The following is a 56,259-nucleotide window of genomic DNA, read 5'->3' as shown; positions in this document are numbered from 1 at the left end:
CGCCCGCTCCAGCGCCTCGGCGGGCAGCGCCTGGAAGTAGTTCGTGTAGTCCTGGTGGGTCGACCCGTTGAAGGTGCCGCCGGCGGCCTGGACGAGGCGGGCGTGCTCCATCTTCGGCACGTTGGCCGAGCCCTGGAACATCATGTGCTCGAAGAGGTGCGCGAAGCCGGTGCGGCCCGGCGGCTCGGAGCGCATGCCGACGTCGTAGAAGACGCTCACGGCGACGACGGGGACACTCCGGTCCGGCGCGAGCACGACCCGCAGCCCGTTGTCGAGCGTGAACCGCTCGACCGGGTGCCGCAGGGTCAGGTCGGGCCCAGCTGCTGTCACGTCAAGGACCCTAACCGCGCCGTCCGACACCCCGCAGACGGGGACGGGCGAGGTCACCCCGCCGGGCCACCGTTCCGCCCGCCCGGACGGCGCTGACCTCCTGCCGGCGACCCACCCCGTCCGGGGAGGGTCGACCCACGGGCTCGTGCCCTGGTGCACCCGTGCCACCAGAGCGCGAGCGCACCGGGCATCACCCGACCAGCACCGTCACAGCACCTGGACGTCGGCGAGGACGCGGTCGACGGCGCCGTACAGCTCGGCGTGGGTGTTGGGGATGGAGAGGTAGAGCAGCGCGGGCGCGGGCCGACCGACGTCGATGAGGAGCAGCGCGGCGCGTTCGCCGCTGGAGTCGTAGCCCGGCACGTCCCAGGTGAGGTCGAACTCCACGACCCAGGCTGCCGCCCCGTCGACGGTCACCGCCTCGTCCCGGCGGACCACACGCTCGTTGGGCTCCGGGTAGTACCGGGTCCGCACCGAGTCGGCCAGCGCGGTCGCGGTCGACTGCAGGCTCTCGGGGCCGGTCCAGCCGTAGGCGGGGACCAGCGGCCCGGAGGTGCACTGGGCGATGAAGACGCCGTTCTCGCCGGGCAGCTCCTCCTGGGTGACGAAGTACTGCCCGGCGACCTCGGTGGTCTCCAGCTGCACCCCGCGGTCCCACTCGAACCAGCCGTCGCCCAGGAAGGGGTAGGAGATGCCGGCGGCCTCGTCGATGATCCGCACGGTGCCCGGGGGGAACTCCCGGCCGGGCGCAGGGGGCGCGACGGCCACGGGCGGCTCGTCGTCCGGCTCGGGGTCGGTGCCCCCGGCGGCGCCGACCAGCAGCCCGGCCAGCACCAGCACGAGCACCAGCAGGAACCCGCCCAGGCCGACCAGCCACGGGCGGCGGCCTCGCGGTGACGCCTCGGGGCTCCCCCAGGAGTCCCAGGACGACGCCGAGGCCGGAGCCGGCGGGAACTGACCCGCCGGGCTCTCGAACCCCTGGCCGACGGAGACCCCCGGGCCGGCCGGGGTGGTCACGTCGGACCAGGTGAGCCCGTTCCACCAGCGGACCAGCCCGGGGGCGCCGTCGGGGTCGGGGTACCAGCCGGGCACGGGTGCGCCGCCCTGACCGGTCGGCTGCCCCGTCACCCCGGCGCCCGGTCCGCTCATCCTCGGCGCTCCGTGCCCGTGCTCAACGCGCCGGGAACGGGACGGCGGCCAGCTCCCGCCACAGGTGGGCAGCGGCCTCCGCACCGCGGTACAGCATCGGCAGCAGCACCCGCTCGTTCGGCGAGTGGATCCGGTCGGTGGGCAGCCCGGCGCCGAGGAACAGCAGCGGGGCGCCGAGGATGCCGGCCAGGTCGGCCTCCGGGCCGCTGCCGCCCTCGCGGGTGAACAGCACCTGGTCGGCGCCGGTGTCGAAGGCCTGCCCGATGGACCGCAGCAGGGCGTCCATCGCCGGGTGGTCGATGTCGCTGCGGCACGGGGCGACGCCGCCGGGCGGGACGTGGACGTCGGCCTCGATGCCCGCGGGGGTGTTCGCCTGCACCCAGGCGCGCACCTGCTCGCCCAGGTCGGCGGGCACCTGGTCGGCGACGAGCCGGAAGGTCACCTTGGCGTGCGCCTCGGCGGGGACGATCGTCTTGTGGCCGGGGCCGGTGTAGCCGCCCCACATGCCGTTGACCTCCGCGGTCGGGCGGGCGCCGATCCGCTCCAGCGTGCTGAAGCCCGCCTCGCCGGTGGCCACCCGGGAGGCGGCCGGACCGGCCAGCCACGCCTGCTCGTCGAACGGCACCCGGCCCATCAGCTCGCGCTCGCGGTCGGTGAGCGGCCGCACCTTGTCGTAGAAGCCGGGCAGGGTGACCCGCCCGGACTCGTCGTGCAGCGCGGCCAGCAGCTCGGCCATGGCGTGCAGCGGGTTGGGCACCGCGCCACCGAAGGAGCCCGAGTGCAGGTCGACGGCGGGGCCGCGGAGGGTGATCTCGGCGTCGGCGAGCCCGCGCATGGCGGTGACCGCGCTGGGGACGTCGGGGGCGGCCATGCCGGTGTCGCTGACCACGATGACGTCGCAGGCCAGCCGGTCGGCGTGGGCGCGCAGCAGGTCGGCGAAGTACGGCGAGCCCGACTCCTCCTCGCCCTCGATGACCAGCTTCACCGTCACGGCGGGGGTGTCCCGGCCGGTGGCGGCCAGGTGGGCGCGCATGCCGAGCAGGTGGAAGGCGACGTTGCCCTTGTCGTCGATGGCGCCGCGGGCGTGCAGCTCCGGCCCGTCGGGGCCCTCCACCCGGGTGGGCTCGAACGGCGGGTGCGCCCACAGCTCCAGCGGGTCGACCGGCTGGACGTCGTGGTGCCCGTACACCAGCGCGACCGGCGCGCCGGCGTCGGCCGAGGGCCACTCGGCGAACACGGCCGGCGCGCCCTCGGTCGGCCAGATCTCCACGGTCGGGAAGCCGGTGCGCCGCAGCGCCTCGGCCAGCCACTCCGCGCTGGCGGCGACGTCACCGGCGTGCGCCGGGTCGGCCGAGATCGACGGGATGCGCAACCAGGCGTCGAGGTCGGCGTGCAGGTCGTCGAGGTGGGCGGTGACGAAGTCGCGTTCGGCGGAGCTGCTCACGCCGTGGACCGTATCCCGCCGCACCGACGCGACGGCCCGGGTACCGGGCTAGGTTGCCTGCATGGCCGTGGGGATGCTGCAGGTGGACGTGGGCGACCTGACCTTCGACGTGCGGACGGACGGGCCCGAGGACGGCCCGCCGGTGCTGTTGCTGCACGGCTTCCCGGAGACGTCGCTGAGCTGGTCGGCGGTCACCCCGCTGCTGGCCGAGGCCGGGTTGCGCACCTACGCCCCCGACCAGCTGGGCTACTCCCCAGGCGCCCGTCCGGGCGAGGTGGACGCCTACGCCCTGACCAACCTGGTGCAGGTGACCGCGGACCTGATGACCGCGCTGGGCGTGCCGGTCGCCGACGTCGTCGGGCACGACTGGGGCGCGAACGTCGCCTGGGGGCTGGCCGGCTGGCACCCCGACCGGGTGCGCACGCTGACCGCCGTCTCGGTGCCGCACCCGACGGCCTACACGCTGGCCTTCCGCGCCGACCCGGAGCAGAAGGAGCGCTCGGCCTACATCAAGCTCTTCTGGCAGGCGGGCAAGGCCGAGGAGGTGCTGCTGGCCGACGGTGCCCGGCGGCTGCGCCGGATGCTGGAGGCGCCCGGCGTGCCCGCCGAGGCGGTCGACGTCTACGTGCAGCAGCTCTCCGGGCCGGGGGCGCTGACCGCGGCGCTGAACTGGTACCGGGCGATGAGCTCGGCCACCCCGGTCGACCCGGTCGGGGTGCCGACGACGTACGTCTGGAGCGACGGCGACGTGGCGGTGGGCCGGATCGCGGCCGAGGCGTGCGCGGACCAGGTGACCGGCGACTACCGCTTCGTGGAGCTCCCCGGGGTCAGCCACTGGGTCCCCGAGCAGGCGCCCGAGGACCTCGCCCGGGCGGTGCTGGACCGGATCGCGCGGGGGGCGGCCGCCCCGGCGACGGACGCCGGGTTGACCAGGAGCGGGCTCGGGTAGCGCGGCCTGGTGACCGTGCCGCCGCGCTGCCCCGCTCCCGCGGCGGCCACCTGCCCGGCTGACGACTGACCGGTGCTCCTCGTCCTCGCCCTGCTGGGCATGCTCGCGCTCGCCGTGGCCGCACCGCCGCTGGCCCGGCGCCTCGGCCGCAACACCGGGTACCCGCTGGCAGCCGGCTACCTGGCGGTCGCGGCGCTGCTCGCCTCGGCCGCCCCGCGGGTGTGGGCCGGCGAGACCGAGACCGCGTCGTGGGAGTGGCTCCCGTCGCTGGGCGTCTCGCTGTCGCTGCGCCTGGACGGCGTCGCCGGGGTCTTCTGCCTCATCGTGCTGGGCGTCGGCGCCCTGGTCATGGCCTACTGCCCCGGCTACCTCGGCGAGGACGAGCCGCACGGCACCGTCTACCTGCTGCTGACCCTCTTCGCGACCAGCATGCTCGGCCTCGTCCTGGCCGCCGACGTGGTCCTGCTGTACGTCTTCTGGGAGCTGACCACGGTCTGCTCCTTCTTCCTGATCTCCACCGCCGGCGCCGCCGCGGCCCGACCCGCCCGGCAGGCCCTGCTGGTGACCGCGGCCGGTGGCCTGGCGCTGCTCGCCGCCGTGGTGCTGCTCACGGTCGCCGCGGGGACGACGGACCTGGCGACGATCCTCGCCGACCCCGACCGGGTGCTCGACTCCGGGCTGGCCTGGCCGATCGGGGGGCTGCTCGTCCTGGCGGCCTGCACGAAGTCCGCACAGCTGCCCTTCCACTTCTGGCTGCCCGGCGCGATGGTGGCCATGACGCCGGTGAGCGCCTACCTGCACTCGGCGACCATGGTCAAGGCCGGCATCTACCTGCTGCTGCGCTTCTCGCCGCTGTTCGCCGAGGAGCCCGCCTGGTCGACGGCGCTGATCAGCATCGGCCTGCTGACGGCCGTGACCGGCGCTTTCCTGGCCCTGCGGGAGAACGACCTGAAGGGGATCCTCGCCTACTCGACGGTGAGCCAGCTCGGTCTGCTGGTGGCCGTCATCGGGGTCGGGACGCCGGAGGCCCTGGCGGCCGCCGTGCTGCACACCTTCGCCCACGCGCTGTTCAAGGCGACCCTGTTCATGCTCGCCGGGATCGTCGACGAGGAGACCGGGACCCGCGACATCCGGGAGCTCTCCGGCATGTGGCGGGCGATGCCGGTCACCGCGGCGACGACGGTGCTGGCCGCCCTCTCGCTGGCCGGCGTCCTCCCGATGCTCGGCTTCGTGAGCAAGGAGTACCTGTTCATCGGGCTGCTGGAGGCCGAGGGCGCGCCGTGGGCCGGCCCGGTGGCCCTGGCGCTGGGGGTCACCGCCTCGGTGCTGACGTTCGGGTACGCCGCCCGGATCGTGCACGGCGGGTTCGGCGGCTCCGAGCAGCACTCCGACGTCTCCGAGCCCCCGGCCGCCTTCCTGCTGCCCGGAGCCGTCGCCGCGGGGCTCGGTCTGGTGCTCGGCCCCGCGGTCAGCGTGCTGAGCCCGATGATCGTCTCGGCCGCCAGCGACGTCGCCCCGGCCGGGGACCCCCCGGAGGTGTACTTCTGGCACGGGCTGAGCCCGGAACTGGCCATGTCCGCGCTGACGATCGTGCTCGGGCTGGTCCTGTTCGGCTGCCGCGCTCCCGTCGACCGAGCCCTGCAACGTCTCCGTCTCCCCGATGCAGGTCGGCTGTTCGACCGGGCGCACGACGGGGTGATCGCGCTCGGACACGTGGTGGGCGGCCCGGAGCGCACCTCCTCCCCCGCCGCGCACCTGAGCCGCCCGCTGGTGGCGGTGGTCGCGCTGGGCGGGGTCGGGACCCTGGTCGTCGGTGGGCTGCCCGCGCGCGCGGACACCGACCGCCCCCTCGACTGGGTGGTCGCCGGGCTGCTGGCGGTGGTCGTGCCGGCCGCGGTGCTGACCGGCTCGACCCTGGCGGCCGTGGGGCTGGTCGGCATCACCGGCCTGCTCGTGGCTGCGTGGTTCCTCCTCGCCGGGGCCCCCGACGTCGCGCTCACCCTGATGCTCGTGGAGGTGATGACCGCGGTGGTGGCGGTCCTGGTGCTGCGGGGCGTCCCGAGCCGGTTCGTGCGCAGCCCGCGGCGTGCGGCCGTCCCGGCCGCGGCGCTGGCGGTGGGGGCCGGCGTCGCCGCGGCGCTCGCCACGCTCGCGTTCACCGGCCGCCGGGAGCTCTCCGCGGTCGGTGAGCACTTCCTCGACTCGGCGGAGGAGCAGACCGGTGGCACGAACGTGGTCAACACGATCCTGGTCGACTACCGCGGACTGGACACCCTCGGCGAGGCCGTCGTGCTGGGCACGACCGCACTGGGGACGGCGCTGGTGCTCGGCCGCTCCGAGCGGCGCCGCACCGTCACACCGGGTGCCCGGGGTGACGCCGTGCTCGAGGTCAGTGCCCGGGTGCTGGTGCCGGGCATGTTCCTGCTCTCGGCCTTCCTGCTCTGGCGGGGTCACGACGAACCGGGCGGTGGGTTCATCGCCGCCCTGGTCGCCGGGGCCGCGGTCGCGCTGAACCAGCTGACCCACGGCTCCGGCACCTCCCTCGGCCGGCTGACCCGGCCCGACCGGCTCGCCGGGGCGGGCCTGGTGCTCGTGGTGGCCGTCGGGGCGCTGCCCACCGTGCAGGGCCAGGCCTTCCTGACCCCGGTCGAGCTGCCGCTGCTGCACGCCCTCGGGATCGGCTCCACGCTCCTCTTCGACCTGGGGGTCTACCTGCTCGTGCTCGGCCTCCTCGCGGCCGCCGTCACGCGACTCGAGCAGCCGGACCGCACGGCTGCGGACGAGCCGCCCGGTCCCCCGGTCACCGGTCCGCTGGTCACCAGCGGAGTCCCGGAGCAGGCGCCGTGAGCGCCGCACTCGTGGTGGGCCTCCTGGTGGCCGGCGGGGTCTTCCTGCTGCTGCGGCGGGGGCTCCTGCGCATCGTCCTGGGCTTCGTCCTGCTCGGGCACGCGGTGAACGTCCTCCTGGTCTCCGCCGGCGGCATGCAGCGGCGCGGCGCCCCGCTGCTCGGGGAGACCGAGGCCGACGTGGCCGCCGACCCGCTCCCCCAGGCCTTCGTGCTGACCGCGGTGGTGATCACCTTCGGGATCACCGTGTACATGCTCGCCCTGGCCCGGGCAGGCGACCCGGGTGCGACGACCGGCCATCCGCCCGCCCGCTCCGATGCGTCGTCCCCCGCGGACGGCTCAGACCGGGACGACGCGGATCGGGAGGACGCGGATACGGAGGACGCGACCGCCGACCGCGGCCGGCGCACCGACGCCGCCGAGGGCGGGGCGTCGTGACCGGCGGCCTCCTCGTCCTGCCGGTGGCCGGGCCGCTGTTGCTGTCCGGGCTGCTGGCGCTCGTGCACCAGCTGCGATCGGACACCACCCGCCTCGACCGGGTGGTCGGGCCGGTCGCCGCCGGCGGGGTGCTCGTCTTCGCCGGCTTCCTGCTCGCCGCGACGGCGGACGGGTCGGTGCCCGTGCTCCAGCTGGGCGGCTGGCAGCCGGGGATCGCGATCGTCTTCGCCGCCGACACCTTCAGTGCGGTGATGCTGGCGGTCACCTCGTTGCTGGTCCTGGTCAGCCTGCCGTTCGCCGCAGCCCTCGGCGAGGACGAGGACCCGGCCTTCGTCCCCCTCGTGCTGGTCCTGCTGGCCGGGGTCTCCGGCGCCGTGCTCACCGCCGACCTGTTCAACCTGTTCGTCTTCATCGAGGTCATGCTCGTGCCGAGCTACCTGCTGTTCACCGCGGGCGGCGGGGCCGAGCGGCTGGCCGCCGCCCGGCTGTACGTGAGCATCAGCCTGATGGCCTCGACCGTCCTGCTCGCCGGGGTCGGTCTCGTCTACGGCGCCGCGGGCACGGTGAACCTGGGTGAGCTGGCCGGCGCCGGCGAGTCGTCGCCGGCCGTCGGGTTCGCCGCGGCGGTGGTGCTCCTCGCGCTGAGCGTGAAGTCGGCGGTCGTCCCGCTGCACGGATGGCTGCCCCAGACCTACGCGCGGACCGGGCCGGCCGTCGCCGCGCTCTTCTCCGGGCTGCTCACCAAGGTCGGCGTCTACGCGGTCATCCGGCTGTACTCCGTCGTGTACGGGGGCACACCGCGGTACCTGTGGGTGATCATGGCCGTGGCCCTGCTGACCATGGTCGTCGGCGTGCTCGGCGCGGTGGGCGAGCACGCGATGCGGCCGGTCCTCACCTTCCACATGGTGAGCCAGATCGGCTACGTCTTCGTGGGGCTGGCCCTGTTCACCGCTGCCGGGTTGAGCGCCACGGTCTTCTTCCTGGTCCAGTACGTGCTGGTCAAGACGGCACTGCTGATGTGCGCGGCGGTGGTGGAACACCGCTACGGGACCGGGGAGCTCGACCGGCTCGGCGGCCTGGCCCGGCGGGAACCCCTGCTGGCCGGCACCTTCGCCGTCGCCGCGCTCACGCTGGCGGGCATCCCACCGCTGTCGGGGTTCGTCGCCAAGCTGGGGCTGGCCTCGGCGGCCGCCTCGGCGGGGCAGCACCTGGCGGTGGCCCTCGTGGTCGGGGTGAGCCTGCTGACCCTGCTGTCGATGGTGAAGCTGTGGAACGGCGTCTTCTGGGAGCCGCCTGCCGAGGACGGCGAGGGGGAGGGCGCCGAGGGACCGGCCGTGGACGACGGCGGTGCGCCGGCCGTGGCCAGCGCACTCGGGAGCCGGGTGCGGCCGCTGGTGCTCGCCCCGCCGGTGTTCCTCGCGGCGGCCGCCGTCGTCCTCGGGCTCTGGGCCGAGCCGCTGCTCACGATCAGCACCGCGGCCGGCGCCGGACTGGCCGACCCCTCCGGCTGGGTGGCGGCGGTGACCGGGCGATGAGCACCGACCCCGGGGCCGGCCCGGCCTCGCTGCCGCAGCGCGGCGCACGCCGCGCCTGGCGGGTCACGGCCTTCGCCGGGCGGTTCCTCGTCCGGTTCCTGCGCGCGAACGTCGCGGTCGCCCGCGAGGTCCTGACCCCCGGGCAGCAGGTGGCGCCGGCCGTGGTCGTCATCGCGGTGCACAGCCGGACACCGTTCGAGGTGGCGACGTTCATGAGCCTGATCGCGCTGACCCCCGGCACGCTGCCGATCCAGCTGGACCGGGAGCGGCGGCTGCTGACCGTGCACGGGATGCACGCCGGCGACCCCGACGCGTTCCGTGCCGAACTGCACGAACTGGAGGACCAGATGCTCGCTGCCCTGCGGCCGGTGACCCCACGGCCCGACGACCGGGTCGCCGACGACGACCGCCGGAGCTGAGCGGTGGTCGTGCTGGACGTGGCGCTCGCCGTCCTGGCGCTGTCCCTCCTGGTCGCGGCCTGGCGGCTGGTGACCGGTCCCACCGACGCCGACCGGGCGCTGGCCGTCGACTACGGCTTCGTGGTCGTGGTCGCCGCCATCGCCCTGCTGGCCGTGCGCCTGCGCACCCCGGCGTTGCTCGACCTGGTCCTCGTCGCCACGCTGGTCGGCTTCCTCGCCACGGTGGCGTTCGCGCGGCTGGTCGCGGAGCGGGCCCGATGACCCTGCAGAGCGTGCTGGGCCAGGGCCTGGCTGTCCTCGGCGTCCTGCTGATCGGCGCCGCGGGGGTCGGCCTGGTCCGCCTGCCGGACGTCTACAACCGCGCCAACGCAGCCACCAAGGCGGCCAGCCTGGGCCTGGTCTGCGTCCTGTTCGGCGTCGTCGTGCTCGCACCGGGGGTCTCGGCGGTGGTGACCCTGCTGGTGGCCATCGCGCTGCAGCTGTTCACCGTGCCCATCGCGGGCTACAAGATCGCCGAGGCGGCGCACCGGTCCGGCGCACCGCTGGCCCCGGCGACCGTCCGCGACGAGCGGGACGCCCCCGGCCCGGAGGACGACACCGGCGGCACGTGAGGCCCCCGGGCACGGCGGACGACACCCATCTCAGTCGGCCGCACCTCCGGTGACCAGGGCGAGCAGGCCGGCCTCGTCGAGCAGGTCGGCCGGCCGCAGGGTGACCCCGGCGGCGACGTGGTGGAAGCCGGCGCTGACCCGCTCCACCGGCACGCCGGTCAGCCGGGACCAGCCCAGCCGGTAGGCGGCCAGCTGGACGGCGGCAGCCGTGAGCTCGGCGGCCCCGGGCACCGGACCGGTCTTCCAGTCGATGACCTCGTAGCCACCGTCCGGGGTCGCGTAGACGGCGTCGATCCGGCCGCGCAGGGTCAGCGGACCCAACGGTGTCTCGAACGGCGCCTCGACGTCCACGGGCTGCCGATCGGCCCACTCCCCGGCCAGGAATGCCTGCTGCAGCGCGGTGAGCGCGGCGTCGGGGGCCGCGCCGGCGTCACCGCTGCCGGGCAGCTCGTCGAGGTCGATCAGCCGGGCGGCACCGAACCGCTCCTCCAGCCAGGCGTGGAAGGCGGTGCCCCGCCGGGCCAGCGGCGCCGGCGCGGCCGGCATCGGCCGGCGCAGCCGACGGGCCAGCTCGCCGGGGTCACGGCGCAGCGCGACCAGCGCGGAGACCGACAGGTGGGTGGGCAGCGGGACGTCGACGGTGCCGCGGGAGTGCTCGGCCCGCTCGCGCAGCAGCAGGTCGGCGTCGCGCAGCCAGTCGGCGACCAGCGGGTCGTCGGTCGCGCCCAGGGCCTCGGTGGTCAGCGGGTGCGGCTGGGTCGCGGCGACCAGGTCGGCGGCGGCGGTCAGCGAGCGGCGGCGGCCGGCCGACAGCGGGTCGGCCGGCCAGACGCCCACCGGCCACTCGGCCAGAGCCGGGTTCTCGGCGTCGTCCGCCGGGGGCTCCGCCCAGGCGTCGACGACGCCGGCGCCGTCCTCGCAGGCGCCCTTGACCGCCAGCAGCAGGGACGACGGGCCGCAGACGGTCTTGCCGTCGCGCCACCAGCTGCCCGAGCACAGCAGCAGGTGCTTGGCCCGGGTCACCGCGACGTAGCCGAGCCGGATCTCCTCGGCCAGGCCGAAGTCCTTCCACTCCTCGACGTAGTCCTCCAGGGCGTCGCGGACCGCGGCCTGGTCACCGGAGCCGGGGACCGGGAGGTGCAGCCGCGGCAGCTCGGCGCGGTCGGTGACCCGCAGGTCGACCGGGACGGCGCCCGGGTCACGGATCCAGGAGTCCGAGGCGTCGCCCTTGGCGGGGAACTGGCCCACGGTCATCCCGGGCACCGCGACGACGTCCCACTCCAGCCCCTTGGCCGAGTGCCCGGTCAGCAGTTGGACCGCCTCCGGGTTGACCGCCACCTCGCCGGGCTCCAGGCCCCGCTCCCGCACCTCGGCGTCGGCCAGGTAGCCGAGGAAGGCCGGCAGCGAGGGCAGCTCGGCGAGCTCGGAGAACTCGGCGGCGACCTCGTGCAGCGCGTCCAGGTGGGTGCGGGCACCGCCGGGGGTGACGTCCGGGTGGCTGGCCAGCTCGGTCTCCAGGCCGAGGCTGCGGACCACCTCGTCGACCAGGTCGGGCAGCGACTCACCCAGCCGGGACCGCAGCCCGGACAGCTCGTTGGCCAGCCGCCGGAGCCGCCGGTGCCCTTCGGGTGAGTACGCGTCGGGGCGGCCGAGGTCGTCCAGCGCCTCGACGATGCTCCCGCGCTCCCGCGGCAGCACCGGGCTCGGCGGGGCGCCGTCCTCGACCGGGTCCGGCGACGGCGTGCCGCGCTCCCGGACCAGCGCCCGGGAGCGCGCCTCCAGCGCGGCCAGGTCGCGGGGCCCGATCCGCCAGCGGGCGCCGGTGAGCAGCCGACCCAGCGCGTCCCCGGCGCTGGGGTCGACCAGCACCCGCAGCGTGGCGACGACGTCGGAGACCTCGGGGACGTCCAGCAGCCCGCCCAGCCCGACGACCTCCACCGGCAGGCCGCGGGCGCGCAGCGCGGCGGCGATGCCCGGCAGCTGGGCCCGGCGCCGGGCGAGCACGGCGATCGTCGGCCGGGTCGCGGGAGCCCCCGGTGCGGCGTCCTCGGAGCCCTTCCAGCACTGCTCGAGCCGATCGGCCAGCGCCTCGGTCTCCTCGGCGACCGTCTCGTACAGCCCGCAGTGCACCGCGCCCGCGCCGGCGACCGGCGAGGGCTGCAGGTCCGGCAGCGGCTGCTCGGGCTCGGGCAGCGCGGCGGCCACCGTGTTGGCCACGGCCAGCACCGCCCGGTCGTTGCGCCAGCTGGTGGACAGGGTGAGCCGCTCGGCCGGGCGCTCGGGGGTGCCGGGGAAGGTGCGGGCGAACCGCTCGATCGTCCCGGCGGAGGCGCCCCGCCAGCCGTAGATGGACTGCCGGGGGTCACCCACGGCCAGCACCGGGTGCCCGCCCGGTCCGCCGAAGAGCGCCTCCAGCATCCGCAGCTGGCCGACGCTGGTGTCCTGGTACTCGTCGAGCAGCACGACCCGCCACCGGGCGCGCTCCCGCCGGCCCACCTCGGCGGAGCTGACCGCGACCCGGGCGGCCAGGGAGACCTGGTCGGCGTAGTCGATCGCCCCGGCCGCCCGCTTGCGGGCCTGGAACGCCTCGACCATGGGCAGCAGGGCGACCCGGGCCCGCTGCCGCGCCACCAGCTTGAGCACCTCGGCGTACGGGCCCTTCTTCCGGCCGGCGTCGGGGTAGCCGCGCAGCTGGGACTCGAACCGCGCCGTCCAGGCCCGCAGGGCGTCGGGGGTGATGTCGTGCTCCCCCAGTTCGGCGGCGAGCTGCAGCACGTCCTCGGTGGTGGTGACCAGGCCCAGCGCGACGTCGCTCATGTCACCGGTGTGCGCGGCGACGGCGGTGGCCGCCTGGCCCCAGCACATGGCCGGCCCGAGCACGCCGGACCCGGGCTCGACCCCGATCCGCAGCCCGTGCTCGGCGACGATGCTGGCCGCGTAGCCGTGGTAGGTCGCGACCGTCGGTGCCGCCACGGCCAGCCGTTCCCGCAGCTCCGGGGCGGTGTCCGGGTGCTCGGCCAGGGCACCGAGCCGCTTGCGCACCCGGGCGTTGAGCTCGCTGGCCGCCTTGCGGGTGAACGTCAGGCCGAGCACCGCCTCCGGGGCGACGAGCTGGTTGGCGACCAGCCAGGCGACCCGGGCGGCCATCGTCTCGGTCTTCCCCGACCCGGCGCCGGCGACCACGACCAGCGGCCGGTCGACCGGAGCCGCGACCACGCCCGCCTGCTCCGCCGACGGCGAGTGGCCGACGCCGCTGCGGACCGCGGTCTCGGCCGGGCTCAGCAACCGCGGCGGCTCCGGCGCGACGACCGGGACCAGCCCGGGGAGGTCGAACGCCAGTTGGCCCTCGGCGGCCCGCGGGGTCATCGGGTCACCTGCCGGCCGGACTCCTGCATCGGGCAGCTGCGGCGGAAGGCGCACCGCTCGCAGTCGGTGTCGGTGCGTGCCACGAACTCCCCGGCTCCCATCCCCTCGCCGACCTCGGCGATCAGCTCGCCCGCCCAGCTCTCCCGCGGGTCGACGTCGGCGGGCAGCGGCGACTGCACGTGCTCCTTGGCCGCCTTCTGCGAGCCGCCGACCTGCAGCAGCGCCGCCCCGCCGGTGGCGGTGCCGTGCTCGGCGAAGGCGCCCTCGGTGACGGCGAGCTGGTAGGCCGCCAGCTGCCCGTGCTCCTCCACCGCCCGGGGGGCGGTCTTGCCGGTCTTCAGGTCCACGACGACCAGCCGGCCCTCGGCGTCGCGCTCGAGGCGGTCGACCTGCCCGCGCAGCCGCGCCCGGCCGACGGTGACGTCGAAGTCCTCCTCCGCCGCGACCAGCTCCCGGTCGGCGCGGGCGTGCCAGGCCAGGAACTTGGTCAGCATCTCCTGGGCCCGGTCCCGCTGCCGCTGGTCGAACCAGCCCGGCCCCAGGTCCAGGCCGTCCAGCTCGGTGTCCAGCGCTGCGGGGGCGTCTGCGGGCGGCAGCCCCTCGGCCACCTGCTGGGCGACGTCGTGCACCGCGGACCCCACGGTGCGGGTGGCCTCGGGGGCCGCCTCGGCGCCGACCGCGCCGAGCACCCAGCGCAGCGGGCACCGCTGGAAGGTGTCGATCGCCGAGGGCCGGACGGGCACCACCTCGGCCGGGTCGACCAGCGGCGCGTCGTCGGACAGCGCGGCCAGCCCCCACCAGCCCGCCGGGTCGGCCCCGGGGACCCGTTCCTCGGCCAGCCGGCGCAGCACCGCAGCGGCGCTGGTCCGGCGGGCCGGCGGCGTGTGCGGATCGGTGAGGTGTCGGCGCAGCTCGGCGACGAGCGCCGGGAGGGTCAGCTGCCGCGGCAACGGGGTGTGCGGCCGGGCGCCGTCCCCGTCGGCCGGGGGCGGCACCACGAGGTCCAGGAAGCGCGACGCGGTCGCGCCGGCGTCCCCGCCGTCCAGCGCGCCGTCGACGGCGGTGACCAGCAGCCGGCGGCGGGCCCGCGTGCAGGCCACGTAGAACAGCCGCCGCTCCTCGGCCATCGCCTGGGTGCGCCGGTCCAGCGTGGCCGGGTCGGTGCCACCGGCGGCGTCGACCAGGTCCTCGGCGCCGAGCAGGCTGACCCGGCTGCGCAGGTCGGGCCAGACCCCCTCCTGGACCCCGGCGACGCAGACCAGGTCCCACTCCAGGCCCTTGGCCGCGTGAGCGGTGAGCAGCCGCACCGTCTCCCCCATCGGTGCCCGCGCGGCGCCGCTGTCGCCGGGCAGCTGCTGGGCACCCAGGTGCTGGGCGAACGCGGCCACGGTGGCGTGCGGGAGGCGGTCGACGAAGCCGGCGGCGGCGTCGAACAGCGAGACGACGGCGTCCAGGTCGCGGTCGGCCACCGCGCCCGGCGGACCTCCGGCTGCGCTCGCCCGTGCCCAGCGGGTGGCCAGCCCGCTGGCCTGCCACATCGCCCACAGGACGTCCTCGGCGCTGCCGTCGGCCGCCAGCGCGAGCCGGCCGGCCGACAGCACCCGGGCCACCCGCGAGGCCGGCCGGGCGAGGTGTTCGGGCAGCGCGTCGAGCAGGGTCGCGTCGGCCAGCACCGCCGCCAACGGCGCCCCGCGGACCGTCGGGTCCTCGCCCCGGAGGGCCAGCTCCCGGCGGACGGCACGGCGCAGCCGCCGCAGGTCCAGCACCGTCGCCCCACCCAGCGGGGAGACGAGCAGGGCCTCGGCGCCGGGCTCGTCCAGCCCCGTCTCCGGAGGCGGCTCGCCCTCGGCGGCTGGGCCACCGGCCGCCGGCAGCAGCGCGGTCAGCGCGGCCAGGAACGGCTGGACGGCGGGCTGCCCGGCGAGGGCGACGTCGTCCGCGGAGACGGCGACCGGCACCCCGGCCTGGCTCAGCGCCCGGCGGACCGGGCCGAGGCCTGCGGTGGCCGACCGGACCACCACCGCCATCTGCGACCACGGCACGCCGTCCAGCAGGTGCGCGCGGCGCATGGTGTCGGCGAGGAAGGCGGCCTCCATGGACGGGGAGTCGAAGACGTGCACCTCCGCGGCGCCGGGGTCGGTGTGCGCGCCGGCCTCCAGCCGGCGGTGCTCCCACGGCCCGGGCAGGCCCTCGGCGACCCGCCGGCTGACGGTGAGCAGCTCGGTTCCCGAGCGGCGGCAGACGCCCAGGGACAGCCGGTCGGCCGGCCGGCCGTCGCGGTGCCGGAAGCGGCTCGGGAAGTCGATGATCCCGCGGGGCTCGGCCCCGCGGAACGCGTAGATCGCCTGGTCGGGGTCGCCCACGACGACCAGGTCGCCGCCGCCCCCGGCGAGCAGCTCGACCAGCTCGACCTGCGCCGGGTCGGTGTCCTGGTACTCGTCGACGAACAGCCAGCCCGCCCGCTCGCGCTCGGTGCGCAGCAGCTCCGGGTCGCCGTGCAGCTCGTCGATGGCGGTGCGGACCAGCTCGGCCGGGTCGTACCCGGAGGCCCCACCGCGGGCGACCGTCGCGAAGTACGAGACGTCCTGGTACTGCCGGAGGAAGTCCGCGGCCGCCTCCCAGTGCGGCAGCCCGCGCTCACGGCCCCAGGCGGACAGCCGCCGGCTGTCGATGCCGCGCTCGGTGGCCCGCAGCAGCAGCTCGCGCAGCTCGTCCCGGAAGCCGTCGGTGCCCAGCGCGGCGGCGAGCTCGGCGGGCCAGCGGACGGCGCCCTCCTCGTCGGCGTCACCGCGCAGCAGCTCGGCCAGCACGGCGTCCTGCTCGGCGGAGGTCAGCAACCGCGGCGCGGGCTCACCGCGGAGCACCGCGGCCCGGCGCAGCACCCCGAAGGCGTAGGAGTGGAACGTGCGGGCCACCGGCTCCCGGATGGTGCGCCCGACCCGGGCGGTGATCCGGGTGCGCAGCTCGGCGGCGGCCTTGCGGCTGAAGGTGAGCACCAGCAGCCGCTCGGGGTCGGCGCCGGCGGCGATCCGCGCGGCGACCGCCTCGACGATCGTGGTGGTCTTCCCGGTGCCGGGGCCGGCCAGGACCAGCAGCGGCCCACCCCGGTGGTCGACCACCGCCTGCTGGGTCAGGTCGAGCTGAGGGCGGACCACCGGCTCCGGCTCCGGCTGCACCAGCCGGTACACCGGTCCCGCCGACGACGGCCCGGCCGACGGCGACCCCGCCGTGACCACCGCTGCACTCCCCGTCTCCCCCCGCACGTCCCGATGAGACCACGGGGGGACGACAGTCCGGCTCAGGCGTCGTCCGGCCAGCCCACGGCGGCGAGGTCGACCCGGGCACCGCGCAGCGGCACGCCCTCCCCGGCCAGCAGCTCCAGCTGCCGCACCCGGACCGGTTCGGCCGCCGTCCCGTCGGCGCGCACGACACGGTGCCAGGGCACCGCCGCCCCACCCCCGGACAGCGCCCGGGCGACCCGGCGCGGCCCCACCCCGACCAGCCGCCCGATCGCGCCGTAGGTGCTCACCCGCCCCCGCGGGATGGACTCGACCACGTCGTAGACGGCCTCGTCGACGTCCGCCGCCGAAGGCGACTCGGGGCCGGTGTCAGGCACGGTGCCGACCTCAGCCGGTGAAGTAGCTGTTGACCGTCCACCACTCGTACAGCGCGGCGACGTCGTCCTGCGTCGTCCCGGGTGCGTGGACCGCGCCCTCGATCAGGTGCTCGTCGTCGGTCCACACGATCACCACGTCGCCGTCGGGCAGCAGGGCGCAGGCCACCAGACCACCGGTGACGCCGCTGGGGTGGGCCCACTCGCCGTGGCCGGTGGTGGTCGAGCAGTCGTCGCCCTCGGGCAGCTCACCGAGCCGCAGTTCCGCGGCGTCGTCGGCGAACACCGAGGTCAGGGTGGTCTCGTCCGGGTACTCGTAGTAGACGGCACCGGCCGGGCCGGGCTGGGTGAGCGCCGGCCCGCAGACGGCGGCCGCGAGGTCCCCGTCGCCCTCGAGCTGTCCCTCCTGGCAGTCGGTGAAGTCGCTGGGCAGCTGCGCCAGCAGGCCCACCGGGGCAGGGGCCGGCGCGGACGACGAGGACGACGGCGCGGTCGACGAGCTGCCGGCACCGGCCGTCGGCACGGGGTCGTCCTCGTCGTCCCCGGTCAGGGTCAGGGTCAGCACCACCGCGACGATGACGAGCAGCACGATCGCGGCGATGATGGCGACGACCGTCACCCGCTTCCTGCGCTCGTCGTCACCGCCACCGGAGGCGGTCGACCCGCCCCGGTCGGGGGGACCCGGGTACGGCGGCTGACCGGGCGCGCCGTACCCGCCCGGTGGCTGACCGGTACCGGGCGGCCCCCAGGGCGCGGGCTGACCTGGTCCGGGCTGCCCCCAGGGCGCGGGCTGACCGGGCGGCTGCCCCCATCCGCCGGGTTGGCCGGGTGGCTGACCCCAGGCACCCCCGGGCTGCCCCGGTGCTGGTTGACCCCAGTTACCGGGCCGGCCCGGCGGCTGGCCCCAGCCACCGCCCTGGGGCGGCTGTCGACCCGACGGCGACGGCCCGTCCGCGCCGGGCGGGGGCGGACCCTGGGGTGGCTGGCTCATCGTGCGACCTCCGGCTCGGCTGTGTCGGGACGGCAGCCTAGGCCGCGCGGGTCACCGCAGGTCCGGATGCCGACGGCGCGTTGCCGCTGGCCCGGGGCCGGTCAGGCCCGGCGACCGAACCGGGCCAGCATCCGGGTCTGCAGGTCCGCACCCGGTGGCACCTCGACCGGGGCGTCGAACACCCCGGGCACGCCGTCCTCGCCCAGGTGCTCCTCCGCGTGGCGGAACGCCTCGGCCACGAGCTCGGGATCCAGGGCGGTGTCCCCGCCGACCGCCCGGGCGAGGTCCCAGGCGTGCACCGTCAGGTCGACGGTCATCTCCGTCAGGTGGTCACTGGCCGGTGCCGGTCCGGCGGGCAGCCGCACGGTCCGGGACAGCGCGTCATCGGCGGCCCAGGACGTCAGCGCGGCGTCGGCCGCGGCCTCCCACGCCGACAGCGGGTCGCCGCCCAGCAGTTCGGCCGGGTCGGTCGGGACCTGCGGGCCGATGGCGTCCGGGGACTCCCCGGCCAGCAGCAGCGGGACCCACAGCTGCTCGCCGGTCAGGTGTGCCACCAGGTCCGCGACGCTCCACTCCGGCAGCGCGGGGGCATCCCACTCGCCGGGCTCCACGGCGTCCACCCGGTCGGTGAACTGCGCCTGAGCACGCTGGAACAGCATCAACAGGTCGGCACGACGGGGATCGGGCATGGGCCCAGTAGAACGCAGCCGGGCCCCGGCACGCGCAGTGGCGTACCGGGGCCCGGCCCGGTCCGGCCCCCTCGCAGGATCCCGGCCCGAGCGGAGCGAGGGTCGGGGGGCGAGGGGGTCCTTCTAGTACGTGGGGAGTGCCTTGTCGATGCGGGTCGCCCACGCGGTCACGCCGCCCTGGACGTGCACGGCGTCCTTGAAGCCGGCGTTCTTGACCGCGGCGAGCGCCTCGGCCGAGCGGACGCCGGTCTTGCAGTGCAGCACGATCGGCTTGTCGTTCGGCAGCTGCGCCAGCGCCCGGCCGGAGAGGATCTCGTCCTTCGGGATCAGCGTGGCGCCCGGGATGGAGACGATCTCGTACTCGTTGGGCTCCCGGACGTCGATCAGCGCGAAGTCCTTGCCGGCGTCCATCATGTCCTTGAGCTCGTCGACGGTGATCGTCGAGCCCGCGGCGGCCTCCTGGGCCTCCTCGGAGACGACGCCGCAGAACGCCTCGTAGTCGATGAGGCCGGTGATCGGCTCGCCCTCCGGGTCCTTGCGGACCTTGATCTCGCGGAAGGTCATCTCCAGGGCGTCGTAGACCATCAGCCGGCCCAGCAGCGTCTCGCCGATGCCGGTGATGAGCTTGACCGCCTCGGTGGCCTGGATGGCGCCGACGGTCGCGCAGAGCACGCCCAGGACACCGCCCTCGGCGCAGGAGGGGACCATCCCGGGCGGCGGCGGCACCGGGTAGAGGTCGCGGTAGTTCGGCCCGTGCTCGTTCCAGAAGACCGAGACCTGGCCGTCGAAGCGGTAGATCGAGCCCCAGACGTAGGGCTTGCCGAGCAGCACGCAGGCGTCGTTCACCAGGTAGCGGGTGGCGAAGTTGTCGGTGCCGTCGACGATCAGGTCGTACTGGCTGAAGATCTCCTCGACGTTCTCGGAGTCCAGCCGGGTCTCGTGCAGCCGCACGTCGATCAAGGGGTTGATCTCCTTGATCGAGTCACGGGCGCTCTCGGCCTTGGACCGGCCGACGTCGGACTGCCCGTGGATGATCTGGCGCTGCAGGTTCGACTCGTCGACGGTGTCGAACTCGACGATGCCGAGCGTGCCGACGCCGGCGGCGGCCAGGTACATGAGCACGGGCGAACCGAGGCCACCGGCGCCGACGGCCAGCACCTTGGCGTTCTTGAGCCGCTTCTGCCCGTCCATCCCGACGTCGGGGATGATCAGGTGGCGGCTGTAGCGGCGGACCTCGTCGATCGACAGGTCAGCGGCGGGCTCCACCAGGGGTGGCAACTGCACGGAGCGCTCCTCACACGACTGTGGTGACAGGGCTGACCGGCTCCAGGGGCCGGTGTCCTGATCTGCGCAACAGCGTGGCACGCGGTCCTCTTCCCCCGTCCGGCCCGGGGTCATCCGCGCAGGTCCCGCCGTCGGTACCCGGCCAGGCCCCCGGCAGTGAGCGCTGCGGCGACCACCAGCAGGCCGACCAGGCCGGGCACGTCCACCGGTTCGGCGGGCACCGCCGCCACGTGGGCGAAGGGCGACAGCCCGCGGACCCAGCCCGGCCAGGCCAGGGTGTCGGCGAGGACCAGCAGCAGGTAGCCGCCGGCGGCCGGCAACACCCCCAGCGGCAGGACGGCGGCCGGCGCCCACGCCAGCGCCGCGACCGCCGCGCCCAGGCACACCGCCGCGATCGGCAGCACGTTCAGCACCCCCGCCAGCGCCGCGCCGGCGGACAGGTCCGCGCCCACCCAGGTGGCGCCCAGCCAGGTCGCCAGCCCGGCCGCACCGGCGAGCAGGACGGCGCCGGTGGCCACGCCGGTCAGCTCGGTGGCCAGCCAGCGGACCCGGCGCACCGGCAGCGAGTAGAGCAGCGTGAGGCGGCCGGCCACCTCGTCGGCCGCCGTGGCGGCGACCCGGCTGGCGACGAACGCACCGACCGGCACGGCCAGCACGGTGAACAGCGACGCCACGTAGCCGCGCACGGTGCCGAGCTCGGCGAAGCCGGCCTGGGCGGCCAGCTCGGCGAAGCGTGGGTTCTCGGTCAGGAAGTCGGTCATCGTCGTGGCCAGCAGCCCGATGAGCAGGAAGTAGGCGACCACGGCGGCCCCCCAGCCCACGACCGGGCGGCCGGTGTGGCGAGCCGCCAGCGCGGGCAGCGACCGCAGCTCCCCGGTGCCGGGCGCGACGGCGCCGGGGCGGCGCCACGGCCCGCTGCCGACGTCCCGGCGGGTGGCGACCGTCGCCGCCGCCGCGACCAGCACGGCGACGGTCCCGGCCAGCACGACCAGCGGCAGCACCCGGTCGGCGGCGAACGGGGCGCTCCGGCCCAGCAGTCCGAACGGGCTGAGCCAGTGCAGCCACCCGAGCGCGGGCACCCCGTCGGCGACCATCCGGGTCAGCAGGCCGGCCAGCAGCACCCCGACCGCGAGGCCGGCGGCGGCCCGGCGCTCGGCCAGCAGCTGCGCGGCGAGCGCCCCCAGCGCCGCGCCCACCATGCCGGTGCCACCGATGAGCGCACCGAACAGCACCGCACCGGTCGTCGCGGTGCCGGCCAGCAGCAGGCCGGCGGCCGTGCCGGCGCCGACGAGCGCAGCCGCGCCGAGGAGCACGGCCAGGTGCCGCAGCAGCACGGCCGGCAGCCGCAGCCGGCCGGCCAGCAGGAGGTCCCAGCGGCCGGCCTCCTCCTCGCCCCGGGTGACCCGGGTCGCGGCGAGCGCCGCCCAGACGCCGACGAGCACCGCGATCGCCGTCCCGGTGCGCCACACGGTGAAACCGCCCGGGTCGTCGAGGGCGACCGGCGGGCCGAACAGGGTGCGGATGGCCGGGTTCTCCGCCAGCGCCGCCAGCGACGCCCCGGCCAGCTCCTGGTCCAGCTGCCGGTGCTGGACCGCGACCAGCGCCGGCATGCCCGCGGCGACCCCGGTGACCAGGACGGCGCCCCGACGGACCGACCGCACCGCGAGGGCAGTGACCACCCGGCCGGCCGCACCCGGCTCCGGCGCCCTCCCCGCGGCGGACGTGGTGGGGGCGGGCGCGGTCCCGGCGGTCATGCCCGCAGCTCCTCGCGCGAGGACAGGTGGTCGCCGTAGAAGTCGAGGAAGAGCTCCTCCAGCGAGGGCTCGCGCACGTCGAGGGCGACGACGTCCAGACCGGCCAGTGCACGCAGCACCGGGGCGGGTGGCCCGGCCAGCGTCATCGTCAGCTCGACCGGCGAGCGCCACTGCAGGTCGGCGACGCCGTCGACGCCGGCCAACCCGACTCCCGCGGCGACCGGGTGGGCCAGGGTGACGCTGATCTCCGAGCGGCGCAGCCGCCGCAGCTCCCGCAGCCCGGCGACCTCCACCAGCCGGCCCTGGCGCAGGATGCCGACGCGCGCGCAGACCGCCTCGACCTCGGCCAGCTGGTGCGAGCTCAGGAACACCGTCTGACCACGCTCCGCGGCCTCGGTCACGCAGCGGCGGAACTCCCGCTCCATCAGCGGGTCCAGCCCACTGGTCGGCTCGTCCAGGACCAGCAGCGGCGCGCGGGTGGCGAACGCGGCGACCAGGGCGACCTTCTGCCGGTTGCCGGTCGAGTAGGTGCGCGACCGCCGGTCCGGGTCCAGGGCGAACCGCTCGACGAGCTCGGCCCGGTAGTCCAGGTCGGTGCCCGGGCCGACGCCGGCGAGCAGGTCCAGGCACTCCCGTCCGGTCAGCGCCGGCCACAGCGCAACGTCGGCGGGGACGTACGCGAGGTGGCGGTGTGCCCGGCCGACGTCGTGCGCGGGGACGCCGAACACCTCGACGTGACCACCGGAGGGGCGCAGCAGCCCCAGGACCATCCGGATCGTCGTCGACTTGCCGGCTCCGTTCGGGCCCAGGAAGCCGAACACCTCCCCCGGGGAGACCGACAGGGAGAGGTCGTCGACGGCGACCGTCCGGGCGAACCGCTTGCTCAGGTGCTCGGCGCGCAGCGCGGGCACGGCAGGAGCAGGGACGGGCATCGGAGCCCTCCGATCGCAGTCGGGAACACGACTGCCGACCAGGCTTCCCGGCGCACCAGCAGGGACCCTAGACCCGCTGCGCGTCCGTCGGGAGCCCTTCGAGAACGGCACCTGGCCGGGGTGTGGTCCGGACGTTCAGGAAGGGAACGGCCAGGCGTTCTTCACGCAGGTCTGCAGGCCGAGCGTCTGCTGCTGCATCACCGGGGCCAGCTGCCCGGCGCCGGGGCAGGGCTGGTGACCCTGACCGAGGGCGTGCCCGACCTCGTGGTTGACCACGTACTGGCGGTAGGTGGCGATGTCCCCGCCGTAGTCGGGGACGGCGGTCTCCCAGCGGGCCAGGTTGATGACCGCCCGCTCGCCGTAGCGGCAGGAGGTGTAGCCGCCGGTGCCGACGCCGGGGCAGTAGACCTCCATGCTGCCGGGGCTGACCAGGCTGACCCGGAACTCGTAGGCGCCGGCAGCGGCCTCGGCGGCACCCACCCGCTGGAAGGACAGCCGGCCACCGTTCCCCCACCCTCGGGGATCGCTGAGGGTGGCCTCGACGGCGGCGGCGAAGGCGGCGCCGTCGACGCCGATGCCGTCCTCGATCTCCACGACGAAGCGCTCCAGCGGTCCGGTGCCGTACACCCCGGACGTGCCGTCGACCACGCTCACGCTCCCGGCGCCCTGCTCGACGTAGGTCGGTGCGGCGGGAACGGGCTCCGCCGAGGCCGGCGTCGGTGTGCTGGACGCCGCGGACGGCATCCCCTCCCCCTCGGCCTCGGTGACCTGCGGGGCGATCGGGGTGGTCGGCGCGGAGACGTCGACCGCGGCCGTCGACGTCGGGGCGGCGCCCCCGCCGCCCGGCCGGACGACGTCGACCAGGGTCACCAGGGTGGCGATGGCCAACAACGGCACGGCGTAGGCCCGCCAGCCGTACCGGCGGACGAACCGGCGGAACCGGCCGCGCGGCGGCACGACGGGGCGCACGGAGCGGGCCGGGTCGCGGCGGGCGACCAGCGGTTCGGCTCCCGGCCGTCGTCCGGACGGGCGGCGTCCCGAGCTCGTCACGGCGGCCAGGATCTCACGACGCAGCGGCACCCCGGGAGACGCAGACCCGGTGCGGCGTCGTCCGGCGGAGGTCGGTCACACCTGTCCGGTGGGGAGGTCGGCACCGTCGGCGCGGTCCCGCTCGCTCTCCCGTGCGGCGTCCTCGGCCAGGCCGAGCACCGCCCGGGCCGTGGGCTCCGGGGCCTCCAGCATCGCCAGGTGCCCGATGCCCGCCTGCACCTGCAACCGGGCGTCGGGGAGCACCTCGGCCAGTCTCGGCGCGAGCTCGGGGTCGACCAGCTTGTCCCGGTCGCCCCAGACCACCAGGGACGGCGCCCGCACCGAGCGGGCCATCCGCCAGGCGTTGGCCCGCCCCACCCGCAGGTAGGAGCTCATCAGGCCGCGCAGGCTGCGGGTGAGCGCCTGGCCCGCCCAGGGCTGCGCGTCCCGGCGCCGGGTCTCCTCCACCGCCTCGGCGACCCGCTCCGGCGGCACCCGGCTCGGGTCGCCGAAGCACATCTGCAGCAGCCCGCGCACACGCTGCTCGGGGCTGGCGCCGGCGAGCCGCCGTTCGGCCAGCGCCGGGACGCCGGGCAGCAGCACCAGCGCGATCGCCCGGTCGAACGCCGCCGGGACCCGGTAGACCGGCATGGCGGCGGAGATCAGGGTGAGGGTCGCGACCAGGTCCGGACGGCGGGCGGCGACCCACACGCTGACCAGGCCGCCGAGGGAGTTGCCCACCAGGTGCACGGGGCGGCCCTGCCCGGGGCCGGGCCGGGCGACGATCCACTCCAGGACGTCGACGACCGCCTGGACGTGCCGGTGGATGGAGTAACGGGGCGGCGGCGCCGACTGGCCGAACCCGGGCAGGTCGAGGGCCCAGCCGTCGAACCGGACGGCGAGCAACGCCGCCAGGTCGGTCCAGTTGGTCGAGGCGCCGCCCAGCCCGTGGACGTAGAGCGCCCGCTCGTGCGGCGCCTCTCCCTCGACCGGGTCGCCGCCCGGCAGCGGGCCGCACCAGGGCGTGTGCCGGACGAAGACCTCGCCGCCGGTGATCGGCACCATCGCACCGGGCCAGGGCGGGAGGAGGGCACCGGGCCGCGGCAGCGGCACCGAGGACAGCCGGGCGTCGGTCACCTACCCGACGGTAGATCACCGCGCCGAGGCGCCGCGGCGAACGGACCGGGGCCGGGCGTCGTCCGTGCGGCGCGCCGGTAACATCGCCGGGCCATGCGACCCAGCCGACCCGTACCCGTGCCGCCGGCCGCCCGCCGCACCGCCCGGCTGCCGCGCGGTGCCCGGCGCCTGCAGCTGCTGCGGGCCGCGCAGGACGTCTTCGTCGCCCAGGGGTTCCACGCCGCGGCGATGGACGACATCGCCGACCGGGCCGGGGTCAGCAAGCCGGTGCTCTACCAGCACTTCCCCGGCAAGCGGGAGCTCTACCTGGCGCTGCTGGAACAGCAGGTCGACGAGCTCACCGACCGGGTGCGCGAGGCGATGGCCGGCACCGAGGACAACCGCGAGCGGGTCGACGGTGCGGTCGGCGCCTACTTCGACTTCGTGGACGCCGACGGCGAGGCGTTCCGGCTGGTGTTCGAGTCCGACCTGCGCAACGACCCCGACGTCCGGCGGATCGCCGACCGCGGCGCCCGGCAGTGCATCGAGGCCATCGCCGAGGTCATCGCGATGGAGACCGGCGCGGACCCCGAGCGGGCGCTGCTGCTGTCCGCGGGGATGACCGGGCTGGCCGAGACCAGCGCCCGGTGGTGGCTGGCCCGCAAGGGCACCGTGTCCCGGGACGAGGCCGTGGCGCTCGCGTCGTCCCTGGGCTGGCGCGGCATGTCGGGCTTCCCGCTGCGTGAGGACGCCGACGGACCGTCCACGTTCGCTGACGGCTGACCGGCTGGACCGGATGCCTGCCGCCGGGCTGGACTAGCGTGGGTGGTCAGTAGCCGGACCTGAGGAGGCATCCCCGCGTGGAAGTAAAGATCGGTGTCCAACACTCCCCCCGCGAGCTGGTCATCGACAGCCCCAAGAGCCCGGACGAGATCGCGGCCGAGGTGTCCAAGGCCATGACCGGGTCCAAGGACGGCCTGCTCACGCTGGTGGACGAACGCGGTCGGCGCATCGTCGTCCCGACCGACCGGATCGCCTACGTCGAGATCGCCGAGGCCGACCAGCGCCGGGTGGGCTTCATCAGCAGCTGATCGACCGCACGAACGCCGACAGGGCGTCGCCGTACCGCGGCGGCGCCCTGTCGCACGTCCGGGCCCTGCTCAGGGGTTGAGACCGAGGGCCTGCATCCGGACGGAGTGGGCGGTGGTGAGGCGCTGGAGCAGCCGGCCCACCCCGGTCAGGTCCCCGGTGCCGGCGATGAGCAGGTCGGCCAGCTGCTCGTGCTCGGCGATGACCGCCTGGGACTGGGTCAGCGCCTCCCCGACCAACCGTCGCGCCCACAGCGCCAGCCGGCCGGTGAGGGTGGGGTCGGCGGCGAGGGCGGCCCGGACCTCCCGGAGGGCGAAGTCGGCGTGCCCCGTGTCGGCGAGGACCTCCTCGACCAGCGCCCGGTCCGGCTGCGGCAGGAAGGCCGCGACCTCGCGGTAGAAGTCGGTGGCCAGCCCGTCACCGACGTAGGCCTTGACCAGCCCCTCCAGCCAGGTGCTCGCCCGGGTGCCGTCGTGGAAGGCGTCCAGTGCGGCGACGAACGGGGTCATCGCCCGGGCCACGTCCACGCCGAGCTCGCGCAGCCGCTGGGTCAGCCGGTCGTGGTGCCCGATCTCGGCCGCGGCCATCCGGGCCAGGGCGGCACGGCCCTCGAGCGTCGGCGCCAGCCGGGCGTCCTCGGCGAGCCGGTCGAACGCGGTCAGCTCAGCGTAGGCCAGCACGCCCAGCAGGTCGATGACCGCCGGCTCAGCGGCCGGCCGGCCGGGGCTCTCCTCGACTCTGGTCACGGTTCTCCCTCTTCATGCCCCAGTGGCGCCGGCGCTCCGATGCCGTGGTGGCGCCGGCGCGCTGCCGGCGGCCGGGGCGACGCCTCCCGACCCGTGTCGCACGGCCGCCCAGCGAGGCTAACGGGCTGGTCACGCTACGATGGCGTCGGCGGGCCGCCAGGCTCGCCGTTCGTGCGCGACCTCCGTGTGCGCTGATGACGCCGGATCACCTCCTCGAGGCCGGCCCTCCGAGGGCCGTCTCCCGGGCAGTCTGCACTCGACGCCCGGTCTGCTGGCCGCGTCGGCGCTTGGATCGAACATCCCGGAACCGACCCCCGGGACCGGCGAGCGAGTCGGGCAACGCTGGAGCTCGAGACCGAGCTCGGGCACCGACGACGCACCGCGGTCCCCCACCAGACCGAGGCGAGAGAACTGACCTCCACCGAGAACACACCCACTGCCAGCACCACCCCCGCCGCTCCGGAGCTGGAGCACGCCGAGACCGGTGCGCCCGCTCCCGAGGAGCTCGAGCAGCAGGTCGAGGAGCTGGGCGGCGCACCCGTCGCCCCCGACAGCCCGCTGTTCAGCGACTTCGACGTGCACCCCGAGATCGTGGCCGCACTGGCCGAGGTCGGGATCACCCGCACCTTCGCCATCCAGGAGCTGACGCTCCCGCTCGCCCTGGCCGGCAACGACCTCATCGGGCAGGCCCGCACCGGCACCGGCAAGACGCTGGGCTTCGGCGTCCCGCTGCTGCAGCGCGTCGTCCCGCCGGCCGAGGGCGGCGACGGCGTGCCGCAGGCCCTCGTCGTCGTCCCCACCCGCGAGCTGTGCGTCCAGGTCTCCCGGGACCTGTCCGCCGCCGGCGCCAAGCGCGGCATCCGGGTGCAGGCCATCTACGGCGGCCGCGCCTTCGAACCGCAGGTCGCCGCGCTGCAGGCCGGCGTCGAGGTCGTCGTCGGCACCCCCGGCCGGCTGCTCGACCTGGCGCAGCGGGGAGACCTGATCCTGGGCAAGGTCCGCGGCCTGGTCCTCGACGAGGCCGACGAGATGCTCGACCTGGGCTTCCTGCCCGACATCGAGCGCATCCTGGCGATGGTCCCGGACAAGCGGCAGACGATGCTCTTCTCCGCGACGATGCCCGGTCCGATCGTCACGCTCTCGCGGTCGTTCATGACCCAGCCCACGCACATCCGGGCGCACGGCAACGACGAGGGCTCGACGGTCCCGCAGACCACGCAGTTCATCTACCGGGCGCACAACCTGGACAAGCCCGAGCTGCTGTCCCGGGTGCTGCAGTCCCGGGACCGTGGCCTGGTGATGGTGTTCTGCCGCACCAAGCGGACCGCGCAGAAGGTCGCCGACGAGCTGGTCGACCGCGGGTTCGCCGCGGCCGCCGTGCACGGTGACCTCGGCCAGGGCGCCCGCGAGCAGGCGCTGCGGGCCTTCCGGGCCGGCAAGGTCGACGTGCTGGTCGCCACCGACGTCGCCGCCCGCGGCATCGACGTCACCGGGGTCAGCCACGTCGTCAACTACCAGTGCCCCGAGGACGAGAAGACCTACGTGCACCGGATCGGCCGCACCGGCCGCGCCGGCAGCACCGGCGTCGCCGTCACCCTGGTCGACTGGGACGACATCCCCCGCTGGCAGCTGATCAACAAGGCCCTGGACCTGGACTTCGCCGACCCGCCGGAGACCTACTCCACCTCGCCGTGGGTCTACAGCGACCTCGACGTGCCGACGACGGCGACCGGGCGGCTCCCCCGGGCCCAGCGCACCCGCGAGGGCCTGGGCGCCGAGACCCTCGAGGACCTCGGGGAGACCGGCAAGCGCCAGCGCGCCGGCGGCACCTCCTCCGGCCCGGGCCGCAGCAGCTCCCCCGCCGAGGACGACCAGCCCACGGTCGGGCCGCCCAAGAGCCGTCCGCGGCAGCGCACCCGGGGCAGTGGCGCCGCCGCCGCCGGGGCCGCTGCGGCGATCGACGGTCCCGGTGCCGAGAGCGGGTCTCCCGCCATGGCCGCGTCCACGGACGGCGGTGAGGGCGGCCGGCCACGGCGTCGCCGCCGGCGCGGTGGCCGCGGCGGCAGTGGCGGCGGCGCCGAGCCCTCGGCCTGAGCCACCACCACCGCATGCCCCTGGCCCGTCGCCTGCCGCTGCGCGTGTGGGCATGGACGGCGGCCACCCTCGTGGTGGCCGCCGTCGCCGTCCTGCTGTGGCGCACGTCCGACGTGGCGGCGACCTCCCGGACGACGGCGCCGCCGGCCGCCGTCCCCGACGAGACGCCGGCCGCCGAGCTCGCGCAGGCCTGGTCGGCGGCCACCGGCCCGGCACCGCGGCACGCGGTCGAGAGCGGCCGGGTGCTGGTCACCGACGAGCACGGCGTGGCCATGCTGGACGCCGCGACCGGTGAGGAGGCCTGGCACTACCGGCGGGCCAACGCCACCCTCTGCGACGCGACGGCGGTCGACGGCATCGTGGTGGTGGCCTTCCGCACCACGGGGCGCTGCAACGAGCTGACCGGGCTGGACGCCTCGACCGGCGCCCGGGAGTGGTACCGCAACGTCCGGTTCCGCACCGACGTCGACCTGGCCAGCACCGACCAGATCCTGCTGGCCAGCAGCCCGACCGGGATCGTCACGATCGACCCGGCGGGTGACAACACCCGGTGGCGCTACGCGCCGCCGGAGGGCTGCCGGATCGTCGGGTCCGACGTCGGGAGCTCCGGGGTGGTCGTGCTGCAGCGGTGCAGCGGCCTGGCGGCGGTGCAGGTGCGGTTGCTGGACGGGTTCGCCGGCGACGTCATCTGGACCCGGGACCTGGAGGTCGGCGGTGACACCCCGCGACTGGCCGGGGTCGACCGGCTGGTCGACGTCGTGCTCGGCGACCGGGTGCACGTCCTGTCCCCGGTCGACGGCACGCCGCTGAGCGAGGTCCCGCTCCCCGCCCTCCCGGCCGGGAGCGAGGCCGCGACCGAACCGCTGCAGCAGGTGGGCGCCGACGACGTGGCCCTGCTCTGGGCACGTGGTCAGCTGCTGGCCCTGGACCAGGCGACCGGGCTGCCGCGCTGGCAGGTGCCCGCGCTCGGGCTGCCCGCGACCGGGGACGGCGGGGCCGTCACAGTGCCCGAGGAGGGCGCGTTCGTGCAGCGCAGCCTCGCCGACGGGACCGAGCTGGCGCGCTGGTCCACCGCCGACGCCGTCCCGGCCGGGGGACGCACGTCGCTGGTCGGTCCGGTCGTCGTCCACGTCACCCCTGAGCAGGTGTCCGCACACCGGTAGTCACCCGTGGCGGCGCGGGGCCGGACAGCGAGGCACACTCGGGTCATGGTCCTGCCTGGTGGCTCCGAGCACACCGCCCCCGACGACCTCCGCCAGCTGGCGGTGCACGACGCAGCCCGGGTGACCTTCCCCGGCTGGGGCGGCCCGATCGCCGCCCTGGACACCGGCGCCGGCGACGGCCCGACGGTGCTGCTGGTGGCCGGCTACACCGGCAGCAAGGAGGACTTCGCGCCGTTGCTCTCCCCGCTCGGGGAGGCCGGGGTGCGGACGGTGGCGATGGACCAGCGCGGGCAGTACGAGTCGCCCGGTCCGGACGACCCGGCGCAGTACTCGGTGGCCGACCTCGCCGCCGACGTGGTCGTCGTCGCCCGCCGACTGCAGGAGGAGACCGGCAGCCCGGTGCACCTGCTCGGGCACAGCTTCGGTGGCCTCGTCGCCCGGGCAGCGGTGCTCGCCGAGCCGGCGCTGTTCCACTCGCTCACCCTGCTGGGGAGCGGCCCGGCCGCACTGACCGGCCCCCGGACCGAGCTGCTGGAGCACCTGCCCCCGCTGCTGGCGGCCGGTGGCGTCCAGCTGGTCAGCGACACCCTGGACCAGCTGGCGATGACCGATCCGCAGGCCCAGGCGGTCCCGGCGCCGACCCGGGCGTTCCTCACCCGCCGGTTCCTGGCCAACACCGCTGCGGGGCTGCTCGGGATGGCCGACGCGATGCTCGCCGAGCCCGACCGGGTGGCCGAGCTGGCCGCGACCGGCGTGCCGGTGCTGGTCGCCCACGGCGTGAGCGACGACGCGTGGAGCCCGGCGGTCCAGGCGGAGATGGCCGCCCGGCTGCACGCCCGGCACGAGGTCATCCCCCAGGCGGTGCACTCCCCCGCCATCGAGAACCCGGCGCGGACGCTGCAGGTGCTGCTCTCCTTCTGGAGCGATCCACGCGGCTCGCTGGCCACCGCTGACGACGAGACCGCCGGAGCCGTGCGATGAAGCCGACCCCGTCGATCAAGGACTTCACCGAGCGGGAGGACCTGCTCGGCTTCTTCGGGCCGGACAGCGTCACCTGGCGAGTGCACAGCGACCCGGCGTTCTCCGTGGGCGGCATCCGGGCCCTCCTGCTGCAGGCACTGCACCCGGTGGCGATGGGCGGCGTCCACCAGTTCTCCACGGCCTTCGCCGAGGACCCCTGGGCACGGCTGACCCGAACGGCCGAGTACGTCGCGACGCTGACCTTCGGCACCCGGGCGGACGCGCTCCGCCAGGTACGCCGGGTCCGCGGGCTGCACCGCGGGAAGTCCGGCGTCGAGGAGACCACCGGCCGGCACTTCAACGTCGACGACGCCGACCTGCTGCTCTGGGTGCACAACTGCGAGGTCGACTCCCTGCTGTCCACCGCCCGCCGGGCCGGGGTGCCGCTGACCGACGCCGACGCCGACCGGTACGTCGAGGAGCAGGTGGTCGCCGCCGTCCTGGTGGGAGCCGAGGAGACCGACGTGCCGCGCACGGTCGCCGAGCTCGAGGCCTACTTCGACCGGATCCGGGCCCAGCTGGCCGTCACGCCCGCGGCGCGCACCGCCTCCCGCTTCATCCTGGTGCCGCCGATGCCGGGCTGGGTGCAGCTGCTGACCCCGGCCCGGCCCGCGTGGAGCACGCTCGCCTCCCTCGGCGCTGCGACGCTGCCCGGCTGGGCCCGCCGGCTCTACGGTCTGCCGGGGTTCGGGGTCACCGACACCGCGGCGACCGCCGGGCTCAAGGCCTTCCGGCAGACGACGCTGGCGGTGCCGGCGCGGGTGCGCGAGTCGCCGATCGTGCGGGCCGCCCGGGAGCGCGTGGCTGCGCTGGAGCCGCTCAGCGCCTGAGCGGGCGGCTCCGCGCCGGGTCGTGCCGGGCTGCCGCGGCCGCCAGCAGGAAGGCCACCGGCAGGAAGAACAGGCCGACCCCCAGGCCCAGCACCAGCGACCAGCCGAGCACGACCGCCGCGGCACCCCAGGTGACCGCCCGGGCGTACCGGCTGCCCGACGCGAGCACCGCGACCAGACAGACGAGGGTCGGCAGCCCCAGCAGCACGACGGTGAAGACGCCCGAGTCGCGCCAGACCTCCGCGCCCAGCCACCCGGCGATGACGACGGCGAGGCCGAGCGCGGACCAGCGCAGCACCGCCCGACCTCCTCGCTCGTCCGCCGTCAGGTGCCCGAGTCTGGTCATCCACCGGGACCGGGGCAAGCCGGTCACCTGGTGCCGGGCAGCAGCACCCGACGTGCGGCAGCGAGGACGGCGTCGGCCACCCGGTCCAGCGACGGCGACCGAAGCCGCCACTGCTGCCAGTGCAGGACGACGTCGACCGCCCCCGCCGGGTCGAGCACCACCAGGCCGCCCTCGGTGTCCTGCAGGTCGGGGACCATCCCCCAGCCCATGCCCAGCCGCACCGCGGTCAGGAAGTCGGCCGAGGAGGGCACGAAGTGCATCGGCGGCTGCGCGGGGTCGACCCCGCGGGCCCGCAGGTGGGCGTGCTGCAGGTCGTCGCTGCGGTCGAAGACGACGACCGGCGCCCGGGCCAGGGACTCGGCCGTCCCCCCGTCGGCGAACCAGCGACGGGCGAAGGCGGGCGCGGCCATCGGCCGGTACCGCATGCTGCCCAGCCGGGTCGCGCTGCAGCCGGGCACGGGGGCGGCGTCGCCGGTGACGGCGGCCATCACCGTCCCGGACCGCAGCAGCGCGCTGGTGTGCGCCTGGTCGGCGCGGTGCAGGTCGAGGACGAGCTCGCCGGCCAGCGGCGCCAGCGCGGGCAGGACCCAGGTGGCCAGCGAGTCGGCGTTGACCGCGATCGGCAGGCTGACCCGGCCGTGCCCGGCGCCGTCCAGCTCGCGGGTCGCGTCGGCGGTGAGCAGGTCGATCTGCCGGGCCAGCCGGAGCAGCGCCTGCCCGGACTCGGTGGGCTGCACCGGCCTGCTCCGCACCAACAGCACCCGGCCGGTCGTGGTCTCCAGGGCCTTGATCCGCTGGCTGATCGCCGAAGGCGTCACGTGCAGCGCACCCGCGGCCGCGTCCAGCGTGCCCGTGCGGACGGTCGCCTCCAGGGCGCGCAGCTGAGCCAGGTCGAGGTCCATGCCACCATCAGACACGCTTCAGGTACGTCAGGAAAGTGAGCTGGTCTGTCGGATGGGACCGACCTAGCGTGCTGGTCATGTCCTCCGCCCTCCTCGCCGCTGCCGCCGGACTGGGGCTCGGGCTGTCGCTGATCGTGGCGATCGGCGCGCAGAACGCCCTCGTGCTGCGGCAAGGGCTGCGCAGCGAACACGTCGCTGCGGTGGTCGCCGTCTGCCTGCTCTCCGACGTCGTGCTGATCACCGCCGGGGTCGGTGGCGCCGGCGCACTGGTCGCCCGGGCGCCGGGCGTGGTGACCGCCGTCTGCTTCGCGGGGGCGGCCTTCCTGCTGGTCTACGGCCTGCTGGCCGCCCGGCGGGCGTGGCGCCCGGCCGCCCTGCTCCCCGACTCCAGCGGCGCCCGAGCCGGGCTGGCGGCGACCGTCTCCACCGCCCTGGCGCTGACCTGGCTCAACCCGCACGTCTACCTGGACACCGTCGTGCTGCTCGGCTCGCTGGCCAGCACCTACGACGACCGTCGTTGGTGGTTCGGTGCCGGGGCGGCCGTGGGGAGCGCGGTCTGGTTCCTCGGGCTCGGCTACGGCGCCCGGCTGCTGCGGCCGGTCTTCGCCCGTCCGCGTTCCTGGCAGGTCCTCGACGCGGGGATCGCCGTGGTCATGGTCGCCCTCGCGGCGTCCCTCGCGGTCCGTGGCGCGACCGGCGGCTGAGCATCCTCCAGCCGGCCGTTGTGCGCCGGCCGGCTCCGGCGCTACGGTCGCCGGCATGACTGCCGGGTCGGCTTCGAGCCGTGAGCGAGTCGGGTACCCGGTCCGCACGTGACCCCGGGGCGGCCCCGCGGGCCGCCCCCTCCGCACCACCCGTGCCGTGTCCACACCGGCGTCGCCTCGCACCCCGACCTGCTCCCGGCCTCGAGCCGGTTCCTCCCGTGCACTCCTCCGGCCCCGCGTGCGGCCGGGCCCCCCACCTCTCGGAGCTTCCATGCCCACTGCTGCCCTGCACCACATGATCGTCCCGGTCACCGACCGCGACGCCGCCGTCGACTGGTTCGTCGAGCTGCTGGAACTGCGCGCGCCCTACACGGACGGCGTCTTCCGGTCCGTGCAGCTCGACGACACGATCGTGCTCAACTTCGCCGCCGCCCCGGCCGCGGAACCGCTGCACCTGGCCTTCCTGATCGGCGAGGAGCACTTCGACCGGGTCCGGGCCCGGTTCGACCGCGACGGGACGCCGTACACCGCCGACCCGCCCGGGCGCCGTCCTGGCGAGGTGGGCGAGGTCAACCTCGACGGCAGCGGACGGCGGCTGTACTTCCGCGGCCCGGACGGCCACCTGCTGGAGGTGCTGACGGCCCGTTACACCGACGTCCCGGCCGGCTGACTCACTCGGCCGGCGCCGTCACCGGCTCGGGGGGCAGGAAGCTCCACGTCTCCCGGGCCGGGGCGGCCGCCTGGCCGGTCGGGCAGCTGGACCGGAAGTCGCACCAGCTGCACTGCTGGCCCGGCACCGGCGGGAAGGCCTCGTCGGCGTCCGCGCCGGCGGCGAGCGCCTCGGTCGCGGTGCCGATGTCGGCGGCGATGTCCTCGGCCCGGCGGACGTGGTTGGCCAGCGACCGGTCGGTGTGCTCGAAGGCGGCGACGGTGCCCGACGGGAGGTGGTGGAGCTCGACCCGGTTGCACGGCCGGCGCAGCGTGCGCCGGACACCCAGCACGTAGAGCGCCAGCGCCGGTGACCCGCGGGCCTCGTCCTCGGTGCTGGGCACGCGGCCGGTCTTGTAGTCCACGACCACCAGCTCGTCGCCGCGGCGGTCGATCCGGTCGACCCGGCCGGAGAGGGCGAGCGCCTCGGTGGTGGCGCCGACGGTGCGCTCGGTGCCGGCCGGCTCGTCGGTGGGGTCGAGCTCGGCCACGTAGTCGGTGATCCAGGCCGCGGCCCTGGCCCGCCACCGGGCGGCCTGCTCGTCGTCCCGGAAACCGGCTCGCGACCAGCCGCTGTACAGCAGCTGCCGGGCCGCGGCCGGGGTGCGCTTCTCCACCGGCAGCTCCCACCAGGAGCGCAGCGCCGCGTGCACCGCCGAGCCGACCGTGTTGTGCGCCCACGGCGGGCCCTTCGGCGGGCTCGGCCGGGTGAGGTAGGCGAACCGGTACCGGCGCGGGCAGTCGGCGAAGGTGGCCAGCTTGCTGGGCGTGCAGGAGAACAGCCGCTTGGGCATGCCCGGCATCTCGAGCTGGTCGCTCACCGCGCTCCCCCCGTCGTCACGCCGTCACGGTAGCCGCGGCCACCGACAGGATCAGTCGGCGAGCGCGGCGCTGCCGGTGCCGGCGGCCAGCAGGGCCTCGAACTGCGCCGGGTCCGTGGTGCACGCACCGATCGGGGTGCGCTTGTTGGTGCCGTGGTAGTCACTGGACCCCGTCTGGATCAACCCCAGCCCGGTGGCCAACGCGCGCAGGTAGGCCCGCTGGTCGGGCGTGTGGTCGGGGTGCTCGACCTCCAGGCCGAGCAGCCCGGCGGCGACCATCTCGGCGATCGCGTCGTCCCCGACCACGCGGCCCCGCGAGGTCGCCAGACCGTGGGCGAACACCGGCACCCCACCGGCGGCGCGGACCAACCGGATGCCGTCGAGCACGTCGGTGTCGGCCTTGGCCGCGTAGTAGGGGCTGGCGTGGTGCAGCAGCGTGGCGAAGGCGTGGTCGACCGAGTCGACCACGCCCGCCTCGACCAGCGCCCGGGCCACGTGCGGTCGCCCGACCACCCCGCCCTCGCTCCGCGCGACGATCTCCGCCCAGACGATCGGGTAGCCGTCGGCGGCGAGCGCGGTGACGATCCGCTCCCCCCGGCTGAGCCGCTCCTCGCGCAGCCGTACCCGCTCGGCGGCGAAGGCCGGGTGCAGCGGGTCGAAGAGGTAGGCCAGCAGGTGGACGCTTATCGGCGACTCACCGGCCGCGAAGTACCGGCAGGACATCTCCATCCCCGGCATCAGCGTCAGCCCGGGCGGGCGCGCCTGCTCGGCCAGTGCCCAGCCGGCGGTGGTGTCGTGGTCGGTGAGGGCGACGACGTCGAGCCCGGCCGCGGCCGCGGTGGCGACCAGCGCGGCGGGGCTGTCGGTGCCGTCGGAGACCGAGGAGTGGGTGTGCAGGTCGATGCGCACGCCCCCAGCCTGCCGCACCGGCCCGGCGCGCGTCGCGGCGCGGTCGCGGGGACCGGTCAGGACGGTGGGCGGGTGCGCGGGATCGGGGCGGTGTCGTGCCGGCGCCCCGACTGCAGCGGCGGCGGCATGTGCTGTTCGCGGGCTGCCTCGGCCCCCCGGTCGTCGGCGTTCATCGACCCCTCGGCGTCCTCGTCGGAGCTCACCGGGTTGGTCGAGAAGTCGGTGCCGAACATCAGCTCCGACAGCCGCTTGTACAGCGCGTTCGCATGCGGCAGGTAGGTGATCTCGTCCAGGCCCTGCGCCTGGCCGGCGGACTCGAACCGGAAGGTGCCGTAGCCGAGGACCTGCCCCCAGAAGGTCTCCTTCCAGGTCAGGTCGGTGATCCGGCGCAGCGGCATGACGGCGACGGTCCGGATGATCACCCCGGAGGTCATCAGCACCCGCCGCCGGGTGATCAGGAAGTGCCGGACCCACCACTCCCCGACGTGCAGGCCGAGGTAGGCCAGCGACCCCAGCACGACGAACAGGCCGAGGACGGCGCCGAACCCGTTCTCCGGGTCCAGCTGCAGGACCCACAGCCCGACCGCGAACACCGGGACGCCGCGGCTCAGCGGCCGCGCCAGCACCGCCGGGTGACGGCGGGTGGCGATGACCGGCGGCTCGTCGGGGAGCAGGTACTTCTCGGCGTCCTTGCCCCAGCGGGGCCGGCGAGCACGGGGGCCGGACACGGCCGGGCTCAGACCAGTGATTCCACGAAGGCCGACAGCGAGCCGGCCGCGTCACTGAGGGCGCCGCCGGCGCTGCGCACGATGCCGGCTGCGTCCTCGGGCCGCTGGATCACGTAGAAGACCACGAACGCGATGGCCAGCCAGGTGAGCACCTTCTTCAGCAAGGTCGCACCGTTCCCTCTCTCAGGTGGCCAGGCGGACTCGACGGCGACCGGGCGAGCAGGCCGACGGCAGTACACCACGACGGCCGTCTGGACCGCGTCGCATGAGTAACAGCCGTCCCACCCGGAACACCACTCGCCACGCCGAGGTCGTGTCGAACGGATCCACTCCGGCCGGTTCGCCCCCGTCCGCTCAGCGGCCGGGCAGCAGCCGATCGGTCATCGGGCCGAGCGGGAGGTCGGGGTAGACCCGCTCCCGCAGGTCCAGCAGCGCGAGGTCCTCGGCCAGCAACCAGGCCGCCGACGCCGGCCAGGTGACCAGCCACAGCCAGACGCCGTGCGCCTCCCCGACGTAGGCGGCGCGGTCGTCGCCCACCGGCACGAGCCACAGCGGCACCCGCTGCCCGGCGGCCTCGACCGCGACGGTGGAGGGGCCGACACCGACGAGCTCCCCCGGGTCGACGCCGGGCAGCCCGGCGTAGCCGCAGCCGAGGCCCGTACCGGGCTCCTCGGCCACGAGCACCAGCTCGGCGGAGCCACCCAGCGGCGCCGGACCGGCGCAGGCGACGACGATCGCCCGGGCCCCGGGCTCACCACCCCAGGCCAGCCCGGTGACCGCCCAGCCGCCGGGCATCGGGTCGGGCACCCAGGCCGGCACGCGGGCATCGGCACACACCGCGCTGATCGCGTCGTGGGCGACCACGGCGGTGTGGTGCAGCGGGGTGACGGCTGCGTGCACGTGGCACCAGCCCTCGTCGGCCGAGCCGGGGCGGACCACCAGCACCTCGCCGCAGCGCGGGCACACCGGGGAGACACTCATCGCCGCTCACCGTCCTGTTCTGCCGTGGGTTCGTCAAGCATCGCCTCAGCGTCCCGCCGTCCCGGGCGGCGGGTCCCCGCCCGCCCGTACCCTTCCCGAGGTGGACGACCCGCGGCCGGAGGTGGCGTGCGTCGGCGCCGTGGTGCACGACGCGCAGGGTCGCCTGCTGCTGATCCGCCGGGGCCACGCCCCGAGTGCGGGCCTGTGGTCGGTGCCGGGCGGGCGGGTGGAGCCCGGCGAGTCCGAGGCCGACGCCGTCGTCCGGGAGACCGCCGAGGAGACCGGGCTGGCCGTGCGACCGGTGCGGGTGCTGGGCCGGGTCCGGGTCGACGGGGACGGCGTCGTCTTCACCGTCACCGACTGGTGGTGCACGGTCATCGAGCCCGGGCGGCAGCCGGTGGCCGGGGACGACGCCGACGACGCCGCCTTCGTGGACGCCGCCGGGCTGACCGCGCTGGAGATGGCGCCCGGCGTGCTCACCGCGCTCTCCGGCTGGGGCGTGCTCCCCACTGAGCTCCCGAGCACCCGGGACCGCACTCACCGGGAGTCCGATGGCGGCAGCAGCGGCGGTGAGAACACCTGATCGATGGGGAGCGGCCCGACGTACCGCTGACAGGTGCACGGGACCTGCTTGTACGCGGTGGGCTCCTTGTCGGAGTCGTACTTGAGCGGGTCGCCGTTCATCATCCCGTGGCACCGCCCGGACTCCGCGTTGTGCATCGACATGCCGTGACCGCACCCGCAGATCGCCTGGATCGGCTCGGGAGCGCGCTGACGGCGTCCCTGTACGTAGCCGATGGCCTGCCCCAGCAGCACCGCCCCCACCCCGACGAGGACCGAGATCGGGTCCATCACGTACCGCCCTCTCTGCCGTCGCGGTGGCCGGCGACATCCGCCGGTACGGGGCCGGTCACCGCCGGACGGGCTCGGGGCGCCCGGGCTGCTCCCCGCCGCGGGCCTCGCCGTAGGACCGCTTGGGCACCATCACCTTCCGACGGAAGACGCAGACCACGGTGCCGTCCTGCTTGTAGCCGATCGTCTCGACGTGGACGACCCCGCGGTCGTCCTTGGAGCGGGACTCCGTCTTGTCCAGCACGGTGGTCTCGCCGTAGATCGTGTCGCCGTGGAAGGTCGGGGCGACGTGCTTGAGCGAGGAGACCTCGAGGTTGGCGATCGCCTTGCCCGAGACGTCGGGGACGCTCATCCCGAGCAGCAGCGAGTAGACGTAGTTGCCGACGACCACGTTCGTGCCGAAGTCGGTGGTCTCCGCCGCGTAGTGGGCGTCCAGGTGCAGCGGGTGGTGGTTCATGGTCAGCAGGCAGAACAGGTGGTCGTCGTACTCGGTCACCGTCTTGCCGGGCCAGTGCTTGTAGGTGGCGCCGACCTCGAACTCCTCGTAGTACCGGCCGAACTGCATCTGGCTGCTCCCGCTGGTCGACATCGGGCGACGGACGACGCAGGTGGGACTACCGGGGCCCGGGGTGCACGCGTGCGCCCAGCTGCCCGCCACGGAGCGACGATGACCCGTCTGGACGGGCGCCGATCCTACGATGGCCCGGTGCCCCTGCAGTCCGCCCCTGACCTGCCGGCCGAGGCCGAGGTCGAGCGCCTGACCCCCGGCGGGCGGCGCATCCGGCTGGCTGCGGCCGCGATCGTGCTGGCCCTGCTGCTGGCCGGCACCGTGTGGGGTGACGACGACTCCTTCCCCTTCGGGCCGTTCCGGATGTACTCCACCCGCGCGAACCCCGACACCCCGGTCGTCTCGACCCGGGTGGTCGGGCTGACCGCCGCGGGCGAGGAGGTCCGCCTCTCCGGCGGCGAGGTGGGGCTGCGCCGAGCCGAGTTCGAGGGCCAGCTCCCCCGCATCTTCCGGGATCCCTCGCTGCTCGGGCTCCTCGCCGACTCCTACGTCCAGCGCAACCCCGACGCCGAGGAGCTGGTCGAGGTGCAGGTCGTGCAGCGCCGCATCGAGCTCGAAGACGGCCAGCGGACCGGCGCCTCCAGCGACCGGGTGCTGATCGAGCACGAGTTGGAGGACGGCGAGTGAGCACCTCGGCCACCACCCCACGCCCTGTCGCACCGGTGCGCCCGGAGGTGGCGCCGGCGGTGCCCGGCACCCCCCGCTGGTGGTTCCGCCCGGTGCCGCTGGCCCGGATCGCGGTGTTCCGGGCGATCGCCTACCTGTTCATCCCGGTCGACGTCTTCCTGACCACGGCGTGGGTGCGCGCCCACGCCGACGTGCCCACCGACTGGTACGCGCCGCTGCTGATCGGCCGGCTGCTGAACCTGCCGACCCCGACGCACACCCTCGTGCTGGTCGTCCAGTGGGCACTGGTGGTCGCCGCGGTGGTCGCCGCGACCGGCCGTGCCCCGCGACTGCTCGGCCTCGCCGTCTTCCTCCTGTACTCGGAGTGGATGGTCATCGCGATGAGCTACGGGAAGGTCGACCACGACCGGATCGCCTTCCTGGTCGCGCTCGCGGTGCTCCCCACGATCGGTCGGGCGCGACTGCGGGACCGGCGTTCCTCGGAGGCCGCCGGGTTCGCCATGGCCGCCGTGCTGGTCACCGTGATGCTCACCTACTTCCTCGCCGCCTGGGCGAAGATCCGGTTCGGCGGCTGGGACTGGGCGACCGGTGCCACGCTGACCCGTGCGCTGGTCCGCCGGGGCACCGACCTGTCGATGTGGACGCTGGACGTGGCCTGGCTGCTGCCGACGGTGCAGTGGGTGATGATCATCCTCGAGCTGGCCGCGCCGCTGATCCTGCTGGTGCGCACCGACCGGGCCCGGATCGCGCTGGTGCTCTTCCTGCTCGGCTTCCACGCGATGGTCTACGCCGGGGTCACGATCATCTTCCTGCCGCACTGCATCGCGATCCTGTCGATCCTGCCGTGGGAGCGGCTGTCGGTGCTCCAGCGCCGGGACACCCTGGGCGGGGTCCCGGCCGTGCCCGGGAGCCCCGTCCCAGGCTGACGGGCCCGGCCCGGCAGGAGCGCCCCGCGTAGGTCGTCGGCGTCCGACCGGCCGGCAGGCGTCAGAGCATCGCGCCGATCCGGGCGGCCATCTCGGCCTCGTGCTGCTGGTACGCGGAGGCGACGCTGGTCAGCAGCTGGCCCATGCCGGTGAGCGCCTCGCTCATGCCCTGACTGGACAGTCGCCACTTCTCGTACAACTCGCTGAACTGGACCGCGGCCTGGCTGTCGGTCCACCCCTCCAGCACCGAGCTGTTGATCCCGGCGGACAGCGTGGCGTGCCGGGCCGAGGTGTCGGCGGCCTCCGCCCGGCACTGTCCGGCCATCGTGTTCAGCGTCGCGATGTCGACCTTCATGGCTGCTCCTCACCTGCCAGGGACCTCCCGGCGGGCTCCGAACCTAGGGCCGCCCGAGCAGGCGGGACCGCAGCTGTCCACAGGCGGCCCGGTCGTCCACAGATGTCGGTGGAGGTCTCCGCGGCCCCGTCGGCCAGCGGCACCATCACCGGGTGTCCAGCTCCCCGGTGCGGTGTCCCGCATGACGACGGCACCCGTCGAGCACACCGTCCGCTGCTGGACGCTGCAGGCGCCCGACGGCGCTCTCGACGTCGAGCTACGAGCACCGGAGGGGGCGGTGCTCGGCGACGTCCTGGCCGGGTTGTCCGAACAGCTCCACCTCCCGCCGGCTCAGCTCTGGTCCGGGTCGAGTGCGCTGCCGGCCAGCACGCCACTGACGTCCGAGGCCCTGCGGCACGGCGCCCTGCTCGGGTGGGGCCGCCCCGGGCCCCGCGAGCCGGCCGAGGGCGGTGCGCTCGAACTGCACGTGGTGGCCGGGTCGGACGCCGGTCGCACCGCCGCACTCGGCCAGGGGGTGCTCGTCGTCGGCCGCGGCGCGGCGTGCGGGCTGACCCTCGAGGACCCGGACGTCTCGCGACGTCACGTCGTCGTCTCGGTGGCCGAAGGGCGGGTCACGGTCGCCGACCTCGGTTCCTCCAACGGCACCATGCTGACCGACCGCGCCGGTGCCGCCTCCGCGGTGGGCACCGCAGAGCAGGAGTGGCCGGTGGACGCGACGCTCCGACTGGGTTCCAGTGCCCTCCGGCTGACCGGCCCGGGCGGCGCCGGCCTGGAGTCCGCTGCCGCGCCGGCGGGGCGGGTGCACGTCCGCCCGCTCCCCTGGTCCCCGCCGGCTCCGGGGAGCACGACGGTGCTCCGGCCGGCGGCTCCGCCGGAGCCGTCACGGCGACGGCTGGGCTGGGTCGCCGTCGCACTCCCCGCGGTGGGCGGGGTGCTGATGGCCTGGCTCCTCGCCACACCGCACTTCCTCTTCTTCGCCCTGCTGAGCCCGGTCGTCGCCGTGGCCAGCTGGTCGTCGGACCGCCTGTCGGGCCGCCGCGGCCACCGCCGGGAGGTGGCCGCGCACGCCGTGGCGCTCGCCCGAGCCGATGCCGAGCTCAGCCGGGCGGTCGCCGTCCACCGCACGGCGCAGGAGGCCGCCCACCCCGACCTCGCCCTGCTGGCCGCCGCCGCGCGTCGGCGCAGCAGCCCGCTGTGGTCCCGGACCGACTCGTCCACCGCGGGGCTCAGCGTGCGGCTGGGCACGGGCTCGGGCCCCACCTCGGTGACCAGCGCGGAGCCCGGTGGAGACCGCGCCACCGTCCTGGCCGAGCACCTGCCGGTGGCGTTGCCGCTCCAGGACGGCACCGGCCTGGGGATCGTCGGGCCGCGCGCAGCGGTCCTCGGCGTGACGCGTGCGCTGGTCTGCCAGCTGGCCGTGCTGGTCCCTCCCTCGGGCCTGCGGTTGGTGCTGGTAGCGCGCCGGGACCAGCTCGCGGACTGGCGGTGGTGCCGCTGGCTGCCCCAACTGCAGGGGGTGATCGTCCCGGGCGAGCCCGTCCCCGACCGCCTGCTGGCCGCGCTGTCCGGCGCCCCGGCCGCGGGAGGCAGCGCCCCACCCCGGACGGTGGTCGTGCTGGACGGCCCGGTCGACCAGGCGACCGCTGACCTGGTCGCGGGAGCCGCCGCCCAGGCCGTGCGGCTGGACCTGGCCGGGACCGAGGCCGCCCTCGCGTTGCCAGCACTGGCCCGGCTGCAGGTCACCGGAGAGACCGGCACCGGAGGTCGGCTGCGGGTGCCCGGCGCCGACCAGGAGCGGTTCGTCGACCTGGATGCGCTCGGCGCGGGGACGGCCGACCGGATCGCCCGGGACCTGGCCCGGCTGGCCGTCCCCGCGTCCGCTGGTGAGCTGCCCGACACGGCCCGGCTGCTCGACCTCCCGACCGCCGGGCTCTGCCTGGACGCACGGGACGGCCAGGCGTCCGGCACCTGGGACCGCGCGCGCGATCGTCTGGTGGCCACGGTGGGCGCCACCGGCGACGGGCCGGCCCGGATCGACCTGGTCGCCGACGGTCCGCACACGCTCGTCGCCGGCACGACCGGCTCGGGCAAGTCCGAGCTGCTGCAGACCCTCGTCGCCAGCCTGGCCCAGCACCACCCACCGGACCGGTGCAGCTTCCTGCTCATCGACTACAAGGGCGGAGCCGCCTTCGGCGAGGCGGCGACGCTCCCGCACACCGTGGGGATGCTGACCGACCTGGACACCCAGTCCACGGCACGGGCGCTGCGGTCGCTCTCCGCGGAGCTGACCCGCCGGGAACGCCTGCTGGCCGAGCACGGCGTGCGCGACCTCGCGGCCCTGCCGGCACCGGTCGCCGCCAGCCGCCTGGTGATCGTCGTCGACGAGTTCGCCACCCTGGCCGAGGAGCTCCCCGGCTTCGTCACCGGCCTGGTCGGCATCGCCCAGCGCGGCCGGTCGCTGGGCGTCCACCTGGTGCTGGCCACCCAGCGCCCGGCCGGTGTGGTCAGCCCGGAGATCCGGGCCAACTGCTCGCTGCGGATCTGCCTGCGGACCACCGACGAGGGCGACGCCCGCGACGTGCTCGGCAGCACCCTGCCCGCGCACCTGCCCCCCGACCGCCCGGGCCGGGCGTACTTGCGGACCGGCAACGGGCCGGCCGTGCTGCTGCAGGTGGCGCGGGTCTCCGGCCACTCGGTGCCGGTGGGTGCGCCGCTGGCCGTCGCGCGCCGTCGCTGGCCACCACCGCCGGGGCCTGCGCAGTCCGCGCCACCCGACGGCGGGGCCAGTGACCTGCAGCGTCTGGTCGCGGCGCTCGGGGCACGGGCACGGGCGGACGCCCTCGACCCGCCGCACCGGCCCTGGCTCCCCCCGCTGCCCGACCAGCTCCCCGCCGCGGCGCTCGACCGCTGGGCGCCGGAGGCACCGGTGTCCCGGCTCCGGCTCGGCCTGCGCGACTCCCCCGACGCGCAGCTGCAGGCACCACTGGAGCTGGACCTGGACGCCGGTGGCGGGTGGCTGGTCGTGGGCGGCCCCCGCAGCGGGCGGACCACCGCCCTGCGCACCGTGCTGGGCGAGGCGGTCCACCACCTGCCGCCCGGTGGCCTGCAGGTGCACGTGCTCGACCACGGTGGCGGCGGCCTCGCGGCACTGGCGGCGGGCCTGCCGCACACCGGCACGGCCGTCGGCCGGGACGACGCGCACCGCACCGTGCGGCTGCTCGCCCGGTTGACCGAGGAGGTGGACCGGCGCCGCGGCGGTGATGCGGCACCCGCACCGCTGCTCCTGCTGCTGGTCGACGGCTACGAGAGCGTGGCCGCGCAACTGGAGGCGGCCGATCCCGCCACCGGGGCGGCGGCACTGCTGCGGCTGGCGCGGGACGGTGCTGCCGTCGGCCTGACGGTCGCGCTCACCGCTGAGCGTGCCGTCCCGGGTGGACGACTGGCGGGCTCCGTCCGGGAGCGGCTGGTGCTGCCGCTGCCCGACCGGGCCGACTATGCGGTGGCCGGTGTGGCCGGGCGTGCGGTGCCCGGCCACCGGCCGCCGGGGCGGGCCCTGGTCGGCGAGGACGCCACCGAGTGCCAGCTGGCCCTGCCCCGTACACCTCTCGTGCCCGCGGCCGACCCGCCCGGGGCGTCGTGCGCCGAGCCGCCGGTCCGGGTGGTCGAGCTGCCCGCGGACCCAGTTCTGCCGCTGCCCGTGCCCGCACCCGCCGGCCACGGGTCGGGGACGTGGTGGTTGCCGGTCGGCCCCGGCGGCGACGGCGGGGAGGCGGTCGGCGTGGACCTCGCCCGCACCGGCGGCCTGCTGGTGGTCGGCCCACCGGGCAGCGGCCGGTCCAGCGCGCTCCGGGCCTTCGGCAGCCACGCTCGGTCGGCCGGTGCGGCCGTGCTCGAGTTGGTCACCGCACCCGCACCGGTCACCGGAGAGGGCGGCGGCGAACCGTTGGGCCTGCCCGCCCAGCTGTCCGGGACGGACACCGCCGGGGTGCGCAGCTGGCTGGCCGGGCACGAAGCGTGCCGGGTGCTCGTGCTCGCCGACGACCTGAGCTCGCTCTCCGACGAGGTCGGTGACCTGCTGGCCTCGCAGAGCTCATCGACCGGCCGGGTGACGGTCATCGGGGCCGGGACCGCCGCGGAGGTCGCCGGGGCCTTCCGTGGTCCCGCGGCCGCGCTGCGCCGCAGCCGCACCGCCGTGCTGTTGCGGCCGGCACCCGGCGACGCCGAACTGCTCGGCCTCCGGGTGCCCCGGACACCGCTGCCCCCACGGCCTGGTTCCGGTTGGCTGGTGACCACGCACGAGGTCATCCGGGTGCAGGTCGCCCGGCACCGTTCCGCACCGGACACCCGGTGACCGACCGGTCAGAGCAGCTCGAGCGCCGGGCCGATCTCCTGGGTCGCGTACCAGGCCAGCTCGTGACCCTCCGCCTGGTCGACGACGAACTGGGCCTCCTCACTCCCGAGGTCGGCCTCCAGCACGACGGCGACCGCCGCGCGGACGTCTTCCTCCGCCTCGGCTCCGTCGACGTGCGCGCTGGCGATGTCGCCGGTGGCCAGGTCAGCCGTGGTCCGCGCGGCGCCGGCGTCGGCCCCCTCGTCCTGGATGGGGGTCACCGAGGTCTCCGGTACGTCCGCGGCGAGCACGACCCGGCGACGGGCGGCCATCGGGTCGACGTCCATCAAGCGCAGGCTCGCCCGCGCCGCGGCGAGCAGTGCGGCGTACTCGAGCTCCTCGTCGTCATCGCTCAGCTCGTAGAAGTCCCGCAGCTGCGGGGTGACCGTGAAGACCGTGTGCGGCCCCTCGAGTCGGCCCTCGTCGAGCAACCGCTGCAGCACGGTCGTCGTGGCCGGCAGGTACACGCGCACCGGTTCGCCTCCTCCTGGTCGAGAGTTCCCAGCGACACCAACGCCGCCGACCCGACGATCTTCCCAGGCGCCGCTGTGCGGGCCCCCGGACGCGCGCTCGGGCCGGGGATCAACCGGCCTCCGTCAGCGCGACGCCTCCACCAGGTAGGCGATCTCCTGCTCGATGAGGTCGGCCAGGTCGTCGACGTCGCTGACGCTGTCCCGGTCCGCGTTCAGCCCGAAGTACACGGTTCCGTCGTAGCTGGTCAGCCCGATCGCCAGCCCCTGTCCCCGGACCAGGGGCACCACCGGGTAGACCTCGACCATCCGCGCCGGGCCGGCGTAGAGCGGCACCTGCGGGCCGGGCACGTTGGTGACGACCAGGTTGAACAGCCGACGGGAGAGCCCACTGGCGGCGCGAGCACCGAGGGCGTGCAACGTCGGCGGGGCGAACCCCGAGAGGGCGCTGAGCGTGTCCGCACCGACCGACTGCCCGCTGGGTGCCAGGCCGCGCATCGCGAAGCTGATCCGGGCCAGCCGCACCCGCGGGTTCGGCTCCCCCACCGGGAGGTCGACCAGGAAGGACCGGACCTCGTTGGCGCCGCCGTCCTCCTCGGCCCGCACCGACACCGGCACCAGCGCGCGGACCGAGGAGCTGCCCACCACCGGTTCGCCCCGGGAGAGGAGCCACTCCCGCAGCGCGCCGGTCACCGAGGTGAGCAGCACGTCGTTGACCGTGCCGCCGTGCGCCTTGCGCACCAGCCGCAGGTCGGCCAGGTCGGCACGGGCGACGGCCACCCGGCGCTGCCGGCCGATGGGCGCGTTGAGCGGGCTGACCGGCGCCGGGGAGACCGCGGTGCGGGCCACCGCGGTCACCAGTCCACCGGCCACCCCGGCCAACCGGGTGGCGGTGGCGCGCAGGTCCCCAGCCGCCGTGCGGGCGGTCTCGAGCACCGCCGACGGGCGCTGCAGGTACTCCTCCACCGCCTCCCAGACCAGGGCGGCCGACCCCGGCGGGCGGCGCGGGCGCCACTCGTCCGATGCGGCCGGCGCGGGGTCTGCCTCCGGGTCCGGGTCGAGGATCACCTGCCCGATGTCGATCGCCCCGAGACCGTCGACGAGCGCCGGGTGGGTCTTGGTCACCACCGCCGTGCGGTCACCGGCCAGCCCCTCGACGAGGTACATCTCCCAGAGCGGCCGGCTGAGGTCCAGCGGCCGGGCGGTCAGCCGGGCGACCAGGTCCAGCAGCTGCTCCTCGGTGCCGGGACGGGGCAGCGCGGACCGTCGGACGTGGTAGGTCACGTCGAAGTCGGGGTCGTCGACCCAGGCGGGGTTCGCCAGGTGGCCGGGCACCTCCAGCACCTTCTGCCGGTACCGGGGCACCAGTGGCAGCCGGGCGCGCACCAGTTCGATCAGGGCGTCGTGGTCCAGCGTCCCGGACGGGCACTCCAGGACCAGCACCGCACCGACGTGCATGGGCGTGCCCGGTTCCTCCAGGTACAGGAAGGACGCGTCCAACGCGGTGAGCCGTTCGACCAACGTGACCTCCCTCACTGGCGCCGGGCCCACGCTACGGCCCCGGTCTCACGACCGATCAGCCCACCCCCTGCCCGGCACGGCAGGCGCGACGGTCGGGCCGGCACGGCTCACCGCGAACGCCGGCGCCGCCCGGCCGGCTCGGCGACCTCGCTGAGCTGGGCGGCCAGTGTGCGCAGCCCCACGCGCAGCGGGGAGGCCGGGGCCACCTCGGCCAGGGTCCGGCCGGCCGCCAGGGCGGCATCGGTGGCCCGCCGGTCGGCCGGGAGGAAGGCACGGACCTCGCGGCCGGCGAAGCGGCTCAGCGCACCGGCGATCTCCTGCCGCGCGTCGCCGGGCACCGGACCCCGGCGCAGCTGGTTGACCACCACGACCGGCTCCACGTCCGGGAGCACCTCGCGCAGCTCGGCCAGCGCCCGGACGGTGCGCTGCAGGGCGACCGGGTCGGCTCCGCCGACGCAGAGGACCACGTCGGCCTCCTCGAGCACGGTGAGGGTGGCTCCGTTCCGACGTGGGGCGGCGGTGTCGAAGGAGAGCTCCTCGTCCTCCTCCAGGCAGAACCCGCAGTCGACCACGGTCAGCGAGGCCAGCCGCCGGGCCTCCTCGAGCACCACCGCGACCGCCTGCGGCCGCAGCTCGGGCCACCGGTCGGCCCGGGCCAGCCCGGTCAGCACCCGCAGGTCCGGGTGCACCGCCCAGGCCAGTCTCGCCAGCGCCGCGACGTCGAGCGTCCCGGCCGCCGCCTGCCGGGCGGCCGCTGCCACGCCCGGTGACTCGTCCAGCAGGCCGAGCACCTGCGCGACCACACCGCCGTACACGTCCCCGTCCACCAGCAGGGTGGAGACCCCGAGGCGGGCCGCCTCGTCGGCGAGCCCGACGGCCACGGTGGTGCGGCCGGGTGCCCCTGTCGGTCCCCAGACCGCCACGACCCGGCCCCGGCCGGCCGGGCGGGCCGACTCCTCGGGCGGCAGCCCCAGCACGGGCAGCGCCGACCGCGGGTCGCCGACGTCGTGGCCACCCACCGGCCCGCCGCGCACCGCGTCCCGGAGCGCGCGGGCGATCTCCTCGGCCGGGGCGTCGGCAGGCAGCACCCGGACGACGCCGAGCTGGCGGAGCCGGTCGGTCGCCCGGGTGTCCCCGGGTTCGACCAGCCCGACGACCGCGATGCCGGCGGCGGTCAGCCGGGCCACCGCCGCGCCGTCCAGCCGGCGCAGCTCGGCCGACAGCAGGGCCGCCTGACCGGTGCCGGTCGTCGCGGCAGCCAGCAGGTCGGCGACGTCGACACAGCGCCGGACGACGGTGACCCCGTGGTCCTCGCGGTCCAGTGCCCCGACGAGCTCGGACTCCCAGGACGCACCGGTGACCGCGGTGAAGACCTGCAGGGCCATCAGCCGACCGGCCCGTCCGGGGCGGCCCCGGCCGGTGCGTCGCTGCGGTCGGCCGTGGCCCCACCCGTGTCGGGCGGAGCCTCGACGGAGTTCCGGACGACGACCACCAGGCCGCGCCCCCGGATCGAGGCGAGCACGTCGGCAGCGTCCTCGGCCGGCACGGCGACGACCACCTGCACGGTCGACGTGGCCGTGGAGAGGACGCCGTCCCCACGCCCGGTGACCGCCTGCACCGGTGCACCGGCGACGACGACGTCCACCCCGCCGCCGGTCGGCGCGGACCCGCCCACCACCGGGTCGGCCACGGCGTAGACGTCGACCACCTGCCCGCGGTCGAGCCCGGGCGGGACGTAGCCGGCCTGCACCGGGAGCGCGAGCTGCACCAGGTCACCCGGCTCCTCGAGCACCGATCGCGGCAGGAGCTCCCCGCCCCGCACCGCGCGGGCGAGCACCCGCCCCGCCGGGCGGGTGCTGGTCGCCAGGTAGGCCTCGGCGACGTCGTCCAGCCGGACGGCGACCGGCACGAGGTCGGCCTCGGACAGCACCGTGCCGGCCGCCAGGTCACCGGCGGCCGACCAGACGGGCACGGTCGCGTCCGCGGCCGTCACCACCCGGGCGCCGACCAGGACCGAGCCCAGCACGAGCAGGACCCCGAGGACCAGCCGCAGGTCCAGCCAGCGGGGCGGGCGGACCCGACGCGCGGCCGGGCCGGGTGGAGCTGTGTCGGCGCGCACGGTGGACGGCGCCGCGGTGGGCGCGCTCATCGGTCGGTCATCCCTCGCCCTGTCTGTCCGTCTCGGGCCGGTCACCCGGCTGACCTCGCCGTACGCGGTCGCGGAGGGAGATCATGACCGAGGGACGAGCCGGTGCGCAGCGGTTGTCCACACCTTCGGGTGGACCATCCCGGCCCCTTTCACCCGGCTGCCACACTGGCGGGCACCTTCGACGGGAGAACTCCGACCCCATGGCCACCCAGCGCTTCCTGACCCTCGACGACGTCGCGGAGATCCTCAACGTCTCGTGGTCACAGGCCTACGCGCTGGTGCGCCGCAAGGAGCTGATCGCGATCCAGATCGGCGGGCGGGGGCAGTGGCGGGTGGAGAAGGACGAGCTGGAGCGCTTCATCCAGCAGAAGTACGCCGAGGCGCGCTCCTCCTCCGTCGCCGAGGAGCCGGCCCCCGACGACGCCGAGGTCGACTCCCCCCGCTGAGCGAGCCGCTCAGCCGGCCGCCGGCTCCGCCGTCCGGAGCGCGACGAGCGCGTCCAGCGGCACCGCCCGGACCCCGGTGACCACACCACGGCGCCGGGGCTGGTCGATCGGGTGCTCGGCCATCTCCAGGAAGTCCGCCCCGACCCGGTCCACGGTCCCCGCCAGGACGGCGCCGTCCACCAGCAGGCAGTGCACTGCGGCCCGGTCCCGGGCCAGTGCCCGAGCCGCCCGGCGGAGGTCCAGGGCCCGGTCCACGACACCGGCCGTGTCGGCCACGGCGGTCACGGCGGTGAGCCCGGAGACGGCGCTCACCGCCCCCAGCGCGACCAGCACCTCGCGACGCTGGTGATCGACCAGCAGCACCCAGTCGACGCCGACGTCGACGAGCCGGCCGGTGAGCTCACCGGCACCGCGGGAGCTCAGCGACACCTCCTGCCCGGCCGAGCCCCGTAGCCGGTCGGCCAGCCGGACCCGTCCGTGCTCGGCGCGCGCCCGGGACGCCTCCTCACCCTGCTCGACGGCGGCCTCCTGATCGACCAGCTGGCCCTCGAGGTCGGCGAACAACTGCTCCCAGCGCATGACCGGAGGTTAGCCCGTCCACAGATCCTTGCGTTTGGTTGCATTTGCTTTGCTTGGTGGTGTTTTGTCATCGCCGTGACCGGCGTGGACATCTCGACAGTGCGTTGGACGGCGACGGTCGCCGCGTTCGTGCTGGCCGCCGGCGGCCTGCGCCGACTGGGGACGGAGCCGGAGGCGATCCGCGCCGCAGTGGGTGATCCCCAGCGGCTGGTCGACACCGCCGGGGCGGACGCCCTCGTGCTGGTGGCGGTGACCGCGCTGGCGTGGCTGTGCTGGGCCTGGGGCGCACTCGGTCTGCTGCTGACCGCAGCAACCGCGACGCCCGGCCTCGCCGGCCGGCTGGCCGGGGTGCTGCTGCGCGGGGTGCTCCCGGCCGGCGCCCGGCGAGCCGCGGCGATCGCGATCGGGGTCGGCCTCAGCACCGCGGCGCCCATCGCGCTGCCCAGCGGTCCGAGCCCCCTCTCCGTCGCCTCGGCCGAGACGAGCTCCACCGCCCCAGCCTGGCCGTCGGACCCGGCGGTGCCCGTCGTGCAGCCCGACTGGCCGGGTGCACCGGCGACCGTGGCGGAGGACACCGCCCCGGCGGAGGACACGGCCCCGGCGGAGGACACCGCCCCGGCGCCTGACTGGCCGGGGCCGGCGGCCGGCGACCAGGTCGTCCTGCGCGGCGACTGCCTGTGGGACATCGCCCGCGACTGGCTCACCGGCCGCCGCCCCGGGCAGCCGGTCACCGACGCCGAGGTCGCCGTCGCCGTGCAGGCGTGGTGGGAGGCCAACGCCACCGTCATCGGCCCCGACCCGGACCTGCTGCTACCCGGTCAGGTGCTGCGGCCCCCGACCTGACCCGCCCCCGATCCGCCTTCCCGTCGTCCCGAGGAGACACCGATGACCGCCGCGCCGCAGCTCTCCCCCGCACCACCTGCTCCCCCGGCATCCGGGCCGCTGACCGCTCCGCCGCTCCCCCGGCGGCTGCAGCTCGTCGTCGTCCGCACGCCCGGACCTCCCCTGCAGGAGGAGGGCGTGCCGGTGCGGTTGCTGGTGCCGGGCCGGCGCACACCACGGCCGGCGCCCCCGCCCGGACCGCGGCCCCGGTTGGACCGGCCGGCCCGGCCGGCCGGTGATGCGGCGGACTTCGGGCCGGCCTGGACGCGCCGGGCCGAACTGCCCGACCCCCAGGCCGTCGGACGGCGACTGGTCACCCTGACCCTGGAGGCGTTCGCCGGCCGTCGGCCGATCAGCCAGCTGCAGTCCCTGGTGAGCCCGGCGCTGTTCCAGGCCCTCAGCGGGCGTCGTCGGCCGCGCTGGTGCACGGAGGGGACCGCACCTCTGCTGCTGAGCTCGGTACGGGTCTGCGAACCGGTGGACGGGGTGGCCGAGATCAGCGCCGTGGCCCGGCGCGGCGGCCGGGCGCATGCGGTGGCCGCCCGGCTGGAGGGCGTGGACGGGCGTTGGCGGTGCACCGCGCTGCAGGTCGGCTGAGCGGGACCGCCGCTCAGCCCCGCGACACGGGTCGGGACCACATGAGGATGCCCCGCCGGCCATCAGGCCGGCGGGGCATCGGGGAGCTCAGTGGGTCAGCCTGCGACGCCGTGGCACTGCTTGTACTTCTTGCCCGAACCACAGGGGCAGGGCGCGTTGCGGGGGGTCTCCTTGGTGCCGGTGACGGTCGCGGTCTTCGCCGCCTTCGCCCGGCCACCGTCCTTGGCCGATGCGTCCAGGCTGGGCGCGCTGTAGCTCAGCTCCGACTGGTCGGGGGCCTCCAGGCCCTTGACGTCCAACTCCGGCCCGGTGCCCGTGGACACCGGCGCCGCCGACTCCGTGGGCGCCGGCGCGGCAGCCGCCGCGGGGGCGGCCTTGCGGGTGCGCCGGGCCGAGCTCGTCGTCCCGCCGCCGTTGGACGTCGGCACAGCAGTCGGCACGGCCGGAGCCGTGCCGTCGCCGTCCGCTGACGGAGCGACCGGCTCGGCGGCCGGCGCGGTCGACTCGGCCGGCGCGGCCGACTGGGCGGGAGCGGCGGGCGCGGCCGGGGCCGGGGCATCGGTCGCCGCCGGAGCAGCGGTCGCTGCCGGAGCAGCGGCTGCCGCCTGGGCTGCGGCCGCGGCCTGCCGGGCCAGCACGCGCTGGGTCCCGGCCTGCGCCCGGGAGAGCGCCTCCGCCTCGGCGGCCGCCTGCTTCTGCGCGGCCTCCGCGGCCTGCTGCTCCTTGGTCTTGACCTCGAGGTTGAAGAGGAAGCCGAGCGACTCCTCCTTGATCCCGTCGAGCATGGCGTTGAACATGTCGTAGCCCTCGCGCTGGTACTCCACGACCGGGTCGCGGTTGGCCATCGCGCGCAGGTGGATGCCGGCCCGCAGGTAGTCCATCTCGTAGAGGTGCTCGCGCCACTTGCGGTCCAGCACCGTGAGCAGCACGCGCCGCTCGAGCTCGCGCATCACCTCGGAACCGAGCGCCTCCTCGCGGGCGGCGTAGGCGGTGTGCACGTCGGCGAGCAGCTCCTCCTTCAGCACGTCCGCGGTCAGCGCCGCCTGGTCGCCGTCGGCGACCCGGTCGAGCAGCTCCTGCCGGTCCAGGCCGACCGGGTACAGCGCCTTGAGGCCGGCCCACAGCTGCTCGAGGTCCCAGTCCTCGGCGTAGCCGGTCTCGGTCGCGCCGCTGACGTAGGCGATGACGACGTCGTCGACCATCGTCTGCACCTGCACGTGCAGGTCCTCGCCGTCGAGCACCTTGCGGCGCTCGTCATAGATGACCGTGCGCTGCCGGTTGAGCACCTCGTCGTACTTGAGGACGTCCTTGCGGACCTCGTGGTTCTGCTGCTCGACCTGGGTCTGCGCGGACAGGATCGCCCGGCTGACCATCTTGGACTCGATCGGCTGGTCGTCGGGGACCCGCAGCGTGGTCATCATCGACTCGAGCATCGGCCCGTTGAACCGGCGCATCAGGTCATCACCCAGGGACAGGTAGAACCGCGACTCCCCCGGGTCGCCCTGACGCCCGGACCGGCCACGCAGCTGGTTGTCGATCCGCCGGCTCTCGTGCCGCTCGGTGCCCAGCACGTACAGCCCACCGGCCTCGGCCACCTGGTCGTGCTCGGTCTTGACCTGCGCCTTCGCCGATGCGAGGGCCTCGTCCCAGGCGGCCTCGTACTCCTCCGGGGTCTCCGCCGGCGACAGGCCCTTGGCGCGCAGCTCCTCATCGGCGATGAACTCGGCGTTGCCGCCGAGCTGGATGTCGGTGCCGCGGCCGGCCATGTTGGTGGCGACGGTGACGGCGCCGAGCCGCCCGGCCATCGCGATGATCGACGCCTCCCGGGCGTGGTTCTTCGCGTTGAGCACCTCGTGCGGGATGCCCCGCTTGAGCAGGTACGTGCTCAGCAGCTCGGACTTCTCCACGCTGGCGGTGCCGACCAGCACCGGCTGGCCTTCCCCGTGCCGCTCGGCGATGTCCTCGACGACGGAGTCGAACTTGGCCTTCTCCGTCTTGTAGATGACGTCGGCGCGGTCGGCGCGCACCATCGGCCGGTTCGTCGGGATGGGCACGACACCGAGGGAGTAGGTCTGGTTGAGCTCGGCGGCCTCGGTCTGGGCCGTGCCGGTCATCCCGGAGAGCTTCTCGTAGAGCCGGAAGTAGTTCTGCAGGGTGATCGTGGCGAGAGTCTGGTTCTCGTCCTTGATCTTCACCTTCTCCTTGGCCTCGATGGCCTGGTGCATGCCCTCGTTGTAGCGCCGGCCGGACAGCACGCGGCCGGTGAACTCGTCGACGATGAGGACCTCGCCGTTCGTGACGATGTACTGCTGGTCCTTCTTGTAGAGCTCCTTGGCCTTCAGCGCGTTGTTCAGGTAGCTGATCAGCGGGGTGTTGGCGGCCTCGTAGAGGTTCTCGATGCCGAGCTGGTCCTCGACGAACTCCACGCCCTCCTCGGTGATGGAGATCGTCCGCTTGGCCTCCTCGACCTCGTAGTGCCGGTCACGCCGCATCAGCGGGACGATGCGGGCGAACTCGCCGTACCACTTGGCGCTGGTCTCGGCCGGGCCGCTGATGATCAGCGGGGTGCGCGCCTCGTCGATGAGGATCGAGTCGACCTCGTCGACGATGGCGAAGGCGTGGCCGCGCTGGACCAGGTCGCCCTTGCTCCAGGCCATGTTGTCGCGCAGGTAGTCGAAGCCGAACTCGTTGTTCGTGCCGTGGGTGATGTCGGCGGCGTACTGCTGCCGACGCACCTCGGGCTTCTGGCCGGAGACGATCGTGCCGACCGACAGGCCCAGGAAGCGCTGCACCCGGCCCATCCACTCGGCGTCGCGCTGGGCCAGGTAGTCGTTGGTCGTGATCACGTGCACGCCGTCGCCGCTGAGCGCGTTCAGGTAGGCCGGCAGCACACCGGTCAGGGTCTTGCCCTCACCGGTCTTCATCTCCGCGATGTTGCCCAGGTGCAGCGCCGCGCCGCCCATCAGCTGCACCCGGTAGTGCCGCTGGCCCAGCGTGCGGGTGGCCGCCTCGCGGACCACGGCGAACGCCTCGGGGAGCAGGTGGTCCAGGGACTCCCCGTCGCCGTAGCGCCCCTTGAACTCATCGGTCTTCGCGCGCAGCTCGGCGTCGGTCAGATCGGTGACGTCGGGCTCCAGGGCCTCGACCGCGTCGGCGATCTTCGTCAGCCGTCGGACGATCTTGCCCTCACCGGCACGCAGGATCTTGTTGAACACCACGACCCCAGCGTAGGCGGCGCGGCTGTGAAGCGGTCCCGGCGCGGCCGAGCGTCCTGCCCGGAGCCCCGCACTCGTACCCTCCGCGACGTGTCCTCCGCCTCAGACTCCCCACCTCCCCCGCTGCTCGGACCCGGACTGGTGGCCTTCTTCACCGAGCGGCACCTGGCCACGCTGACCACCCTGCGCGCCGACGGCACCCCGCACGTCGTGCCGGTCGGCGTCACCCTCGACGCCGCCACCGGCACCGCCCGGGTGATCACCTCCGGCACCTCGGCCAAGGTCCGGCACGTGCGACGCGGACAGGTGCAGGGCGGGCAGGTGCAGGGCGGGCAGGTGCAGGGCGGGCAGGCGCAGGGCGGGCCGGCCCGGGTGGCGGTCTGCCAGGTCGACGGCAAGGTGTGGACGACGCTGGAGGGGACCGCGGTGGTGCGCGAGGACGCCGGTTCCGTCGCCGACGCCGAGGCCCGGTACGCCGTCCGCTACCAGCAGCCACGGGTCAACCCGGCCCGGGTCGTGCTGGAGATCTCGGTCGACCGGGTGCTGGGCAACGCCGAGCGCTGGCGGGGTCCCGAGGCGCCGCAGTGACCGGGATGGACCTGCGCGGCATCGACCTGACCACGGAAGTGGTGCGCACCGACCGGCTGGTGCTGCGCCCCTTCCGCGAGGACGACGTCGAGCCGGTGTGGACCGCCTGCCAGAGCCCGGACATCGCCCGCTGGATCTCCGCCGTCTCGGTGCCCTACACCCACGTGGACGCAGCCGCCTGGGTCACCGGCGAGGCACCGGCCATGCGCCGCGAGGGCACCGGCCTCACCGTGGCGATCGAGGCCGAGGGGCGGTTCGTCGGATCCGCCGGCGTGCACCGGATCGGCCAGCACCCGCTCGGCCCGGAGGTCGGCTACTGGATCGCCCCGGATGCCCGCGGCAGCGGGTACGCCGCGGAGGCGGCGCACGCGCTGGCCGAGTGGGCGCTCGGCCTCGGCGCCCCGCGGGTGTACCTGGTCGCCGACGTGGTCAACACCGGCTCGCAGCACGTGGCCAGGAGAGCCGGGTTCACCCAGGAGGGCGTGCTGCGCTCCTACCTGGCCTACCGGGACGGCAGCCGGGGCGACGCGGCGGTCTTCTCCCGGCTGCCCACCGACT

54 protein-coding genes (2 of these 54 only partly in view) are annotated in these 56,259 nt (G+C 75.5%); 24 read left to right on the top strand and 30 right to left on the bottom strand.

From position 1 onward, the window contains the following. From O2V61_RS14715 to O2V61_RS14705, 3 genes are all read right to left on the bottom strand, one after another. Positions 1 to 330, bottom strand: partial view of a M16 family metallopeptidase gene (locus tag O2V61_RS14715; protein WP_269184019.1) — the beginning only. The gene continues 984 nt to the left of window position 1, outside the view; 330 of the gene's 1,314 nt are visible here — the first part of the coding sequence; it begins with the start codon at positions 328 to 330; its stop codon lies off the left edge, out of view. 207 nt (positions 331 to 537) lie between these two features. After that, positions 538 to 1,479: a DUF2510 domain-containing protein gene (locus O2V61_RS14710; protein WP_269184018.1), complete on the bottom strand. Its 942-nt coding sequence runs from the start codon at positions 1,477 to 1,479 to the stop codon at positions 538 to 540. 22 nt (positions 1,480 to 1,501) lie between these two features. Then, complete coding sequence (locus tag O2V61_RS14705) at positions 1,502 to 2,923, bottom strand: M20/M25/M40 family metallo-hydrolase (RefSeq protein WP_269184017.1); 1,422 nt, start codon at positions 2,921 to 2,923, stop codon at positions 1,502 to 1,504. Between the two features lie 61 nt (positions 2,924 to 2,984). On the opposite strand from O2V61_RS14705, the gene O2V61_RS14700 reads away from it, so the two are divergent. The 7 genes from O2V61_RS14700 (at position 2,985) to mnhG (ending at position 9,721) form a co-directional block, all read left to right on the top strand. Then, the gene (locus O2V61_RS14700) at positions 2,985 to 3,872 is read left to right on the top strand and encodes an alpha/beta fold hydrolase (RefSeq protein WP_269184016.1); all 888 of its coding nucleotides are present in this window, start codon (positions 2,985 to 2,987) and stop codon (positions 3,870 to 3,872) included. A gap of 72 nt (positions 3,873 to 3,944) precedes the next feature. Continuing rightward, on the top strand, positions 3,945 to 6,719 hold the full coding sequence (gene mbhE / locus O2V61_RS14695; RefSeq protein ID WP_269184015.1) for a hydrogen gas-evolving membrane-bound hydrogenase subunit E: 2,775 nt from the start codon (positions 3,945 to 3,947) through the stop codon (positions 6,717 to 6,719). Then, entirely contained in the window at positions 6,716 to 7,156 is a 441-nt protein-coding gene (locus O2V61_RS14690; protein WP_269184014.1) for a sodium:proton antiporter, read from the top strand. The genes mbhE and O2V61_RS14690 overlap by 4 nt, the downstream gene beginning before the upstream one ends. Next, entirely contained in the window at positions 7,153 to 8,691 is a 1,539-nt protein-coding gene (locus tag O2V61_RS14685) for a monovalent cation/H+ antiporter subunit D family protein (protein WP_269184013.1), read from the top strand. The genes O2V61_RS14690 and O2V61_RS14685 overlap by 4 nt, the downstream gene beginning before the upstream one ends. After that, a complete protein-coding gene (locus O2V61_RS14680) occupies positions 8,688 to 9,110 on the top strand; it encodes a Na+/H+ antiporter subunit E (RefSeq protein ID WP_269184012.1) in 423 nt (140 codons plus the stop codon). Before O2V61_RS14685 ends, O2V61_RS14680 begins: the two co-directional genes overlap by 4 nt. Positions 9,111 to 9,113: 3 nt before the next feature. Continuing rightward, positions 9,114 to 9,371: a monovalent cation/H+ antiporter complex subunit F gene (locus O2V61_RS14675; protein WP_269184011.1), complete on the top strand. Its 258-nt coding sequence runs from the start codon at positions 9,114 to 9,116 to the stop codon at positions 9,369 to 9,371. After that, the gene (gene mnhG / locus O2V61_RS14670; RefSeq protein WP_269184010.1) at positions 9,368 to 9,721 is read left to right on the top strand and encodes a monovalent cation/H(+) antiporter subunit G; all 354 of its coding nucleotides are present in this window, start codon (positions 9,368 to 9,370) and stop codon (positions 9,719 to 9,721) included. Before O2V61_RS14675 ends, mnhG begins: the two co-directional genes overlap by 4 nt. A 30-nt stretch (positions 9,722 to 9,751) precedes the next feature. Here mnhG and O2V61_RS14665 read toward each other — a convergent pair whose 3' ends face one another. The 10 genes from O2V61_RS14665 to O2V61_RS14620 all read right to left on the bottom strand — a co-directional run bounded on the left by O2V61_RS14665 (position 9,752) and on the right by O2V61_RS14620 (position 24,516). After that, positions 9,752 to 13,087, bottom strand: a complete 3,336-nt coding sequence (locus tag O2V61_RS14665) for an ATP-dependent helicase (protein ID WP_269184009.1) — start codon at positions 13,085 to 13,087, stop codon at positions 9,752 to 9,754. Next, the gene (locus O2V61_RS14660) at positions 13,084 to 16,323 is read right to left on the bottom strand and encodes an ATP-dependent helicase (protein WP_269184008.1); all 3,240 of its coding nucleotides are present in this window, start codon (positions 16,321 to 16,323) and stop codon (positions 13,084 to 13,086) included. Before O2V61_RS14660 ends, O2V61_RS14665 begins: the two co-directional genes overlap by 4 nt. 62 nt (positions 16,324 to 16,385) lie before the next feature. Further along, positions 16,386 to 16,703: an MGMT family protein gene (locus tag O2V61_RS14655; protein ID WP_269184007.1), complete on the bottom strand. Its 318-nt coding sequence runs from the start codon at positions 16,701 to 16,703 to the stop codon at positions 16,386 to 16,388. Positions 16,704 to 16,713: 10 nt separating this feature from the next. After that, on the bottom strand, positions 16,714 to 17,319 hold the full coding sequence (locus O2V61_RS14650; RefSeq protein WP_269184006.1) for a hypothetical protein: 606 nt from the start codon (positions 17,317 to 17,319) through the stop codon (positions 16,714 to 16,716). Between the two features lie 473 nt (positions 17,320 to 17,792). Beyond that, a complete protein-coding gene (locus O2V61_RS14645; protein WP_269184005.1) occupies positions 17,793 to 18,380 on the bottom strand; it encodes a TIGR03086 family metal-binding protein in 588 nt (195 codons plus the stop codon). Positions 18,381 to 18,503: 123 nt separating this feature from the next. Beyond that, positions 18,504 to 19,664: an adenylyltransferase/sulfurtransferase MoeZ gene (gene moeZ / locus O2V61_RS14640; protein WP_269170721.1), complete on the bottom strand. Its 1,161-nt coding sequence runs from the start codon at positions 19,662 to 19,664 to the stop codon at positions 18,504 to 18,506. A 110-nt stretch (positions 19,665 to 19,774) separates the two neighbouring features. After that, positions 19,775 to 21,418 carry a hypothetical protein gene (locus O2V61_RS14635; RefSeq protein WP_269184004.1) on the bottom strand — a complete coding sequence of 548 codons (1,644 nt, stop codon included), beginning with the start codon at positions 21,416 to 21,418 and terminating at the stop codon, positions 19,775 to 19,777. After that, on the bottom strand, positions 21,415 to 22,350 hold the full coding sequence (locus tag O2V61_RS14630) for an ABC transporter ATP-binding protein (protein ID WP_269184003.1): 936 nt from the start codon (positions 22,348 to 22,350) through the stop codon (positions 21,415 to 21,417). The genes O2V61_RS14635 and O2V61_RS14630 overlap by 4 nt, the downstream gene beginning before the upstream one ends. A gap of 135 nt (positions 22,351 to 22,485) precedes the next feature. After that, the gene (locus tag O2V61_RS14625) at positions 22,486 to 23,400 is read right to left on the bottom strand and encodes a DUF3152 domain-containing protein (RefSeq protein ID WP_269184002.1); all 915 of its coding nucleotides are present in this window, start codon (positions 23,398 to 23,400) and stop codon (positions 22,486 to 22,488) included. 75 nt (positions 23,401 to 23,475) lie between these two features. Further along, a complete protein-coding gene (locus O2V61_RS14620; protein WP_269184001.1) occupies positions 23,476 to 24,516 on the bottom strand; it encodes an alpha/beta fold hydrolase in 1,041 nt (346 codons plus the stop codon). A gap of 93 nt (positions 24,517 to 24,609) precedes the next feature. On the opposite strand from O2V61_RS14620, the gene O2V61_RS14615 reads away from it, so the two are divergent. Continuing rightward, entirely contained in the window at positions 24,610 to 25,278 is a 669-nt protein-coding gene (locus O2V61_RS14615) for a TetR/AcrR family transcriptional regulator (RefSeq protein ID WP_269184000.1), read from the top strand. Between the two features lie 77 nt (positions 25,279 to 25,355). After that, a complete protein-coding gene (locus O2V61_RS14610) occupies positions 25,356 to 25,586 on the top strand; it encodes a DUF3107 domain-containing protein (RefSeq protein ID WP_036340369.1) in 231 nt (76 codons plus the stop codon). 69 nt (positions 25,587 to 25,655) lie between these two features. Here the strand turns inward: O2V61_RS14610 and O2V61_RS14605 are convergent, their stop codons facing one another. Beyond that, positions 25,656 to 26,330: a ferritin-like fold-containing protein gene (locus tag O2V61_RS14605; protein WP_269183999.1), complete on the bottom strand. Its 675-nt coding sequence runs from the start codon at positions 26,328 to 26,330 to the stop codon at positions 25,656 to 25,658. A gap of 576 nt (positions 26,331 to 26,906) precedes the next feature. Here O2V61_RS14605 and O2V61_RS14600 point away from each other — a divergent pair. From O2V61_RS14600 to O2V61_RS14585, 4 genes are read left to right on the top strand one after another with little or no spacing between them, the layout of a single operon-like run. Beyond that, on the top strand, positions 26,907 to 28,424 hold the full coding sequence (locus O2V61_RS14600) for a DEAD/DEAH box helicase (RefSeq protein WP_269183998.1): 1,518 nt from the start codon (positions 26,907 to 26,909) through the stop codon (positions 28,422 to 28,424). Positions 28,425 to 28,438: 14 nt separating this feature from the next. After that, positions 28,439 to 29,587, top strand: coding sequence for an outer membrane protein assembly factor BamB family protein (locus O2V61_RS14595; RefSeq protein ID WP_269183997.1), 1,149 nt, complete (start codon positions 28,439 to 28,441; stop codon positions 29,585 to 29,587). A gap of 45 nt (positions 29,588 to 29,632) precedes the next feature. After that, entirely contained in the window at positions 29,633 to 30,568 is a 936-nt protein-coding gene (locus O2V61_RS14590; protein ID WP_269183996.1) for an alpha/beta fold hydrolase, read from the top strand. Further along, a complete protein-coding gene (locus O2V61_RS14585) occupies positions 30,565 to 31,437 on the top strand; it encodes an oxygenase MpaB family protein (RefSeq protein ID WP_269183995.1) in 873 nt (290 codons plus the stop codon). The genes O2V61_RS14590 and O2V61_RS14585 overlap by 4 nt, the downstream gene beginning before the upstream one ends. Here the strand turns inward: O2V61_RS14585 and O2V61_RS14580 are convergent. Both O2V61_RS14580 and O2V61_RS14575 read right to left on the bottom strand, forming a co-directional pair. Continuing rightward, positions 31,427 to 31,735, bottom strand: a complete 309-nt coding sequence (locus tag O2V61_RS14580; protein ID WP_269183994.1) for a hypothetical protein — start codon at positions 31,733 to 31,735, stop codon at positions 31,427 to 31,429. The genes O2V61_RS14585 and O2V61_RS14580 overlap by 11 nt on opposite strands. 71 nt (positions 31,736 to 31,806) lie before the next feature. Next, positions 31,807 to 32,685 carry a LysR family transcriptional regulator ArgP gene (locus O2V61_RS14575; protein ID WP_269183993.1) on the bottom strand — a complete coding sequence of 293 codons (879 nt, stop codon included), beginning with the start codon at positions 32,683 to 32,685 and terminating at the stop codon, positions 31,807 to 31,809. Positions 32,686 to 32,762: 77 nt separating this feature from the next. Here O2V61_RS14575 and O2V61_RS14570 point away from each other — a divergent pair, with 77 nt between their 5' ends. Continuing rightward, a complete protein-coding gene (locus tag O2V61_RS14570) occupies positions 32,763 to 33,389 on the top strand; it encodes a LysE/ArgO family amino acid transporter (protein ID WP_269183992.1) in 627 nt (208 codons plus the stop codon). A gap of 271 nt (positions 33,390 to 33,660) precedes the next feature. Continuing rightward, on the top strand, positions 33,661 to 34,059 hold the full coding sequence (locus tag O2V61_RS14565; protein WP_269183991.1) for a VOC family protein: 399 nt from the start codon (positions 33,661 to 33,663) through the stop codon (positions 34,057 to 34,059). Between the two features lies 1 nt (position 34,060). On the opposite strand, the gene O2V61_RS14560 is transcribed toward O2V61_RS14565, so the two are convergent. The 5 genes from O2V61_RS14560 to O2V61_RS14540 form a co-directional block, all read right to left on the bottom strand. Then, on the bottom strand, positions 34,061 to 34,918 hold the full coding sequence (locus tag O2V61_RS14560) for a RecB family exonuclease (RefSeq protein ID WP_269183990.1): 858 nt from the start codon (positions 34,916 to 34,918) through the stop codon (positions 34,061 to 34,063). Positions 34,919 to 34,969: 51 nt separating this feature from the next. Continuing rightward, a complete protein-coding gene (locus tag O2V61_RS14555) occupies positions 34,970 to 35,827 on the bottom strand; it encodes a PHP domain-containing protein (protein ID WP_269183989.1) in 858 nt (285 codons plus the stop codon). A 56-nt stretch (positions 35,828 to 35,883) separates the two neighbouring features. Then, positions 35,884 to 36,555 (bottom strand): PH domain-containing protein, encoded by a 672-nt coding sequence (locus tag O2V61_RS14550; protein ID WP_269183988.1) that lies wholly within the window; start codon positions 36,553 to 36,555, stop codon positions 35,884 to 35,886. Between the two features lie 8 nt (positions 36,556 to 36,563). Then, complete coding sequence (locus O2V61_RS14545; protein WP_269164583.1) at positions 36,564 to 36,719, bottom strand: hypothetical protein; 156 nt, start codon at positions 36,717 to 36,719, stop codon at positions 36,564 to 36,566. 190 nt (positions 36,720 to 36,909) lie between these two features. After that, positions 36,910 to 37,536: a DUF6758 family protein gene (locus O2V61_RS14540; protein ID WP_269183987.1), complete on the bottom strand. Its 627-nt coding sequence runs from the start codon at positions 37,534 to 37,536 to the stop codon at positions 36,910 to 36,912. Positions 37,537 to 37,636: 100 nt separating this feature from the next. Between O2V61_RS14540 and O2V61_RS14535 the strand changes: the two genes are divergently transcribed. Then, positions 37,637 to 38,119, top strand: a complete 483-nt coding sequence (locus O2V61_RS14535; RefSeq protein WP_269183986.1) for an NUDIX domain-containing protein — start codon at positions 37,637 to 37,639, stop codon at positions 38,117 to 38,119. On the opposite strand, the gene O2V61_RS14530 is transcribed toward O2V61_RS14535, so the two are convergent. Together O2V61_RS14530 and O2V61_RS14525 are read right to left on the bottom strand one after the other, a co-directional pair. Then, positions 38,074 to 38,388 (bottom strand): hypothetical protein, encoded by a 315-nt coding sequence (locus O2V61_RS14530; RefSeq protein ID WP_269183985.1) that lies wholly within the window; start codon positions 38,386 to 38,388, stop codon positions 38,074 to 38,076. The genes O2V61_RS14535 and O2V61_RS14530 overlap by 46 nt on opposite strands. Positions 38,389 to 38,446: 58 nt before the next feature. Beyond that, positions 38,447 to 38,977, bottom strand: a complete 531-nt coding sequence (locus O2V61_RS14525) for a MaoC family dehydratase (RefSeq protein WP_269183984.1) — start codon at positions 38,975 to 38,977, stop codon at positions 38,447 to 38,449. A 117-nt stretch (positions 38,978 to 39,094) separates the two neighbouring features. Here O2V61_RS14525 and O2V61_RS14520 point away from each other — a divergent pair, with 117 nt between their 5' ends. Further along, positions 39,095 to 39,583 (top strand): hypothetical protein, encoded by a 489-nt coding sequence (locus O2V61_RS14520; protein ID WP_269183983.1) that lies wholly within the window; start codon positions 39,095 to 39,097, stop codon positions 39,581 to 39,583. After that, positions 39,580 to 40,509, top strand: a complete 930-nt coding sequence (locus tag O2V61_RS14515) for an MFS transporter permease (protein WP_269183982.1) — start codon at positions 39,580 to 39,582, stop codon at positions 40,507 to 40,509. Before O2V61_RS14520 ends, O2V61_RS14515 begins: the two co-directional genes overlap by 4 nt. A gap of 61 nt (positions 40,510 to 40,570) precedes the next feature. Here O2V61_RS14515 and O2V61_RS14510 read toward each other — a convergent pair whose 3' ends face one another. Continuing rightward, positions 40,571 to 40,864, bottom strand: coding sequence for a WXG100 family type VII secretion target (locus tag O2V61_RS14510; protein ID WP_269170697.1), 294 nt, complete (start codon positions 40,862 to 40,864; stop codon positions 40,571 to 40,573). A gap of 181 nt (positions 40,865 to 41,045) precedes the next feature. Here O2V61_RS14510 and O2V61_RS14505 point away from each other — a divergent pair, with 181 nt between their 5' ends. Beyond that, a complete protein-coding gene (locus O2V61_RS14505; protein WP_269183981.1) occupies positions 41,046 to 45,215 on the top strand; it encodes an FtsK/SpoIIIE domain-containing protein in 4,170 nt (1,389 codons plus the stop codon). 8 nt (positions 45,216 to 45,223) lie between these two features. Here the strand turns inward: O2V61_RS14505 and O2V61_RS14500 are convergent, their stop codons facing one another. The 4 genes from O2V61_RS14500 to O2V61_RS14485 form a co-directional block, all read right to left on the bottom strand. Continuing rightward, a complete protein-coding gene (locus O2V61_RS14500) occupies positions 45,224 to 45,727 on the bottom strand; it encodes a DUF6912 family protein (protein ID WP_269183980.1) in 504 nt (167 codons plus the stop codon). A gap of 123 nt (positions 45,728 to 45,850) precedes the next feature. Next, positions 45,851 to 47,245, bottom strand: a complete 1,395-nt coding sequence (locus O2V61_RS14495; protein WP_269183979.1) for a WS/DGAT/MGAT family O-acyltransferase — start codon at positions 47,243 to 47,245, stop codon at positions 45,851 to 45,853. A 107-nt stretch (positions 47,246 to 47,352) separates the two neighbouring features. After that, positions 47,353 to 48,630: an AAA family ATPase gene (locus O2V61_RS14490; RefSeq protein ID WP_269183978.1), complete on the bottom strand. Its 1,278-nt coding sequence runs from the start codon at positions 48,628 to 48,630 to the stop codon at positions 47,353 to 47,355. After that, complete coding sequence (locus tag O2V61_RS14485) at positions 48,630 to 49,394, bottom strand: SAF domain-containing protein (RefSeq protein WP_269183977.1); 765 nt, start codon at positions 49,392 to 49,394, stop codon at positions 48,630 to 48,632. Before O2V61_RS14485 ends, O2V61_RS14490 begins: the two co-directional genes overlap by 1 nt. Before the next feature lie 200 nt (positions 49,395 to 49,594). Between O2V61_RS14485 and O2V61_RS14480 the strand changes: the two genes are divergently transcribed. After that, positions 49,595 to 49,840, top strand: a complete 246-nt coding sequence (locus O2V61_RS14480) for a helix-turn-helix domain-containing protein (RefSeq protein WP_269183976.1) — start codon at positions 49,595 to 49,597, stop codon at positions 49,838 to 49,840. A 9-nt stretch (positions 49,841 to 49,849) separates the two neighbouring features. Here the strand turns inward: O2V61_RS14480 and O2V61_RS14475 are convergent, their stop codons facing one another. Continuing rightward, positions 49,850 to 50,419 (bottom strand): hypothetical protein, encoded by a 570-nt coding sequence (locus tag O2V61_RS14475; RefSeq protein WP_269183975.1) that lies wholly within the window; start codon positions 50,417 to 50,419, stop codon positions 49,850 to 49,852. 84 nt (positions 50,420 to 50,503) lie between these two features. On the opposite strand from O2V61_RS14475, the gene O2V61_RS14470 reads away from it, so the two are divergent. After that, the gene (locus O2V61_RS14470; RefSeq protein WP_269183974.1) at positions 50,504 to 51,262 is read left to right on the top strand and encodes a LysM peptidoglycan-binding domain-containing protein; all 759 of its coding nucleotides are present in this window, start codon (positions 50,504 to 50,506) and stop codon (positions 51,260 to 51,262) included. Between the two features lie 42 nt (positions 51,263 to 51,304). Next, on the top strand, positions 51,305 to 51,898 hold the full coding sequence (locus O2V61_RS14465) for an Rv3235 family protein (RefSeq protein WP_269183973.1): 594 nt from the start codon (positions 51,305 to 51,307) through the stop codon (positions 51,896 to 51,898). A gap of 95 nt (positions 51,899 to 51,993) precedes the next feature. On the opposite strand, the gene secA is transcribed toward O2V61_RS14465, so the two are convergent. Beyond that, positions 51,994 to 55,116 carry a preprotein translocase subunit SecA gene (gene secA, locus O2V61_RS14460; protein ID WP_269183972.1) on the bottom strand — a complete coding sequence of 1,041 codons (3,123 nt, stop codon included), beginning with the start codon at positions 55,114 to 55,116 and terminating at the stop codon, positions 51,994 to 51,996. Between the two features lie 87 nt (positions 55,117 to 55,203). On the opposite strand from secA, the gene O2V61_RS14455 reads away from it, so the two are divergent. Both O2V61_RS14455 and O2V61_RS14450 read left to right on the top strand, forming a co-directional pair. Continuing rightward, positions 55,204 to 55,701 carry a pyridoxamine 5'-phosphate oxidase family protein gene (locus tag O2V61_RS14455; RefSeq protein ID WP_269183971.1) on the top strand — a complete coding sequence of 166 codons (498 nt, stop codon included), beginning with the start codon at positions 55,204 to 55,206 and terminating at the stop codon, positions 55,699 to 55,701. Between the two features lie 5 nt (positions 55,702 to 55,706). After that, on the top strand, positions 55,707 to 56,259 hold the 5' portion of the coding sequence (locus O2V61_RS14450) for a GNAT family N-acetyltransferase (protein WP_269184272.1). It continues 2 nt past the right edge of the window; 553 of the gene's 555 nt are visible here — the first part of the coding sequence; the start codon lies at positions 55,707 to 55,709; only part of the stop codon is in view: it crosses the right edge, with 1 base visible at position 56,259.

The organism is Modestobacter sp. VKM Ac-2985 (assembly GCF_026967925.1).
Classification (GTDB): domain Bacteria; phylum Actinomycetota; class Actinomycetes; order Mycobacteriales; family Geodermatophilaceae; genus Modestobacter.
The sequence above is the reverse complement of the archived record's forward strand: the minus strand, read 5'-3'. Positions and strand labels throughout refer to the sequence as shown.

What these genes read in the sequence shown, in the direction of transcription:
- O2V61_RS14710 (WP_269184018.1), bottom strand. Translation starts at nt 1,479, where the DNA reads ATGAGCGGACCGGGCGCCGGGGTGACGGGGCAGCCGACCGGTCAGGGC.
- O2V61_RS14700 (WP_269184016.1), top strand. Translation starts at nt 2,985, where the DNA reads ATGGCCGTGGGGATGCTGCAGGTGGACGTGGGCGACCTGACCTTCGAC.
- O2V61_RS14680 (WP_269184012.1), top strand. Translation starts at nt 8,688, where the DNA reads ATGAGCACCGACCCCGGGGCCGGCCCGGCCTCGCTGCCGCAGCGCGGC.
- mnhG (WP_269184010.1), top strand. Translation starts at nt 9,368, where the DNA reads ATGACCCTGCAGAGCGTGCTGGGCCAGGGCCTGGCTGTCCTCGGCGTC.
- O2V61_RS14665 (WP_269184009.1), bottom strand. Translation starts at nt 13,087, where the DNA reads ATGACCCCGCGGGCCGCCGAGGGCCAACTGGCGTTCGACCTCCCCGGG.
- O2V61_RS14645 (WP_269184005.1), bottom strand. Translation starts at nt 18,380, where the DNA reads ATGCCCGATCCCCGTCGTGCCGACCTGTTGATGCTGTTCCAGCGTGCT.
- O2V61_RS14635 (WP_269184004.1), bottom strand. Translation starts at nt 21,418, where the DNA reads ATGACCGCCGGGACCGCGCCCGCCCCCACCACGTCCGCCGCGGGGAGG.
- O2V61_RS14630 (WP_269184003.1), bottom strand. Translation starts at nt 22,350, where the DNA reads ATGCCCGTCCCTGCTCCTGCCGTGCCCGCGCTGCGCGCCGAGCACCTG.
- O2V61_RS14615 (WP_269184000.1), top strand. Translation starts at nt 24,610, where the DNA reads ATGCGACCCAGCCGACCCGTACCCGTGCCGCCGGCCGCCCGCCGCACC.
- O2V61_RS14595 (WP_269183997.1), top strand. Translation starts at nt 28,439, where the DNA reads ATGCCCCTGGCCCGTCGCCTGCCGCTGCGCGTGTGGGCATGGACGGCG.
- O2V61_RS14590 (WP_269183996.1), top strand. Translation starts at nt 29,633, where the DNA reads ATGGTCCTGCCTGGTGGCTCCGAGCACACCGCCCCCGACGACCTCCGC.
- O2V61_RS14585 (WP_269183995.1), top strand. Translation starts at nt 30,565, where the DNA reads ATGAAGCCGACCCCGTCGATCAAGGACTTCACCGAGCGGGAGGACCTG.
- O2V61_RS14575 (WP_269183993.1), bottom strand. Translation starts at nt 32,685, where the DNA reads ATGGACCTCGACCTGGCTCAGCTGCGCGCCCTGGAGGCGACCGTCCGC.
- O2V61_RS14570 (WP_269183992.1), top strand. Translation starts at nt 32,763, where the DNA reads ATGTCCTCCGCCCTCCTCGCCGCTGCCGCCGGACTGGGGCTCGGGCTG.
- O2V61_RS14565 (WP_269183991.1), top strand. Translation starts at nt 33,661, where the DNA reads ATGCCCACTGCTGCCCTGCACCACATGATCGTCCCGGTCACCGACCGC.
- O2V61_RS14540 (WP_269183987.1), bottom strand. Translation starts at nt 37,536, where the DNA reads ATGAGTGTCTCCCCGGTGTGCCCGCGCTGCGGCGAGGTGCTGGTGGTC.
- O2V61_RS14530 (WP_269183985.1), bottom strand. Translation starts at nt 38,388, where the DNA reads ATGGACCCGATCTCGGTCCTCGTCGGGGTGGGGGCGGTGCTGCTGGGG.
- O2V61_RS14525 (WP_269183984.1), bottom strand. Translation starts at nt 38,977, where the DNA reads ATGTCGACCAGCGGGAGCAGCCAGATGCAGTTCGGCCGGTACTACGAG.
- O2V61_RS14510 (WP_269170697.1), bottom strand. Translation starts at nt 40,864, where the DNA reads ATGAAGGTCGACATCGCGACGCTGAACACGATGGCCGGACAGTGCCGG.
- O2V61_RS14505 (WP_269183981.1), top strand. Translation starts at nt 41,046, where the DNA reads ATGACGACGGCACCCGTCGAGCACACCGTCCGCTGCTGGACGCTGCAG.
- O2V61_RS14490 (WP_269183978.1), bottom strand. Translation starts at nt 48,630, where the DNA reads ATGGCCCTGCAGGTCTTCACCGCGGTCACCGGTGCGTCCTGGGAGTCC.
- O2V61_RS14485 (WP_269183977.1), bottom strand. Translation starts at nt 49,394, where the DNA reads ATGAGCGCGCCCACCGCGGCGCCGTCCACCGTGCGCGCCGACACAGCT.
- O2V61_RS14480 (WP_269183976.1), top strand. Translation starts at nt 49,595, where the DNA reads ATGGCCACCCAGCGCTTCCTGACCCTCGACGACGTCGCGGAGATCCTC.
- O2V61_RS14475 (WP_269183975.1), bottom strand. Translation starts at nt 50,419, where the DNA reads ATGCGCTGGGAGCAGTTGTTCGCCGACCTCGAGGGCCAGCTGGTCGAT.
- O2V61_RS14465 (WP_269183973.1), top strand. Translation starts at nt 51,305, where the DNA reads ATGACCGCCGCGCCGCAGCTCTCCCCCGCACCACCTGCTCCCCCGGCA.